Here is a 57,671-nt window from a genome sequence, read left to right on the forward strand (position 1 = left end):
ATTAATGCGAATGCTTAGAGCCAGTGTAGCCGCTGAGATTGCTTTTTGCATAATGCCGGCAGCATCTGTAGTATGCTGTTCTTTTTGTGTATGAAACCCTTCTTTTTGATATAAGGGTGGGGCTCCCCACTGGTCAAATAGTTTTTTCATTTCTTGATCAATGGATTTTGGATCTTCTAGATAGTGTTCATATAACTCATGTACGTAACCCAGGTTTGGGCCGTCGAAATCCTGCCACGGCGTATTGCTTCCTACTTGATTGCGAGCCACGTTGCGACACCTCCATCGTTTGTAAAGCTAAAAAGAAAACAATTCTATATGTTCTTTTTCCTCAAGTACCTTTCATAAAAACATGTTTTACATAATCAATACTTCCATCTTTCTTCAAAAAATATGTGTAGCTTATGAAAATGGGTTCTTTAGCTTAGTTTCTTACTATATGCGGCCTCTTATATAGCCGTTACGAATAGTTTTGTATATCCATATACTGAAAACAACTTAAAAAAGAAAGGACTGAACTGAATTGAGATGGTTAAAAAATCTATTACCAGGGAAAAGACAGAGCTCTCAAAGAGGAATAGCGACATGGACTGAGGGAGGGAAAGTGACAAAATGCGGCATCCCCTGGACGTATAATAACGGGATGACAGCAGCGGTTGGCGAGTCAAGTCCTTATAAATGCAATCAAGTATTAAAGGTTAAGAATATATCGATTCCTCAACCTAAAGAAGTCTTCGTTGTGGTAGTTGATGAAGTAAAAGGGTTCCCTCCTAATAAACTAAATCTGCACCGAGATGCTTTTGAGGCGTTGGGCTCGCCGGCAAGTGTAGGCATAATTGAAATTGAGATAACACCGGTGTCTTCTTAAAGCTGAAATGATTTTTACTCGCGCCTATCAATGTAAAGATTAGGGTAAACGAAAAAAGCAAAAGGACAGAAAAAAAGAGCCACAAAGGAAAAAAATAAATCCTTTGCAGCTCCTCTCCTACGCCTCTTCTGCCTCACGCTCCACCCGAACCGGGCTCTTTCCCGGCAGCGACACAACCAGCACAGCAAAAAGAATCAGTCCGCCCCCGGCAAAGAAAGATGCGCCCAAATGCTCACCGAGCAACAGCCAGCCAAGCAGAGCACCCACCACAGGCTGCAGGAAAAACAGCATCGACCCGACGCCCGCCTCAACAAGCTGCAGTCCTTTATTCCACAAATAAAAAGCGCCGGCCGTAGAAACAACGCCAATATAAAGCACCGCCAGCCACACAGATACCTTATCAAGCCCGGTCACCGGAAGAAAACACCACTCAATAACCATGGCTGGTGTCGTAAACACGCAGGCCCAGAATACCGCATACGTCGTAACGACGAGCGGGGAATACGATGCGGAAGCTTTCTTCGCCAGCACCGAGAGCAACGCCCACGTTATGGCAGCTCCAATTAAAACAAGATTGCCAATCAGCGTTTTACCGACCGTCAAATCCGTACTTTCCCAGCCGAGCACGACCACAACGCCGCACATTGCGAGAATGACAGACATCAGTTTACGCGCCGTAAGCGACTCACCAAGCATAAAGTAAGCAAAAATAACGATAAAAACCGGGCTTGCCGAAGTAAGGATGGCCCCCATATGGGCAGTGGAGAGCCAGGTGCCGATAAATTGAAGGCCGACAGATAGGAAGTAGCCGACAAAACCAATCGACATAAACAGTCGGCGATCCTGGGAAAAAGGCTGAAGAAGCCCTTGTTTTTTAACAAGGAACCAGAGGACGACAAACCCTATGATATATCGCATCCACAGCAGGGTAAAAGGCGGAAGGTAATCCAGTGCCGCCTTACTGACGACGTACATGCCTCCCCATATGCTTGCGGCCGCACCAAGCGCCAGAAATCCAGCCATTGTTTGTTTTTGTTTATCCATTCGTTATACCTCCGTTCGCATTTTGGTTCATGCTGTAACGGGGGTATTTGCTCTCCCCGTTACTTTTTAGAAGCGAACGGTGGGAACATCGCATTCCATACGCACTGGTTTCATATGTACCTCCGTGTTTGTTTTTGTTGAAATAGTAAGACTATTATAGTCGTTTTTCCAGTTTCCAACAAGAAGTCTATTTTTGTGCCGTCTTTCAACAGCAGGGCCCTATGAATTGTGAGAATTGTCGCACGATTTTTGATCCATTTTTTATTTTTCTGCTTTATACTAAAAATAATAAAACCGGACAGGGAGGAATCAAGATGAATACAATCGTTGAAAACCAGGTGTTTACGTATTATAAAGAGGGTGTGCTGGAGTATATTTACCTCGGTGGAAACAAAGAAATTAACAGCCAATTCCCACATGAGGCTGCTGAAAACAACTACAATGAATATCAACGCTATAGCACTTCAGGGACCGCTCAATGGACAGAAGAGAGCGGCTATATGAATAACGGTGCCGGGCAGATGGCTTATATGGCAGGAAGCGCATACGAAACAGTGGAGGCCTTCTATTGGGATACAGCGTAAAGCGAGGAGGCGTGCCGCAATTCCCTTGCCGTCCACTGCGCTTTGGCCAGCCCCGTTCTTCCCCATCTTCAGGCGACGCCTTCTTCCGTTCCTCAATCTCATAATTACATAGGTTTATTTTTTTTGCCGATAGAGAACTTCTATGGGTCTTTTTTCGTTTAAAAGAGTAGATTATAGAAATTTTGGATGATTTCCAATAAAATAGGAAGAGTTAAAATGGATTAGATTACATAACGTGGAACACGAAGGATTACATATGCAAAGAAAATGGCTGGCAGGCTGCCTTACTGCCGCACTGCTTTACGTTACTCCCGTCCAGGCGGATAACAGCGTCCCTTCTTTTACGGATATTGAACACTCATACGCCAAAGAGGCGATTCTGTCCCTTGCCGGGCAGGGAATTGTGAACGGCGTAGGCTCGGGAAAATTCGCCCCTGAAAAAAACATGGCCCGGAAACATTTCGCCGTCGTTATCGCAAAGTCACTCGGTGCGCAGCCCTTCTTTCCGGAAAAGCCTACATTTGTTGATATGAGCCCGCAGGATCCTGAGTACGGATATGTGGAAGCCCTTGTCAAAATTGGCGCCCTTCAGCTGGCGAAGGATGGGAATTTCCGGGGAAATGAACCCGTTCGGGAGCAGGACGCAGCAGCGGTCCTTTATCTTGCCACAGGGCTGGATACAATGAAACCTTCGACAAAGGCGATGACGAGAGCTCAGGTTGCGGTTCTGGCGAATACGCTTGTTCAATCAAGAACAAGGCAGGCGCTTATGGCGGTTCGCGATATTTCCCCTCAATCCATCGAGGTGAAAGCCGGAGAGAAAAGAAAAATCGACGTGCGCCCCCAGCAGGAAGCCTTTCCGTTTACACCTGTATTCGGCTTCAGCAACCCGGCTGTCGGATCCGTTTCGGCTGACGGCGTGTTTACGGCACAGGCGGCGGGAACAGGCATTGTCACCGTAAATGTCGGCTACAACAGCTACACTGTCGAGGTCCGGGTTATTGCGAAGTAAAGAAACAGAAGGGGAGCAGGAGAAAATGAAAATGAAGTACCGTAAAATGTTCATATTGTTTGTTTCAGCCCTGTTGCTGCTGACGGCGCAAGCGGGTCCTGCCCGGGCGGCGGAGCCGGCATGGCACGAACTGGCGGGGGCCGCCACCTATACAATAAAAGCAGACCGCCCGGATTCGGGTTTCAGCTGAAAGAATATAAAAACTACCCGGGCCCAATTGAAGGGCTCAGCTCCAAGGGAAAGGCGTGGACAGGCTTTTTCCGCCAGGAAGGGCGGGAGATCATTGTAGATTTAGGTGAAACGCGTCCCATTAAAGAAGTATCCCTCGTGTTTCAGCAGAATGCTAAAGCAGGCGTACAGATGCCGAAATATCTTTCTCTTTCGATTTCAAATGACCAGAAAAAGTGGAGCTACCTCGGCAAGGCGTTTCATGCAATCACACCGTCCGACGAAACAGTGCAGGAACAAAAGCTCGGCCTGACGTTCGCGCCCGTCGTGACAAGGTATGTCAAACTCAATTTCCCGGTGGCTGTCTGGGTGTTTGCGAAAAACCTGTCCATTATCGGTGGAAATCCGGGGGAATTCCCCGCGCAGCCGGCGACATTTGCCCACGGAAATGAAAACGGAAGTTCATCTTATGAGTATTTAAAGGTACCGGATATGAACGATGTTCTCCTCATCTATTCCGGTGGAAACGGGGAGCAAGGGACGTGGAAGAAGGAAGATTTTCTTCCGCTCATCTCCTATCAGGATGGACAGGGCCAGCTGAAGGGTAAGATGTTTGATACGATGCTTTTCCTTCCTTATGGAGAAGTAGGCAGCACAAAGCAGGGGTGGCAGAAATATCTTAATGACTTGTTCGCGCCCGGGAAGCAGCTTGCCGCTTTGAACGAAGCGGTGGCACAGAAGAATCAGAACCCTGCGCTTGTGGGCAAGGAAAAAGTCATTCTTACGCTCCCGTATCCTGATCCGGCACAGCGTGCATTTGGCACGACGACGGAGGACACGATTTCTTTCTCCGCCCTCGATGGGGGAAGGGAAGCCGCGTTCAACAACCGCCTGGCCGCCCTTACATCGTATTATGGGCAGCTCATGGACAAATGGAAAGGTGCACAGTTCAAGAATTTAGACCTGGCGGGTATTTACTGGTACAGGGAACTTGTGGAGGAAAAAGTGCCGGATGAGAAAAAACTCATCCAGCATGCGGCCGCCATGGTTCATAAAGACGGCGGAAAGTTTGTCTGGATTCCGTACTTTGGAACCGAAGGCTATAAAAACTGGCAGGAATACGGTTTTGATTATGTTTTTGTCCAGCCGAGCTACTATGCGAATGAAGAACAGCCTGTGGAGCGGATGGACAGCGTCGCACAGCTCGCCAGACAGCAGCGGGTCGGCGTCGAGCTTGAATTCGATGATAAAATGCTGTATAACCGCTACTACTATGACCTGTTTTACAAAGAGCTGAACAAAGCCCATGAGCTTGGCTTTGACGGGCCTGCAACAAACGCCTACTATATGGGCGGCAAGTCGCTTTTGAACGCATTCCGCAGCGACATCCCGCAGGCGCGGAAGATTTATGATGACATGTACCGCTGGATAAACGGCATGTATGAGCCGGACACGGGGAAATAGATAACACCGAGAAAAGCAGCCGGCTTTGCCTGGCTGCTTTTCGATTCTACCGAGGTGGCCGTATTTGTTATAATAGAGAAAAAACATTTGGAGCTGTCTATGAACCCAATTTTAGACGTACAGGATATGACCGGTGGATATCAGAAGAATAGGCCAATTATTCACGACATTACATTCAGTGTCCGCCCTCGCGAAATGGTTGGCCTCATCGGGCTGAACGGAGCAGGGAAAAGTACAACAATCAAGCATATTCTGGGACTGCTGCAGCCTGTCCGGGGTACGGTCTCTATCAACGGCAATACACTGGAGAAGGCGCCTGAAGCGTACCGTGCTTCGTATACGTATGTACCGGAAACCCCGCTTGCCTACGATGATTTAACGCTCTGGGAGCACCTGGAGATGACGGCGATGGCGTATGGGCTGGGCCGGGAGACGTTTGAGGAGCGGGTACATCCGCTGCTTGATGAATTTAACATGAAAGACAAAGTGAAAATGTTCCCGCACCACATGTCGAAAGGGATGCGGCAGAAAATGATGATCATGAACGCTTTCCTTGTGCGCCCGTCCCTTTATATGATTGATGAACCTTTTGTCGGGCTTGACCCGATTGGAATCCGCTCTCTCCTGGAACTGATGGTCAAGATGAAAGAGACAGGGGCCGGCATTCTAATGAGTTCCCATATTTTATCGACGGTCGAGCGGTATTGCGATCGGTTCGTTATCCTGCACAACGGCCGCATTCGCGCGGCGGGAACGCTCGATGAAATTCGCGCGCAGGCGGGCATGCCCGGCGTACCGCTTGATGATGTATTTTATGAACTAACAAGGGACGACAGCCGATGATGAACATCGAACAGCTTTGGAAGAAGAGGGCGGCCCATTTTTGGGTCGAATGCCTTCGTTACTCCCGCTATATAGGGAACAGTGGAACGGTTACCTTCCTTGTCTTTGCCTTCATTGTCGGGGCATATTACTACGGCCAGATGCTGCACAGGCTGCCCACAAGCTACCCTGTGGAATGGGGAATCGCTGTCCTTTTCTCGCTCCTTCTAACGGTGAGCCCTGTGCGCACGTTCCTCAGGGAAGCTGACCTTGTCTTTCTCCTGCCGGTGGAATGGAGAATGCACCGGTATTTCAGGTCTTCGATTGCTTACAGCTTTCTTTTGCAGGGGCTCTATATTTTCATTGTATTGCTTGCCGTGTGGCCCCTCTATATGCACCGGATGGGCGGCAAGGCGGAGGGTTTCCTTTATGTCCTTCTTTTTCTGCTGGTGGTGAAGCTGGCCAATGTCATCGGCAGCTGGCAGGAGCAGCGGCTGCGCGAACGTTCTGCCCGCTCTATCCATGCGTTCATTCGCTGGATCGCCAATCTCGCTGTTGCCCTTGTCTTCTTCTCGCAAGGCTTTCAGCCGTGGCTTCTCGCCGCTTTGCTTGCCTTTCTCGTCGCCGCGTTTTTCTACTACCGAATGCTGGCGCGAAATTATTTGAACTGGGAGCACCTTGTCCAGAAGGAAAAGGAGGCGCTCGCCCGCTTCTACTCTTTTGTGAACCAGTTTGTTGATGTGCCCCATATGCAGAACCGGGTCCGGCGCCGCGCGCTGTTTGCGAACCTGGTGAACCGGCTGGCGTTTACCAGGGAGAATGCATACCGGTATCTTTATGAGAAAACGTTCGTGCGCTCCGATTTGTTCGGGATGTTTCTGCGCTTGAGCGTGGTTGGCCTGCTTATCATCTGGTCCATTCCGGGCGATACAGGGAAAACGGTTGCTTATGCGATTATCCTTTACTTGACGGGCATTCAGCTTTCTGCGCTGAGACAGCACCACCGTTATATATTCTGGAATCATATTTACCCGGTCCCTGCCGGGTGGCGTGAGGATGCGATCGTCCGCCTTATTTTCCTGCTTATGCTTATCCAGGCTGTCATTCTCTATCTGGCTGTTCTGCTTTCGCTTTCACCGGGATGGGCAATGGCCGCCGTCCCTGTTCTCGGAGTCGCGATCGCTTACATATACAGCCACAAAGTGCTCAAGAGAAGGATGCTGCACACATCCAATACACATTAATATGGAAAAGTATGACTTTAAAGTTTTTGGGCCCCTCTTTTTTCAGGGGTCTTTTAGTTAATGCAAAAGCGGCCAGTGACAACTACGTTACTGGCCGCTTTTCTCGTTATTTTATTGTAACGCGGTATTCCCGCATCCAGCTGTCGATTTGAGCCAGGTAGGCAAAAAATTGCGGCACATTCATCAACTGGCCGAACCACGGCATATGGACGGCAGACAAATCGGAGGCGGCGAACTCCCGTATCGCCTTCACGTCAACAAAAGGAAGGAGCGGAGAATTCGAATCATCCAGAATGCTGAGAACCCGATTGCGAACCGCGTCTAAATAAGACGGGTTGTGGGTTTTTGGATATGGGCTTTTCCGCCTTGCCAGCACATCGTCGGGAAGCACGCCCTTAAGTGCCTGCCGGAGAATCCCTTTTTCCCGCTGGCCTGACGTTTTCATAGACCAGGGGACATTCCACATGTATTCTACAAGCCGATGGTCGCAAAACGGTACCCGGACTTCAAGGCCTACCGCCATGCTCATGCGATCCTTCCGATCAAGCAGTGTAGGCATCCAGCGGGTAAGGTTCAGGTAGAAGATTTCCCGGATTCTCGCATCTGCCGGCTCTTCACCGGGCAACCGGGGCACTTCATCGAGTGCCTGCTGGTATCGCTCTGTCACATAGCGCTCGGGCTCCACCTGTGCCAGCAGCTCGCCTGAGAAAAACTTCGTCTTTTCCTTCAGATTTCTGGCCCATGGGAACGTTGTTGCTGACAGAGCTTCTTGCCTGTGGAACCATGGGTATCCCCCAAATACCTCATCCGCACATTCGCCGGACAGAGCCACTGTCGCCTGTTTCTTTATCTCCCCGCAGAACAGAAAGAGCGAACCATCGATGTCCGTCATGCCCGGCAGATCGCGTGCGTGCAGCGCAGTTTGCAATGAATCGATAAGATGGGGGGTATCGAAGTAAATATCATGATGGGTCGTTCCGAGAAAAGAAGAGACCTGTTTTACCCACGGGGCATCTGCGTTCGGCTGAAATTCATTCACGCGGAAGTGCCGGTCGTTATCCACATAATCTACGGAAAATGTATGGAGCGGTTCGCCCCCTTTTTCCCGGTAAGCCTGCGCGGCAAACGCGGAAATCGCACTTGAATCAAGCCCGCCTGACAGCAGGGTGCAGACGGGGACATCGGCTACCAGCTGCCTGATTACACTGTCCTCGAATAAATCGCGGATGTTCGAAATGGTTGTTTCCAGATCATCCGCATGCGGTTTGCTTTCCAGTGTCCAATACTGTCTCGTTTGGAAACCGTGTCTGTTCAGCAACAGGTACGTACCGGGCAGCAGTTCATGGATGTTGTGAAAAACACCGACGCCCGGCGTCCGCGCCGGTCCCAGGGCGAAAATTTCCGCCAGCCCCTCTGTACGCAGTTCCGGTTTTACAAGAGGGTGAGCGAGCAGCGCCTTTATCTCGGATCCGAACAAAAAGCTGCTCCCCGAACGTGTATAAAACAGCGGTTTTACACCGAGTCGGTCTCTGGCAAGGAAAAATGTCTGTTTCTTTTCCGCCCAGATCGCGAAGGCATAAATCCCGTTTAATTTTTCAAGGCAGGCTTCCCCCCACTCAATATAAGAAGCAAGCAGTACTTCGGTATCCGATGTGCCTCTAAAGCTATGGCCCCGCCCCTGCAGTTCACGCCGCAATTCTTCCGTATTATACAATTCGCCGTTATACACCATGACATACGTATCCCCGGCGTGCTTGCGCAGCATCGGCTGGGTTCCGCATTCCGGGTCAACCACAATCAAGCGCCGGTGGGCAAATGCCGCATGGGGCGATGCCCAGATCCCTTCGCTGTCGGGTCCCCGGGAAATTAATGTATCAGCCATGCTTTTCACTATTGGGTGCTGCCCGGTTAAATCACCATGCAAATCGATCCACCCTGCAATTCCACACATTTCTTATCCCTCCACTCTGATCGTAACCATATATACAGTATGCAGGGAGGGAAGAGATGGGCACTTGACCAGCAAAGAATATTGCGGTGAGTAAGACGGCAGGCCTGAGTGAACAATAATGGATATCCTATTGCTATTTTTCACTGAGGAGTGATATGATGTCGAAAAAAAATGAGGAACATAGGGGCCAGGAGCTTAAAAAGGTAGCTCTCGATGAGACAATGCCCCATCAATACCGTTCCCCGGATATGAAAGAGTCGAAATCGGGTACGGAGGCGCCGTTCGTTAACGAATTTGGGGTCATTATTGGGGACAGTTTCTATGATTCGCCGCAATCCCCTCTAAACAACTGGAGCAAAGATGTCGATCCCGCCATTATGGCCGGGGATCAATGGGTTCACCCGACGAATGACATCGGCTGGAATACAGAAGAAAACCAGGATTTGATGGAAGGAAGAGTTCTACCCAAGGGCAGTCCCTTTATGCATCCGACAAAGGATGTCAGCTACCGCAGGGATTAGACTCTTCAAACGGAAGGCACGCTTTTGTGCCTTCTTTTTTCGTAATATGGTATGATATTGTTTGGATCAACGATAGGATTTTCCGGAAGTACCCAGGAAAGGAAACGTAGCATATGGCCAACGAATTTCGTGTTTGTGATGAGTGTAAAATGATCAATGTAAAAAGCCTTGTTCCGCGCCTGAAGGAAATTGACCCGCAGGCGGACATTGAGCTCGGCTGCCAGTCTTATTGCGGCATTGGGTTCAAGAAGCATTTTGCCGTAATAAACGGCCGGTATATTACGGCTCTTACAGAGGAACAGCTTATCGATAAAGCAAGGAAGTTTCTGAAGAAATAACAGGACCGTACAGGAAGCACTCCCGTACGGCCTTCTTTTTTCCTACTCAAATTCCCTTCTAAGGGAGCGAATGCTGCTGCGGGAACCCGTAACGATGAGCCGATCGCCAGTCTGCAGCTCCGTATCCCCATGCGGGATAATAATTCCCTCGTTCCGGTAAATTCGCAAAATCAGCACATTCCTCAGAAAGGGCAAATCGCGAAGCAGAAGCCCGTTATACCGGCGGTTGCCCATAACGAGGGAGTACAGGGCATGCTCTGCTGTTGAAATAAATTCAATGGTACCGGGAGATTCAATCAGGGTTTTCAGCAATGTACTGGCCGAAAATAAGGTAGAAAACGGAATGCAGCGGTTGTTTTTTATTTCCTGGTGCCTCTCCAGCTTCTCGGTTCGCACAATCGTTTTGCTGCCTGTACAATCGTGTGCGCGTTTCCCGTGCGCTATGTTCCAATCGTCATCTTCTGACGCAAAAACGAGAATATCATGCTCCAGTGCGCTTTCGTCTTCCACCTCTTTTTCTTCCGCATAAACAGTAACGGGGAACCCCGCCTTCTCCAGCTGCAGAGCGACCGGCATCGTAATCGGATTCGCCCCAAATATACCTACGGAGGTAACGGCTTCATCTTTCCTTACCGGTACGAGTTTGTTGAAGAAGACAGGGGAAATGAAGCAGGAAAGAATGGCCACCAGAATCAGCCCGTCATGCAGCGACTGGTCGATCATCTTCTTCTCCAGTGCCAGAGCAGCTGCCGCGATAACAAGGCTAAGCGTGGAGGTGAGCAGCATTCCCGACCCAATGGTTTCCCTCCAGCTGAACCACCTGCGCAGAATGAGCAAAGGGATCACTTTAGATACATATAGCGCCAGCAAAAGCAGCGGGATAAAGAAATAGATGTTCGGATTTTTCAGCAGCATCCATAGATCGAGCTTGACGCCCACCATCACGAAGAAGATCGGAATAAGAAAGCCGTACCCGAAGGCGTCCAGCTGGTGAACAAACGCTTTCCGAGGTGCCAGTATCGAGACGATGACACCGGCCAGAAAAGCGCCGATAATGTTTTCAGCCCCCATGTTTTCCGAGAGGGCGACGAAGAAAATAATTAACAGAAAAACGCCGCGGGTCCCGAGCTGCACCGTTCCGGCCGACAGTTGCTCCATGAAAGGAGCCCTGCGGAACGCTTTAATTACCCGGTATAAAGCAAACGTAACGGCAAAAAGAGAGAGCAAAAGCAGCGGTTTTGTGGAATCGTGGGACTGCAGGGACACAAACACGGCAAGCAAAATCATCGTCACGAAATCCGAAATAACCGCAATGAGCAGGATCGTTTGCCCGAGCGGGGTTTCTGTAATTCCGCGCTCTTTCAGTACCGGCACAACGACACCGAGGGATATGGTTGAAATAATAAGCGTCATGAAAAACGTCTGGGTAATGGCCCCGGTTGTTTTCAATCCGAGTGAAACAAAGAAAGAGGCAGCAAAAATAAGGATAAAAGCAAGAGACGCCACGACAAAGGGGTTGACCTTTGTCTTCTTTTTCAGACTGAAGGCGTCAAAGTCGATTTCAAGCCCGCTCAGAAACATGAGGAAAATGAGCCCAAAAAGGGAGAGGATAGAAAGCCAGCTATCTTCATGGACCATGTTGAAGCCGCTCTTTCCGATGATCATCCCGGCGATGATTTCCGCCACAACAAAGGGGACCATATTCCACCGCAATCGGTGAAGCAGGATTGGAACGAGAAAAGCGACAGAAATAACAATAAGCAACGAAATAGGGGAATGTGCAGCCTGATTCATCCGGTTGCTCCTTCCGGTATATGTATGTAACAAAGACCAACATGTTCTAAGGTCACATGTTGGTCTTCTCATCCTGTCATTGGATTGTATGTGGTCATCGTCACCTTCCTATATAAAAGAGACGTCTATTGCTCAAGGGCAATAGGTTCATTCGGCTCAATAATCGCCGCAACAAGCAGGTGCATCGCCTGATGAATACGTTCTTGTTCATCGCTCACCGTATTTAAATCTCCGATAATGCCGTCCAGGTTTTTGTTCATCGTTTTTTCCTCCTCTTCATTCTGTAGTTGCTGTTGGTTATGTATTTCCCCCGAACCAGGAGGGGCTAAACTTCCTTATTTTCCCACTTGGTTGCTATACAGGGGCGGGAGCGGGGGAAATGGAATAAAGGATTTGGCTGTTAGCTGCCGAATCTAACTACAAATTAATGAATCAAAATGAGTGTACGGCACGTATAGAGTATTGCGAACTTTTCAAAGGGAGGATGAAATACAATGTTGAACAAAATCCTTGCAAGTATCGGAATCGGGGCAGCTAAGGTTGATACGAGGCTGGCGGAGACGCATGTATATCCGGGAGAGCAGTTATCCGGTGAAGTACATATACAGGGAGGAAATGCAGAACAGGCGATTTCCCAAATCTACATGTACCTGTATACGGAGTATTATAAGGAGTCAAATGACACAAAGACAAAGCACAGGGAAGTGCTCGCTTCCTACCGGGTATCAGATGCCCTCTTTATCCAGGCAGGAGAGAAGAAGGTTATCCCCTTTGAAATGAAAGTTCCATACCATACGCCGATTTCTTTTGGGCGGCAAAAAGTATATTTAGGGACCGGCCTTGACATAGAAATGGCGGTAGATCCAAAAGATACGGATATCGTTACCGTACTTGCGGATCGCCTTGTCGATCAGCTGTTTTCTGAGATGGAGACAATGGGCTTCCGCCATTCGCACGACAGCGGCCTATGCGAATACAAGAAACATATCCACCGGATGGTTCCGTTTGTGCAGGAATTCGAATTTAAGCCGACAGGATTGTTTGGCCATGAGCTGGATGAGGTTGAGTTATTATTGGATATCCATCCTGAAGGTATGGACGTACTAATGCAGGTGGACAGAAAGGCGACCAGCCTGCGCGGAATTTTTGAAGAAATGATGGACCTGGATGAGCAGTACGTCCGTTTCACTATTGACCGGAGAACCGGGCTTGTTCCGGGTGAACTTGAGATGCGCATTCGCCAGGCGTTAACGCGAAGAAGATAAACGGAATAGTAGGTGAAGCAGTGGCAGCATGGAAACTATACGGCAAGTGGTTGGAATATGAAGTGGAAGAGGCGGCGGCCGGGCTCACGGTAGAGGAGCTTCTAAAACAGCGCCTCGCCATATCAGGGCGCATGCTCCAGCGCTTGACGAGAAAAAAGGGTATTTTTTTAAATAAGAAACAGCCGTTTCTTAAGAAAAAAGTAAAGGCTGGCGACAAAATAAAAGTAGCGGTTGGCGATGCACCGGAGCCAGCTCTCGCACCGACAGAAATGCCGTTATCCATACTATATGAAGATGAGGCAGTGCTCATTCTCAACAAACCTGCGGGACTGGCTGTCCATCCTGTGAGGGAGGGGCAAAGCGATACGCTCGCTAACGGCGTGAGCTACTACTGGCAGACGAAGGGAACGCCCCGGCCCGTTCGTCCGGTCCACCGGCTGGACAAAGATACAAGCGGGGCGATTCTGCTTGCCGGAAGCGGATTCATTCACCATCTGCTCGATCAGCAGCTTCGTGATCGTGCGATCCGAAGAACATACCTTGCGCTTGTATCAGGGCATCCGGGAAAAGAAGGGGAGAGGGGCACGTTCTCCGATCCGATTGCGCGCGATCCGGGTCACCCCGTCCGCAGGCGTGTGGATAGCAGGGGAGACGAAGCTGTCACCCATTACACGGTTCGCAAGCTGTTCCCGCCGATTCCCGGCACTGCAGAGGACGGGGCTGCGCTTGTGGAAGTGGAGCTTGAAACGGGGCGAACCCATCAGATCAGGGTACACTTCAGCCACCATGGCTTTTCCCTGCTCGGAGACCGGCTGTACGGAAAGCGGGAGGAATTCTCAGGGATTTCAAGGCAGGCACTCCACGCGGAAAGCCTCGCTTTTACCCATCCGATAACAGGCGACAAGAAACTATGCACAGCTCCGCTTCCTGAGGACATGGAGCGGCTGATAAGCCTGTTAAGCCACAAATAAAGGGAGTGGACGGTATGACGGAACAGTTGCAGGAAGAAAAGGTTTTTAAAGACCCGGTACACCGCTATGTTCATGTGCGGGAGAAGCTAATCTGGGATTTGATTAACGCGCGCGAATTCCAGCGCTTGCGCCGGATTCGCCAGCTCGGCACTTCTTATGTAACGTTCCATGGGGCTGAGCACAGCCGTTTTAACCACAGCCTCGGTGTATATGAAATTATGCGCCGCATTCTTGTTCAATTTTCCCGCCGCATCGACCTTCCGGAGGAGGATAAGCTCCTCTGCCTGAGCGCGGCCCTGCTCCATGATATCGGACACGGGCCGTTTTCCCATTCCTTTGAAAAAGTATTCTGCACCGACCATGAGCAGTGGACACAGCGAATTCTCGTAGGGGATACAGAAGTAAACCGCATTCTGCGCCAGGTGTCTGATGACTTTCCCGGCAAAGTGGCGGCAGTTATTGGAAAAACGTACGAGAACCGGCTAATTATTAGCCTGGTATCAAGCCAGATCGATGCCGATAGAATGGACTATTTGCTGCGCGACACCTATTATACAGGAACGAACTACGGTTCTTTTGACATCGAACGTATTCTTCGCGTATTGCGTCCCTACGATAATCGGGTTGTTGTGAAGCACAGCGGAATGCATGCGGTGGAAGACTATATTGTCGCACGCTATCAGATGTACTGGCAGGTGTACTTTCACCCGGTTACACGCAGTGCTGAAGTCATTCTCCGTAAAATATTTGAACGGGTGCGCTGGCTGTACGCTAAAGGATACCACTTTGCTAAACGGCCGGACCATTTTATCTCTTTGTTTGAAGGGGAAATCGGACTGGATGACTATCTCGCGCTGGATGAGTCTGTTGTATTGTTTTATATGGGCGAGTGGAGCAAAGAAACGGATGCGATTTTGTGTGATTTGTGCAGCCGTTTTATGGACCGCAAGCTCTTTAAATACGTGGAGCATGACGAGCGGGTAGCGAATGTGGAATGGAAGCAGGAAATCGATGAACTGTTTCGTTCGATCGGCATCGATCCCGCTTATTATCTCGGGGTCGACTCTCCTTCCGATCTGCCTTATGATATTTATCGTGCCGGGGAAGAAGACGAGCGGCTCCCCATTTATCTGCTCATGCCTGACGGAAGCCTGGAAGAGCTGTCACGGCGATCCGACATTGTCGAATCGATTTCCGGAAAACGGCGCTTCGATCATAAGCTGTATTTTCCACTTGATTTGTTAGAGGACGGAACGCGTAATCCGGCGGTTGTAAGGGAAATAAAGCAGCGCTTACGAATTGATGGTATAGTAAAATAAAGTGAGAAGTTCAATGCCGGGAAAAAAGGAGGCTCCTATGGATTTATTTAAAGGCAAACAGGGCGGTTTTAACATCGTCAGCAACAAAAACCAGGTGCACGGCGGATACGGTGCCGGCATTATTGATCTTGGCAATGTTTCCTCTATCATTCTTAGCGAGGACGAAGCGGTTGTTGACGTCGGTGCTCTCCACGCCAAGAGTGCGGTGGAGAAAGGAATTAAATTCTCAGCGAACAAAGAGGATGTGCCGAACGGAAAAAGGTACTGGCTCGTTTGGGTTGCAGTAGATATGGGCGAGAACGGGGCCTATTATGCCGGAGTGACCGCATGCGAAATGCTCGTCGACAGAGAGGCACGCCGCGGCTGGAAGATTCTTGCCGATCATGTAAACAAAATGGACTATGCAATGAAGCGCCGTTACGTCCTTGAAGGGCTGAGTGAGAAGGAAAAGCAGAATTTGCGTGAACTTCTGGAAAAGCATAATGAAACGATGTGGAAGAACGCGCCGGATGAACTAAAGGAAAAGCTGGCATAGCAGGCGCTGCACCGCCAAAAGTGAACGGAATGTGAAATTTCCGGGCAGCAATTGATGAGACATTTATACTGGGTTAAAATGAGTACGTGCGTGAAGCACATTTGCACAAGGACACGTAAAAGGGAAAGCCTCGGCTTTCCCTTTTACATTATCTCACTGCCAGAATTTTAGCCGATCCCAGAATGATTTCTCTTTCGGTTTTGCCGGATCCGTCGTTGCGGGTTCCGGTTTTTTAGCGTATTCAGTCGGTTCCGTTCCCGGAATAAAGTACATAAGCTCCTGGTTTGCGGAATTTCCGCCGGCCAGCTTGCCGCTTACCGGATCCACATAGACGGACGTAACCCCCGATGGGACCGGGAAAACAGCAGCCGGCTTTCCTGTGAGGGCATGCTCCATAAAGTCTGCCCAGATTGGGGCCGCCTGTCTGGCATCATCAAACGGATCGATTTTGCGATTGTTATCATATCCGACCCACACGCTGGCCGCGAGCTGCGGAGTAAATCCGTTTAACCAGGCATCATAGTCGGTCGTTCCCGTTTTCCCGGCCACCGGCCGGTGCAGCATGCTGCTTACCCGGTGGGCGGTTCCGCCGCTGGCAAACACCTTCTCCATCATGTGTGTCAGAAGAAAGGAAGTTTCCGGGCTTACGACCTGCTGGAGCTGCGGCTTCGTTTCAACAAGCACATTTCCTTCCCGATCGATGATTTTTTTAATGGACACCGGTTCGGCTTTCTTGCCCTGGCCTGCCAGTACGGAGAAAGCTTCCGCCATTTCAAGCGGCATTACCGGGCTGCTTCCGAGCGCAAGGGAAGGCAAGGGGCGCAGCGGAGAAGCAACCCCCATTTTTCTGGCCATTGCAACCATTTTGTCGGGGCCGATAGACAGGGCCGTTTGCACGGCGTAAATGTTATCAGAACGTGCAATGGCCTGCCCCATTGTAATATAATCATGCGCATACTGTTCACCGAAGTTTCTCGGAATGTATGGCTCTTTGTTCTGGCCGAAGGTAAAAACGGTCGGTTCGCTTTTGATTTTCGTCAAAGGGGTAAATCCGTTTTCAAGGGCAGCCAGGTAAAGGACCGGCTTCATGGAGGAACCGGGCTGCCTGCGTGCCAGAGCGCGGTTGAACTGGCTTTCCTTGTAATCACGGCCCCCCACCATCGCTTTAATGTACCCGGTTTGCGGCTCGATGGCCACTAGCGCTGCCTGAAGCGGGCGATCTTTTGGCACATATTTTTTGATGGTTTCTTCTGCAATGAGCTGCATTTTCGGATCAAGCGTTGTATAAATTTTTAGTCCCCCATGCGCTACGAGCTCCTCATCAATGCCATACTTCTCTTTGGCGAGCCTGGTGACATAATCACGAAAATACGGCGCTATTCCGTTTGCCTGGTTTTGCTCTGGAGAAGCGAAACGGAGAGGCTCTTTCCATGCTTCGGCAGCCTGTTCCTTCGTAATATAATTCTCGTTCACCATCGCATTGAGGACAATCCGCTGCCGTTCCTTCGCCGCTTTCTCATCCCGGAACGGAGAGAAAAATTTAGGCCCTTTTGGCAGTCCGGCCAGCAGGCTTGCTTCTGCAAGAGAGAGTTCGGAGGCATTCTTGCCGAAGTATGTTTTCGCGGCCGCCTGGACGCCATACGCCGAGTGCCCATAGTAAATTTGATTTAAGTACAGCTCAAGCAGCTCGGGTTTTGTATAGTTCAATTCCAACTGGATCGTAAGCATGGCTTCCTTTAGCTTACGCGTCCACGTCTTGTCGTGCGTTAAGTACAAATTGCGGGCGAGCTGCATCGTAATCGTACTCGCCCCCTCCGCCTTTGAGAATTGACGCAAATCAACGAGCGCAGCTCCTGCAATCCGTTTAATATCAAACCCGGTATGGGCGTAAAATTTCCGATCTTCAATCGCAATGGATGCCTTCTGTACAGCATCCGGAATTTGGGCGAGAGGAACAAACACCCGGTTTTCCCCTTTATAGAGCGTGGCGATCACCTGATCTCCCTCTCCGTATATCGTCGTTGTTTCATTTATTGTTGTGGCCGGCAGAGGCTGGGAGCGCAAATAAAGGATGAAAAACAATCCTAAAAGGGCGGCAACGGCTAACCCAATAAAAATGTAGCGCAGCACCCTGCCAAGTGAACGGAACCAGCGGGCCAGCTGGACTTCCTGTTTAACTTCCATCTGAAGACCTCCCTGTCGTCTTCTATGATTCTGCAGTATCAGTATGGGGAAATCTACTAAAATCTATACTTTGCTAGAAAGTTTACGGGTTCCAAAACGTCAGAAAAAAGGGAGGGCAGTCCACGCAGACCGGCCTTCCTGACCCAGCGGAACCTCCCGGAGAGCAGAACAAGTCCGCAATTGTCTCCATCCTCGAAATACCCAGATGTTTTGCGGGCTCTGCTCGGAGGGAGGTGGAGCGGACAGTCCCCTCTTCCTCGCGGAAGGGAAAGGCAAGTGGAATGAACTCCCTTTTTTCCTTTTTTAGTTACAAAGTCGGAGGTGGAATATACAGGGGAAGGGGAAATATATGAAAGAGTGCTTGATTTTTAGCTTAGGTCCTATATAATTTACTTTGTTTTGAATTGTTGTTTAGCCAGACAAAAGGGAACGGTTCTCTTAACGGAGAACAAGAAAGGAGACGGATAATAATGGGTGGTCTTTGGTTTACGGAAAAGCAGACGGAGAACTTCGGGATTACGATAAAAATTAACAAAACTTTACATACAGAGCAGACAGAATTTCAAAAGCTGGATATGGTGGAAACAGTCGAATTCGGCAACATGCTGCTGCTCGACGGCATGGTCATGACATCAAAGGTGGATGAGTTCGTTTACCATGAAATGGTAACGCACCCTGCCCTGAACACGCATCCGAATCCGGAAAACGTTCTCGTTGTTGGTGGCGGAGACGGCGGAGCCATCCGTGAAATCCTCAAGCATGAGAAGGTAAAGAAAGCGACGCTCGTGGAAATTGATGGGAAAGTTATCGAGTATTCTAAGAAATATTTACCCGAAATTGCCGGGGAACTCGACAATCCGCGCGTAGAAGTAAAAGTGGACGACGGATTTATGCACATCGTGAAAAGCAAAAACATATATGATGTTATCCTAGTTGATTCGACAGAACCGGTTGGGCCGGCAGCACCTTTGTTTGAGCGCGGTTTCTACCAGGGCATTTATGAAGCGCTGAAGGAAGACGGCATTTTCGTGGCACAAACGGACAATCCATGGTTTAAAGCGGATTTAATTCGCAAAGTAAACAAAGACATTAAAGAAATTTTCCCGATTACGAAAGCGTACATTGCGAACATCCCAACGTATCCGAGCGGCATGTGGATGTTCCAGATGGGATCGAAGAAGTACGATCCGGAAGCTGTAGATGTAAACAGCATTCCTGAGCTCCAAACAAAATACTACACACCGCGCCTGCACCATGCAGCATTTGTTCTTCCGAAGTTTGTGGAAGATTTAACGAAATGAGGGGGGAAACAGTGATGCATTTTTTCAACCCGTCCTATAGCGGGCACGCGTTTTTTGAGGCGCAGAGCACGTATGAAGACGCGCAAGCGGTCATTTACGGGATGCCGATGGATTGGACCACGAGCTTCCGCCCTGGATCTCGCTTCGGTCCAACTCGAATTCGTGAAGTGTCCATCAATTTAGAAGACTACAGCCCGTATGCGGACCGGGAACTCGGGGAAGTGGCTTACTTTGACGCCGGGGATATCCCCCTGCCGTTCGGCAACGCACGGCGGAGCTCGAAGAGATTGAAAACTATGTGCGTAAAGTTGTAGCAGACGGGAAATTCCCCATTGGCCTCGGCGGAGAGCACCTCGTAAGCCTGGCGCCGATTAAGGTAATGGCGGAGAAATATCCTGACCTTGTCATCGTTCATATTGACGCCCACACAGATCTGCGTGAAGAGATGGAAGGGGAGCAATTGTCTCATTCTGCGATTATCCGCCGTGCCCTTGACTATGTTAAGCCGGAGAATGTGTACCAATTCGGTATCCGTTCAGGCTTGAAGGAAGAGTTCCAGTTCGCCAGGGAAAATCTGCACCTTTACAAGTTCGGCGTTATCGAGCCGCTGGAAGCGTGCCTTGAAGAATTGAAAGGCCGCCCGGTGTACGTAACATACGACATTGATGCCATCGATCCGGCCTTCGCTCCCGGCACGGGTACGGCTGAGCCTGGCGGCATCACATCAGCGGAAGCACTCCAATCGATTTATATGCTTTCCCAGCTGAATGTCGTTGGTTTTGACCTTGTAGAAGTAGCTCCTGTGCTTGATCCTTCTGAAAGAACACAAATTCTTGCTTCAAAGATGATTCGTGAAGTTATTCTGACCATGGTCAAATAATGAAAGTGGAAAAAAGATGCAGGCGGCATAGTGCTCTGCATCTTTTTCTGCATTGTGATGAAACAATCGCCCGCATTGTGCGGGTTTTATTTGTTTTGTCGAGCCAAACATCGTAGAATATAAAAATAAGCGATGATGAGGACATAAGGTGATAACAGTGGGTATACCCCCAGCACAAAACGTTACAATTGAAATGACGAGCACGTTTGCCATCCAAATGGCCCCGCCCGATTCCCATAAAGCGGTGTACACAGGGCAGCTGCATTATATGAACGGCACATGGTATATAAAGTATGCCGAAGAGCAAGAAGAAGGAAAAACGAAGGCTACGCTGAAAATAAAAGATGGAGAAGTTTCGGTCATCCGAAACGGCGCGATTTCGATGCGGCATTCATACCGTCCCGGAGTGAAAACAAGCGGGTTTTACACGGGTCCGGCAGGAAGAATGCAGATGGACACAGAAACGTACAAGCTTGAACTCGGGCGTGATGAAGACGGATTTCTCTCATCCGCCGCCTGGGTGTACGACTTGTATTTAAATGAGCAAAAAATCGGCCGCTACACGATTGCGTGCAGCCTGCAGCGGCTCTAACGAGGCATACATATTTCGAGGAGGACTTCTCATGAGCATAGTGGAACAAACCAAAGGCAAAATCGTTGAACAAATTAAAGAGGCCGTACGGGCGGCGCAAATTGTAGAAGAAACACAAATCCCTGATTTCGTGCTGGAGATACCGAAGGATAAGACGCACGGCGATTACGCGACGAACATTGCGATGCAGCTTACCCGTATCGCAAGAAAGAATCCGCGCCAAATTGCCGAATTGATCGTAGATAACTTTAAGAAAGAGGCGGCAAACGTATCGAAAATCGAGATTGCCGGCCCTGGTTTCATTAACTTCTATATGGATAACAGCTATTTGACAGACGTCGTCGGCCAGGTGCTCGAAGCAGGGGAGAACTATGGACGTACAAATACTGGCAACGGCAAGAAGGTCCAGGTTGAGTTCGTCAGCGCGAATCCGACAGGAAGCCTGCACCTCGGACATGCCCGCGGTGCCGCCTTTGGTGATGCCCTCTGTAACGTGCTTGATTTAGCCGGGTATGACGTGTCCCGGGAATATTACATAAACGATGCCGGGAACCAGATCGTGAACCTCGCCCGTTCCATTGAAGCGCGGTATTTCCAGGCGCTCGGGCAGAACGTGGAGATGCCGGAGGACGGTTACTTCGGCCAGGATATTATCGAATTCGGAAAAGAGCTTGCAGAAAAAGACGGCGACAAGTATGCGAAGATGGACGAGAAAGAGCGCTTTATATTTTTCCGCAACTGGGGCCGCGATAAAGAGCTGGAGAAAATCAAAAGGGACCTCGCCGATTTCCGCGTCCATTTTGACGAGTGGTTCAGCGAGACGTCTCTGTACGAAACGGGCGCGGTAGAAAACATCGTCGGCCTGCTCCGTGAGAAGGGCTACGTATATGATGAGGACGGCGCGACCTGGCTCCGCTCTACAGAATTCGGCGATGACAAAAACCGTGTGTTAATTAAGCAGGACGGCTCCTATACGTATTTAACACCGGACATCGCCTACCATGAGAACAAGTTTGACCGGGGATTTGAGCAGCTTATTAACATCTGGGGCGCCGATCACCATGGGTACATTCCCCGTATGAAGGCGGCGATGCAGTGCCTTGGCCATGATCCGGAACAGCTTGTGGTGCTCATTAACCAGATGGTCAGCCTGTACCAGGGCGGGGAAAAGGTAAAAATGTCCAAACGTACCGGAAAAGCCGTTACGATGCGTGATTTGATGGAGGAAGTCGGCACCGATGCAACGCGCTATTTCTTTGCAATGCGCAGCCAGGATGCCCATCTTGATTTTGATATGGACCTCGCTGTATCGAAGTCAAACGAAAACCCCGTGTTTTATGTTCAATATGCCCATGCGCGTATTTGCAGTATTTTCCGCCAGGCAGACGAACAGGGCATTGTCTTTGATGAGGCGAAGGCGGACTACAGCCGCCTAACGAGTGAAAAAGAAATCGACCTGCTGAAGCACCTGGGTGCGTTCCCGGAAGAAGTCGCAGGTGCGGCAGAGGTGCTCGCCCCGCACCGGATTGTCCGCTATGTGCATGAGCTTGCCTCTATGCTGCACAGCTTTTACAATGCAGAGCGTGTCATCACAGAAGACGAGGGCCTCACACATGCACGCCTTGGACTTATGAAAGCCGTACGCTTCACGCTGGCGAATGCCCTTCGCTTAATCGGTGTTTCCGCACCGGAGCGGATGTAACTAAAAACCTGACTGAATCAGAATACAGCCTTCCCATCGGGGAAAGGCTGTATTTTTTATTTTCCCAGGCAGGAATTATTAGATGGGGCGAGAATAGTTACCGTATCATTATTTATTTTATTTTTCTGTAACATCTGACTGAATGGTCATTCACAATTTTGAAAAAGCGTGCTATGATAAGATTATACTTTTCATTATAGTCAGATTATTTTCGTGCTTATGCATAAAGGAGATGAGAGAATGGGCTTCTTGCCACTGATTAACCTGATCGCGTTTTTTGCGGTAGTGGGATATGCAATCTACTTGTTTGCTCACCTGGTGTACAGCCGCGTCACTTTCATTAAATTAGGCCGGGCGGCCAATTTAAGCGAAGACACGAGCCAGCGCGTGAACCAGTTTATGGTCAACGTGTTCGGCCAGAAAAAGCTATTGAAAGATTCGAAGAGCGGGGTCATGCACATTGTGCTGTTCTATGGGTTCCTGCTCGTGCAATTCGGAGCGCTTGATTTAATTTGGAAGGGCTTACGGCCGGGATCCCACCTGCCGTTCGGATCAGCTTATCCGTATTTCCTCTTATTCCAGGAAGTTGTCGTTGTGGCTATTTTGCTCGCCATCTTCTATGCCTGGTACCGCCGGAATGTAGAGAAATTAAAGCGCTTAAAACGGGGCTGGAAAGCGAACATCGTTGTATGGCTCATTACGATTCTTATGATCAGTACGCTTATTTCGGAAGCGATGGAAATTGTGTGGCTGCACAATGATGCGATTGGTTTCCGTTCGACCCAGCCGATTGCTTCCAGCCTGGCTCTCCTGTTTGGCAGCATCGGATCAGGTGCAGCGGCCGCTGTATTCTATGTGTTCTGGTGGGCTCATTTATCGGCTCTCCTGTTCTTCCTTGTTTATATTCCACAGGGAAAGCACGCGCACTTATTATTTGCACCATACAACTGGCTGATGAAGGATAAGAGCCGTCCGCCGGGAAAACTCAGCACGATTGATTTCGAGAAGCTTGAAGAAGAAGGCGCCGAGGAATTCGGAGTCGGCCGGATTGAGAATTTTACACAGAACCAGCTCATTGATTTGTACGCCTGTGTAGAATGTGGACGCTGTACGAATATGTGTCCCGCTTCCGGCACCGGAAAAACGCTTTCGCCGATGGACCTCATTGTAAAAATGCGGGATCACCTGACAGATAAAGGGGCAGCCATCACAGGACGTACACCATGGATGCCTGCAGCAGCCTTTAAGCAGAAGCAGGGGAACGTGCTTGCGATGCAGGCGGGAGCCAATGAAGTGGCGGCTACAACAGAAGGATCGTCCGCTCTTGCGTACGATGTAGAACTTATCGGCGATGTGATTACGGAAGAAGAATTGTGGGCTTGTACGACGTGCCGCAACTGTGAAGACCAGTGCCCGGTTGCGAATGAGCATGTGGGCCACATTATCGATATGCGCCGTTATCTCGTCATGACCCAGGGCCAGATGCCGTCTGATGCACAGCGTGCCCTAAGCAACATCGAGCGTCAGAGCAATCCGTGGGGAATTAACCGGAAAGACCGGATTAAATGGCGCGAAGGAATGGAAGACCTTGTTCCGACGGTCAAAGAAGCGGAAGAATTCGAATACCTGTTCTTCGTCGGATCTATGGGATCGTTTGACAACCGTACCATCAAGATTACCCAATCATTCGTTCGCGTGATGAATAAAGCGGGCATCAAGTTCGCTATTCTCGGCAACGAAGAGAAGAACTCCGGCGATACAGCCCGCCGTCTCGGCAACGAAATGCTGTTCCAGGAGCTTGCCATGGAGAACATCGGCAACTTCCAGAAATACGATGTGAAGAAAATTGTCACAATGGATCCGCACGCATACAATACATTTAAAAACGAATACCCTGAATTCGGGCTTGAAGATGTGGAAGTCTACCACCACACCGAGCTGCTTGTACGCTGGCTGCGGGAAGGCCGTATTAAGCCGGTGAACGAGGTGAAAGAGCGCGTTACGTATCATGACTCGTGCTACCTTGGCCGCTATAACGACATCTACGACGCGCCGCGTGAGATTTTATCCGCGATTCCTGGCATGAGCATTGTCGAAATGGAACGCAATGGCTGTGACAGCATGTGCTGCGGTGCCGGCGGCGGGATGATGTGGCAGGAAGAGCACCAGGGAACAAGGGTCAATATCGCCCGTACCGAGCAGGCTCTCGCGGTAGAGCCGACAACGATCGGAAGCGCGTGCCCGTACTGCTTAACGATGCTGTCAGACGGTACGAAAGCGAAAGAAGTGGAAGACAAAGTACAGACGCTCGACATGGTTGAAATTTTAGAAAAATCCTTATAAAAGCACCTTTTGTATTTACCTAAAGATTGGTAAAATGGAAAGAAGGAAACAAACCCGGCTAAAAAATGGAGCCGGGTCTGTTTCAGAATTGAAACTGACCGAGCAATCGCTCGGTTTGAGCATCCGCATAAACAGGGAGGCGCAGGATAATGAAAAAATCGGTAATCGTAAGTGCGGCAAGAACTCCATTCGGCAAATTTGGTGGAAGTCTCAAGTCACTGCAGGCAGTTGATTTAGGCGGTATCGTTATTAAAGAAGCAATAGAACGTGCTGGAATTGCACCAGAAATGGTAGAAGAAGTGATCATGGGCATGGTGCTTCAAGGAGGCGCACGTCAAATTCCTTCGCGCCAGGCAGCGAGAAAAGCGGGCTTGCCATGGGAAGTGCAGACGGAAACGATCAATAAAGTTTGCGCATCCGGATTGCGCAGCGTTACGCTTGCTGACCAGATTATCCGGCTGGAGATGCCGATATCATTGTCGCCGGCGGAATGGAGAGCATGAGCAATGCCCCGTATATTCTGCCGAACGCGCGCTGGGGCATGCGGATGGGCGACGGGAAAGCGGTCGACTTAATGCTCCATGACGGATTAACGGACGCATATGATGGACAGCACATGGCTGTGCATGGAAGCAATGTAGCTGCAGAATACGACATTTCCCGGGAAAAACAGGACGAATGGGCGCTGCGAAGCCAGCAAAGGGCCGCAGAAGCGATGAAATCCGGCAAATTTAGCGAAGAAATTGTACCTGTGGAAATTCCACAGAGAAAAGGCGACCCGATTGTTGTCGACAAAGATGAAGCCCCCCGTGAAACAAGCATCGAACAGCTTACGAAACTGCCTCCGGTCTTTACAAAAGACGGTTCGATTACAGCCGGCAACGCGCCGGGTGTGAATGATGGCGCAGGTGCCATGGTGGTCATGTCGGAGGAGAAGGCAAACGAGCTTGGCGTAAGTCCGCTGGCAACGATTCTTGGCCACGCGGCGGTTGGACAGGAAGCGCCTTACATCGCAACAACGCCGGGGCTCGCGATAAATAAACTATTAAAGAAAACTGACTATACATTAGACCAAATCGACTTGTTCGAAGTAAACGAAGCGTTTGCGGCCGTTACGCTCACAAGCGAGAAGATTGTCGGCTGGGATCCGGAGAAGGTGAATGTAAACGGCGGGGCCATCGCATTCGGCCACCCGATAGGTGCTAGCGGAGCCCGCATCCTTATGACGCTTATTTATGAATTGCGCCGCCGTGGCGGGGGATTGGGCATTGCAGCCATTTGCTCGGGTGCTGCCCAGGGCGACGCCGTCCTTGTGGAAGTTCCTCGTACGTAGGAGAAAAGAAAACGCTTTAAAAGAAAAGGGAGGATGGAGAAGGATGGACGTTACGAAGTTTATGGTAATTGGTGCCGGCCAAATGGGAGGCGGCATTGCACAGGTTGCGGCACAGGCCGGGCTCCAGGTCATTCTGCATGATATAAAAGATGAGTTCGTGAACCGCGGCCTTGGTGTCATTACGAAAAACCTTTCCCGCGATGTGGAGAAAGGGCGGAAAACGGAAGAAGAAAAACAGGCGATTCTGAGCCGAATCCAGCCTTCTACAGATCTTGCAAACGCGAAAGAAATTGATTTCGTCGTAGAAGCGATTGTTGAGAATATGGATGTGAAAACAGAGCTGTTTAAGCAGCTGGATGAAATTGCGCCGGCGCACGCCATTCTCGCAAGTAATACATCCTCCCTGCCGATTACGGAAATTGCCGCGGTAACAGGCCGTCCGGAAAAAGTGATCGGGATGCATTTTATGAATCCGGTTCCAGTAATGAAGCTTATTGAGGTCATTCGCGGCCTTGCTACATCGGATGAAACGTACAAAGTCGTAGCCGATTTATCGGAAAAAATGGGCAAAACAGCGGTGGAAGTAAATGATTTCCCGGGCTTTGTGTCCAACCGTATCCTGCTGCCGATGATTAACGAAGCGATTTACTGTGTGTATGAAGGGGTAGCCACTCCGGAGGCGATCGACGATGTGATGAAAATGGGGATGAACCATCCGATGGGGCCGCTTACGCTTGCCGACTTCATCGGCCTGGATACATGCCTGTACATTATGGAAGTTCTTCATGAAGGACTCGGGGATTCCAAATACCGCCCTTGCCCGCTTCTCCGTAAATATGTAAAAGCAGGCTGGCTGGGCCGTAAATCCGGGCGCGGATTTTACGTCTATGAATAGAATCCAAGGAGGATAAACGATGCAATTGTTCTTTACGGAAGAACAGGAAATGATGCGCCGGATGGTACGGGATTTTGCCCAGAATGAAATTGCCCCGCAGGTTGAGAAGATGGAGGAAACAGATGAGTTTCCACTCGAATTGATTCGCAAGATGGGCGAATACGGTTTGATGGGGATTCCGGTGCCGGAGCAATGGGGAGGAGCGGGCGCGGATTTTCTTTCCTACATTCTGGCGATAAATGAAATTTCCAAAGTAAGCGCAACGGTAGGGGTTATCCTATCGGTTCACACCTCTGTCGGAACAAACCCGATTCTCTACTTTGGGAGTGAAGAGCAGAAGAAGAAGTATGTGCCAAAGCTGGCGAGCGGACAATATATTGGCGCTTTTGCGCTAACAGAACCGGGTGCCGGCTCGGATGCGGCGGGCCTTCGCACGTCTGCTGTAAAAAAAGGCGATAAATATATTTTAAACGGCTCCAAGGTATTCATTACAAATGCGGGCGCGGCGGACGTTTATGTAACGTTCGCGGTCACTGATTCGTCAAAAGGCACGAAAGGAATTTCGGCGTTTATTGTCGAAAAGAATACACCAGGATTTACAATCGGCAAAAAAGAGAAGAAAATGGGCCTCCACGGTTCCAGCACGTGTGAGCTTATTTTCGACAATGCCCAGGTGCCTGTAGAGAACCTTCTTGGAGAGGAAGGACAGGGATTTACCATCGCCCTGGCTAATCTTGAGGTCGGCCGCATCGGTATCGCCGCCCAGGGGCTCGGCATCGCTGAAGGCGCACTTGGCCACGCGGTTGCCTATGCACAAGAGCGGCACCAATTCGGCAAACCGATTTCCGCCCAGCAGGCGATTGCTTTTAAGCTCGCCGATATGGCGACGCAGATTGAAGCGGCCCGCCTCCTCGTCTACCGGGCAGCCAGCCTGCGCAATGAAGGGCTCAAATGCGGAATGGAATCTTCGATGGCGAAACGGTTTGCGACCGACACGGCGATGAAAGTAACAACGGAAGCGATTCAGGTGTTCGGCGGGTACGGCTATACGCGTGACTACCCGGTAGAACGGCTCTTCCGGGATGCGAAAATTACACAGATTTATGAAGGCACGAACCAAATTCAGCGCATTGTTATTTCAAAACATCTATTAAACAAATAATAAGCACAGGAGTGGAGAGAGATGGATTTCCAATTATCTGAAGAGCACAAAATGCTGCGCCAAATGGTACGCGATTTTGCTGAGAATGAACTGGCGGCCAAGGCGGGAGAGCGCGATGAAGAGGAACGTTTCGATATGGAAGTTTTCCACAAGATGGCTGAGCTTGGTTTAACCGGGATTCCGTGGGGAGAAGAATACGGTGGCGCCGGCTTTGATTTCTTAAGCTACGTTATCGCTGTTGAAGAGCTATCCCGTGTGGATTCTTCCGTTGGGGTTACGCTATCCGCCCACACTTCGCTTGCCAGCTGGCCGATCTATAAGTTCGGCACAGAAGAGCAGAAACAGAAGTACCTTCGCCCGCTTGCGGAAGGGAAAAGCATGGGCGCGTATTGCCTGACCGAGCCAGGATCCGGTTCGGATGCGGCAGGGATGAAAACCGTCGCCAGAAAAGACGGCAATGAATACGTTCTGAACGGCAGTAAAATCTTTATTACAAACGGCGGACTCGCCGATATTTACATTGTTTTCGCGGCGACAACGCCTGAATTGAAGCACAAGGGACAGACGGCTTTCATTGTAACGAGCGATACGCCGGGATTCAAAGTAGGAAAGAAAGAAAAGAAATTAGGCATCCGCTCCTCAGCTACAACAGAAATCATCTTCGAGGACTGCCGTGTGCCGGCTGAGAATATCCTTGGCGAAGAGGGCCAGGGCTTTAAAATCGCGATGATGACGCTCGACGGCGGCCGTAACGGCATTGCCGCCCAGGCACTCGGCATCGCCGACGGTGCGCTCACCCACGCGACTGCTTATGCGAAAGAGCGCCACCAGTTCGGCAAACCAATCGCTGCCCAGCAGGCCATTGCCTTTAAACTTGCCGATATGGCGACCAAAGTAGAAGCAGCCCGTCTCCTGACATACCAGGCGGCTGTTCTGGAAGACAGCGGGCTTCCATACGGCAAGGCTTCCGCGATGGCGAAGTTATTTGCCGGCGATGCGGCTATGGAAGTGACAACGGAAGCCGTTCAAGTATTCGGCGGCTATGGCTATACGCGTGAATATCCGGTAGAACGCTTTATGCGTGACGCCAAAATTACGCAAATTTACGAAGGAACGAACGAAATTCAGCGCCTTGTCATTTCCGGGTACTTATTGAAAGACTAAGGGTGTGGACCGATTGCATACATTAGTAAAACGAATTCTCGCAGGAGATCGCCGGGCTGTTGCCCGGGCGATCTCGTATGTCGAGGATAATCATCCAGAGAAAACGCAGGTGCTCCAGGATCTTTTCCCCCATACAGGGAAAGCCTTTCTTGTCGGCATTACCGGGTCGCCTGGCGCAGGGAAAAGCTCGTTTGTGGACAAGCTGATTGGCTACCTGCGCAGAAAAAGTCTAACCGTTGGGATTGTTGCCGTTGATCCGACAAGTCCGTTTACCGGCGGCGCTATTCTGGGCGATCGCATCCGCATGCAGGATCACTTCCTCGACGAAGGGGTATTCATCCGCAGCATGGGGACCCGGGGAAGCCTGGGCGGTCTTGCCCGCGCTACGAAGGAAGCGGTCCGTGTGCTCGACGCGTACGGAAAAGATGTCATTATCATTGAAACGGTCGGTGTAGGCCAGTCTGAACTCGACATTATGAACATCGCCGACTCCACTGCAGTCGTCCTCAATCCGGGCAGCGGCGACACCGTGCAGGCGTTCAAGGCCGGAATTATGGAAATCGCGGATTTGTTTATTCTGAACAAAGCGGACCTTGCAGGAACGGAGAAGCTAATGCGGGAAGTCGAGCAAATGCTCGACCTAGTAAAGCACGATGCTCCATGGCGGCCTCCTATCGTTAAAACAATCAGCGTACAGAATAAAGGGATTGACGAAGTGTGGGACGCCTTTCTTACGCACAAATCATATCTTGCCGAAAGCGGGGAACGGGACAAGCGCCGTGCTTCCCACTTGAGGGAGGAAGTCGTTGAAATCGTGGAGTACGACGTGCACCGGGTCATTGTCAGCCAGCTGCGCGACGAGGCGTATGCGGGAGTAATGGAAAAGGTGTCGCGGCGTGAGGTAGACCCTTACGAAATCGCCGGACAGCTCTTGCAGCAGCTCTTGAAAGGAAAATAATTTTCTGAAAAATATTGCAGAGACCGCTCGTTTCTTTGTATAATAAAAAAAAGAGAGAGAAGGCAAATAATGCCTTTTCTTTTTCTCTATCCCCTGAGCAAACGCTCAGTCGACATAAGGAGAGGAGAAACAACAATGCAGCAAAAGAAGGCGATCCCCTCAATGGTAAAAGATCCGAAGCTCATTGAGAAGCGTCGTGAGCAAATCATTGAAGCGGCCGTTGAATTATTCGTATCCAAAGGATTTCATAAAACAACCACAAGGGAAATTTCCAGAGCTTCAGGGTTTAGTATTGGTACGCTTTACGAATATATTGAATCAAAGGAAGACGTTCTCTACCTTGTATGCGATGCCATTCACCAGGAGGTCGAGAAACGCCTGCAGCAGGTGCTTGTGGAAGGCGTAAGCGGTGCCGTTATGCTCCGCAGAGCCATCGAAGGTTTCTTGCGGGTAATGGACGAAATGCAGGACAGGGTTCTGCTTATTTACCAGGAGATTAAGTCGCTCCCGAAAGAGCCGATGCGCTACGTCTTGATGAAAGAGGAAGAAATCACCGACTTTTTTGAAGAAATCCTCCACCGTGGCAGAAAAGACGGTTCGCTCAATATCGACGAGCAGTCTGTGAAACTGATGGCCCATAACATTATGGTACTCGGCCAGATGTGGACGTTCCGCCGCTGGAGTTTGCGCAAGCATTACACGCTGGAGCAGTTTATGGAGATTCAGACCTCATTAATTTTGCGCGAGTTAACATCTCATTGATATAGAGAACTGACAAATAGTACAGGGATGAATAAGGAGGAACCAAAATGGAAACAACAGTTTACCGCCCGAAGCATAACGTTCGTTTTGTCACAGCTGCCAGCCTATTCGATGGGCATGATGCCTCGATTAACATCATGCGGCGAATTCTGCAGGCGTCCGGGGTAGAGGTCATTCACCTTGGGCATAACCGCTCGGTAGAAGAAGTTGTAAACGCCGCAATCCAGGAAGACGCGCAGGGAATTTCAATCAGCTCCTATCAGGGGGGCCACGTTGAATATTTTAAATACATTATCGACCTCTTAAAAGAAAAGAACGCCTCCCATATTAAAGTGTTCGGCGGCGGTGGCGGGGTTATTGTTCCTTCTGAAATCCGTGAACTGCACGAGTATGGGGTAGCGAAAATCTTCTCCCCGGATGACGGGCGGAAATTGGGCCTGCAGGGTATGATCAACTGGATGATTGAGCAGACGGATTATCCGACACCAAAGGAAGTAGAGAAAGAAATTAATGAGTTGAAAAACCGTAATTGGAATGCGGTTTCCCGCCTCATTACGCTGGCGGAAGAAAACGTAGAAAAACAAGACAAGGAAGCCGCAGCCACGCTTGAGAAAGTGCATTCCATGGTCAAAACTGTTCCTGTTCTCGGTATTACCGGTACAGGCGGTGCGGGGAAAAGCTCACTTACCGACGAGCTTGTACGCCGTTACCTTGAGCAGTTCCCCGATAAGACCATTGCGATCTTATCGGTTGACCCCTCGAAGCAGAAAACTGGCGGCGCGCTTCTCGGGGACAGAATCCGCATGAATTCCATTAACTCCCCCCGCGTATATATGCGCTCGCTGGCGACACGCAAATCCCATAGTGAGCTCAGCCAGGCGATTGGCGATGCGATTGGCATCGTAAAAGCGGCAGGCTACGATTTCATCATTGTTGAAACGTCCGGCATCGGCCAGGGCGATGCCAACATTACCGAAGTATGTAATGTGGCCATGTATGTTATGACCAGCGAGTTCGGGGCGCCTACCCAGCTTGAGAAAATCGACATGATTGACTACGCGGACATTATCGCGATTAACAAATTTGAACGGCGCGGGTCTGAAGATGCGCTTCGCGACGTGAAGAAGCAATGGAGACGCAGCCGCAATCTGTTTGAGATGAAAGACGAAGAGGTCCCTGTATACGGAACGATCGCCAGCCAGTTTAACGACCCGGGCACGAACGTTTTGTTTGTAAACCTCATGAGAGTGATCGGGGAGAAAACGGGGGCACAGTTCCCGACAACACTCGATATTTCCAAGGAAACGCAATCGAAGAAAAAATACATTATCCCGTCCGATCGCATTCACTACCTTGCGGAAATTGTAAACACGGTCCATGACTACAAGAAGTTCACCGAAAAGCAGGTGGCCATTGCACGCAAACTGTTCCAGCTCAAAGGAACAAAAGAAGAATTCGCAAAACAAACAGGGGAGCTGTCTGCTGAACTGCGACAGGAAATCGACAAGCTCATTACACACTATGAGGAGCAGTTGCACCCGGAAAGCAAGAAAATCCTTGCGAACTGGCAGGCGATCAAAGAAGCCTATACGAAAGATGAGTTCGTAACGAAGGTAAGGGACAAGGAAATTGTGACAGAACTGTACACGACATCACTGTCAGGAACGAGAATCCCGAAAGTTTCACTGCCTAAGTTTGAAGATTGGGGCGAAATTTTACGCTGGTCGATGAGCGAAAACCTGCCGGGCTATTTCCCTTATACAGCAGGTGTATTCCCGTTCAAGCGGGACGGAGAGGATCCAAAGCGCCAGTTTGCCGGGGAAGGAACGCCGGAACGGACGAACCGCCGCTTCCACTATTTATCGAAAGACGACAGCGCCAAGCGCCTGAGCACAGCGTTTGACAGTGTGACCCTGTACGGGGAGGACCCTGATCACCGTCCAGACATTTATGGAAAAATCGGAACGAGCGGGGTAAACGTATGTACGCTTGACGATATGAAGAAGCTGTATGCAGGCTTTGATCTCTGCCATCCGTCTACTTCAGTTTCGATGACGATTAACGGACCGGCACCGATTATTCTCGCCATGTACATGAATACAGCCATCCAGCAGCAGCTCGATAAATTTACAAGCGATAAAGGCCGCGAGCCCATCGAGCAGGAAGCGGGACAAATTAAAGAAGCTACACTGAAGAGCGTCCGCGGAACGGTGCAGGCTGACATTTTGAAGGAAGACCAGGGGCAGAATACCTGCATCTTCTCTACAGAGTTTGCGCTGAAGATGATGGGAGACATCCAGGAGTATTTCATTCACAACTATGTCCGGAACTATTATTCCGTCAGCATCTCCGGCTACCATATTGCAGAGGCGGGAGCGAACCCGATTTCCCAGCTTGCTTTCACGCTGGCAAACGGCTTTACGTATGTGGAATACTATTTAAGCCGCGGCATGAACATCGACGATTTTGCGCCGAACCTGTCGTTCTTCTTCAGCAACGGACTTGACCCTGAATATGCTGTACTTGGCCGTGTGGCCAGACGCATCTGGGCAGCGGCAATGAAAAATAAATACGGTGCGAATGAGCGCAGCCAGAAGCTGAAATACCATACCCAGACATCCGGACGCTCCTTGCATGCACAGGAAATGGATTTCAATGATATTCGTACGACCCTGCAGGCGTTGATGGCAATTTACGATAACTGTAATTCGCTCCATACGAACGCGTATGACGAAGCGATTACAACGCCGACAGAAAACTCCGTCCGCCGCGCCATGGCGATCCAGATGATTATTACAAAAGAGCTTGGACTGGCGAAAAACGAAAACTCTCTCCAGGGTTCTTTCATTATCGAAGAGCTGACGGACCTTGTAGAAGAGGCTGTGCTGGCGGAATTCCAGCGCATCAGCGACCGCGGGGGCGTGCTCGGTGCGATGGAAACGCAGTACCAGCGCAGCAAGATCCAGGAGGAGTCTCTCTATTATGAAACATTAAAGCACAACGGAGAGCTTCCGATTATCGGGGTAAATACGTTCATAAACCCGAATGCGGATGAAGCCGATTATGAAATCGAGCTTGCCCGTGCGACGGAAGAGGAAAAGCTGCAGCAAATCCATAATCTGCGCGCATTCCAGGAGCAGCACAAGGATGAGGCGCCTGCCGCGCTGAAGCGTTTGAAAGAAGTGGCGCGCACGAACGGAAACATCTTCGCTGAATTGATGGAGGCGGTTAAAGTGGCGAGCCTCGGCCAGATTACGGGTGCTCTTTATGAAGTGGGCGGACAGTACCGCCGTAATATGTAGCAGCATAAAGCAAGGGTGAGGAAATATCGCCCTTGCTTTATGTGTACTATTTTGTATAAAATAAGAAATACTGGCTACTAGAGATTTTTATCTGAGTATGAAAAAGAAAGCATGGCTTTCTTTTATGATGAATATTTGAGAAGGGAAGTGCCGAGGTTGAGCAATGTATTAAACCTGGAACAGGAAAAAATATCAGAAATGGCAATGGTTGATCTGGCTTACCATTTGCTGGCCCAATCGAAAAAACCTGTCCATTACCGTGATTTATTTAATGAAGTTGCCGAACTCAAGCATATTACAGAAGAGGGCGCAATGGATCTAATTGCCCAGGTGTACACAGAAATCAATCTGGATGGGCGATTCATCTGCCTCGGTGACAACCTCTGGGGCTTAAAGCGCTGGTACCTTGTCGAAACACAGGAAGAATCAGCGGAAGGAAGCCTGCGTGGCAAGTTTGTGCTCGACGACGATGATGACTTCGACGATGATGAAGACCTTGAAGAAGGATACGGCCTGGACGATGACGAGCCGGTTAATAATTTGGATGACGACGACGATAATGATGCAGACGATGATGATGAAGAACTCGATGGTTTTGACGATGAAGCGGAAGAGGAATTAGAAGATGAAGATTTGGATGACGAATCTGAATCGGAAAATGATGAAGATCTTGACAGGAAATAACCGTAACGATAAAATACTTTTTGGGCTTTAAAAGTTAACGAATTGTTTTAGTTATCGAAAACAAAAGTGCCCCTCCGAGAACTCGGTTGGGGAGTGCTTTTGTTTTTTTTATTTTCCGGGTCTTATAGATACGGTTATTTTGTGGAAAAGTATTGATGGGTAAAGAAAGAGGGGTTTATTGTATGGCAAAGTATATATTTGTTACAGGCGGCGTAGTATCCTCCCTTGGAAAAGGAATCACGGCCGCTTCACTTGGTCGCTTACTGAAAAACCGCGGAATGAACGTTACGATCCAGAAGTTTGATCCTTATATTAATGTCGACCCGGGTACGATGAGTCCCTATCAGCACGGCGAAGTTTTCGTAACGGAAGACGGTGCGGAAACGGATCTTGATCTCGGGCATTACGAACGATTTATTGACATTAACCTGAACTCCAACAGCAACGTAACAACCGGGAAAATTTATTCTTCCGTTATTACGAAGGAACGCCGCGGCGATTACCTTGGCGGAACCGTACAGGTTATTCCCCATATCACAAATGAAATTAAGGAACGCGTATTCCGTGCAGGCCGCGAAGCGAATGTAGATGTGGTCATTACAGAAATCGGCGGAACCGTAGGCGATATCGAAAGCCTTCCTTTCCTCGAAGCCATCCGCCAGATTAAGAGCGATGTCGGCCGGGAAAATGTCATGTACATTCACTGTACACTTGTGCCTTATCTCAGCGCTGCCGGTGAAGTGAAAACAAAGCCAACCCAGCACAGCGTAAAAGAACTGCGCAGCCTTGGCATTCAGCCGAACGTTATCGTCTGCCGTACCGAAAAGCCGATATCTCAAGACATGAAGGATAAAATTGCCCTGTTCTGCGATATCGATCCGAAAGCCGTCATTGAATGTGCTGATGCGGACACTCTGTACGAAGTGCCATTGATGCTGAAGGATCAGGGGCTTGATGACTATGTATGCAACCACTTGAACCTGACTTGCCCGGAAGCGGACATGGCGGAATGGAAAGAGCTTCTCCACAAGGTGAAAAACCTTTCCGGAATGACGACCATCGCCATCGTCGGTAAGTACGTTGCGCTGCATGACGCTTACATAAGCGTCGCGGAAGCATTGTACCATGCCGGATATGAGAACGATTCCGATGTAACGATTAAATGGGTAGATGCGGAAGAAGTGGATGCGGGCAACGTCGAAGCGTTACTCGGAGACGTGGACGGCATTCTTGTACCTGGCGGCTTCGGTGACCGCGGTGTGGAAGGAAAGATTGTTGCAACAAAATATGCGCGTGAGAATAAAGTTCCTTTCCTGGGCATCTGTCTCGGCATGCAGGTTGCCGTTATTGAATTTGCCCGCCATGTAGTCGGATTGAAAGACGCGAACAGCTCGGAGATTAATCCCGCGACTTCCTACCCGGTTATTGATCTTTTGCCTGACCAGAAGGACATTGAAAACCTTGGCGGCACAATGCGCCTGGGCCTTTACCCGTGTAAGCTGGAAAAGGGAAGCGATGCGTACAGCTCTTACAGCCAGGAACTCGTATATGAGCGCCACCGCCACCGCTATGAATTCAACAACGAATATAGAGAAGCGCTGAAAAACGCAGGCCTGTCATTCAGCGGAACCTCGCCGGATGGACGCCTTGTGGAAATTATTGAAATAACAGACCACCCATGGTTTGTGGCGAGCCAGTTCCACCCGGAATTCGCATCACGCCCTAATCGTCCACAGCCGCTGTTCCGTGACTTTGTAGGGGCTTCTCTCCGCTTAAAAGGATAATATAAAGCAAAAGTGCAGGGTAGAAACAAACCGCCCCTGCACTTTTTTCTTGCTTGTATAAAAATCTCCCTTTCTTCGCAGAATATTCTAGCAGGAATTCCCCGCTCTTCATCGAACTTTACCTTATATTACGATTGATAAAAAATGGAACCACATAACTGCGTTGCGTTCGGACAAAAAGGGTAAAGGGGATACAAGTATGGAGAATAAAAAGGTTTTGATTGTGGATGATCAGTATGGGATTCGTGTTCTGTTATTCGAAGTATTTGGTAAGGAGGGGTACCAGACATTTCAGGCGGCTAATGGAAAGCAGGCGCTGGAGATTGTCGTGAACGAATCACCGGACCTTGTTATTCTGGATATGAAGATTCCAGGGATGGATGGCCTTGAAATTCTCAAAGAAATTAAGAAGATAGACGCAAGCATGAAGGTCATTATGATGACGGCTTACGGAGAGCTGGATATGATTAAGGAAGCAACCGAATTGGGAGCGCTTACCCATTTCACAAAGCCGTTTGATATTGATGAACTTCGAATGGCGGTCAACAAGCAACTCGCAAGCTAATCTCACATTGTGGTATAATGGATAATGTTTGAGATTACGGACGAGCACAAGGAGGATCCTACATATGCCATTAGTTTCGATGACAGAGATGTTAAATAAGGCGGTAGAGGGCAAATACGCTGTCGGCCAGTTCAACCTGAACAACCTGGAGTTTACCCAGGCCATTCTTCAGGCAGCGGAAGAGGAGAAATCTCCTGTTATCTTAGGAGTAAGTGAAGGCGCTGCTCGTTACATGGGCGGGTTTAAATTAGTTGTAGCCATGGTGAAAGCACTCATGGAAGAGTATAAAGTTACCGTGCCTGTTGCCATCCACCTTGATCACGGTTCATCTTTTGAGAAGTGTGTGGAAGCCATTCAGGCCGGCTTTACTTCCGTTATGATTGACGGATCCCACTACCCGCTGGAACAGAACATCGCGCTCACCAAGAAGGTTGTTGAGGTGGCTCATGCGCTTGGTATATCTGTAGAAGCGGAATTGGGCCGTATCGGCGGACAGGAAGACGATCTTGTGGTTGCCGATGCGGACGCAATGTATGCCATTCCGGCGGAGTGCGATCAGCTTGTGCGTGAGACAGGGGTAGACTGCTTCGCTCCGGCGCTCGGATCGGTTCACGGTCCATACAAGGGAGAGCCGAACCTTGGCTTTGACCGCATGGAAGAAGTAATGAAACTGACAGGTGTGCCGCTTGTGCTCCACGGCGGAACCGGCATTCCAACACACGACATTAAGCGGGCGATTTCACTGGGAACAGCTAAGATTAATGTGAACACGGAAAGCCAAATTACTTCTGCCGCAACCGTTCGCAGGGTACTGGAAGAGAAGCCGAATGAATACGATCCTCGAAAATACCTCGGCCCGGCCCGTGATACCATTAAGGAAACCGTAAAAGGCAAAATCCGTGAGTTCGGAAGCAACAATCGGGCATAATAGTAATAATCACGCAATAGAAGGAGTGGACTATGAAATTCTTTATTGATACAGCGAATGTAGAGGAAATCCGCGCGGTTAACGAGTGGGGCGTACTTGCTGGTGTAACAACCAACCCTTCTCTTGTCGCAAAGGAAGGCCGCGACTTCGTAGAAACCTTAAAAGAGATTATCGATATTGTTGACGGTCCCATCAGTGCAGAGGTCATCAGTCTGGAAGCGGAAGGCATGATTGAAGAAGGGGAAAGGCTGGCTTCTCTCTCTAAAAACATTGTCATTAAACTTCCGATGACGGTTGAAGGTTTAAAAGCCGTAAAATACTTTGCAAAAAAGAAAATCAAGACGAATGTAACGCTCGTATTCTCCGCTACACAGGCATTGCTTGCCGCTCGTGCTGGAGCTACGTACGTATCCCCTTTCCTTGGCCGTCTTGATGATATTGCACAAAACGGACTGGACCTTATCTCGGACATCGTAGAAATTTTCAATATGCATAACATCGACACGGAAATCATTTGTGCAAGTGTACGCCATCCGCTGCATGTAGTGGATTGCGCAAGAATGGGCGCAGACATCGCAACCATTCCGCATAAGATTTTCGAACAGATGGTGAAGCATCCGCTAACGGACAGCGGGATTGAACGTTTCCTCGCGGATTGGGAGAAAGCACAACAAAAATAATAGGTTGAAGAAGCACCTTTTCATTTTTTCGTAGATAAGAAAGTATAACTTTCTTATCTACATAAGGGCAACTAAGGCAATCGTCGGCGCCTATGGCTTGGCGCTAGCCAAGTTTTCTTTATGTTGAAAGGGTGCTTTTTCCCATTGAGTAAGGAGCACCGATCTGTGGAAAAGCTTTTTATAAAAGGTGGACAGAAGCTGCAGGGCAGAATTCAGATTAACGGGGCCAAAAACAGTGCGGTAGCCCTGATTCCCGCTGCAATTCTGGCCGCGTCTGAAGTCATTCTGGACAACTTGCCTGACATCAGTGACGTTCGTGTCTATGGGGAAATTTTGGAGGAGCTTGGCGCAAAGGTCGCGCTTGACGGCGAGACGATGCGTATTGATTCGACAGAGATGCGCCTGAGACCGATGCCGAACGGAAAAGTGAAACAGCTTCGAGCTTCTTATTATTTAATGGGGGCGATGCTCGGGCGGTTCGGCAAAGCGATTATTGGCATGCCCGGAGGCTGTAACTTAGGACCGCGTCCCATTGATCAGCATATCAAAGGATTTGAAGCGCTCGGGGCTGTGCTCACACACGAACAGGGCGCCCTTCATATTCAGGCGGACAAACTGGTCGGAACGAAAATTTATCTCGATGTCGTAAGTGTAGGAGCTACGATTAACATTATGCTTGCGGCCTGCCGTGCCCAGGGGACGACCGTCATTGAGAATGCAGCAAAAGAACCTGAGATCATTGATGTGGCTACGCTTTTAAATGCGATGGGTGCCAGCATTAAAGGAGCGGGAACAGATGTTATTCGCATCAAGGGTGTGGACAGCTTTCACAGCTGCCGCCATTCCATTATTCCCGATCGCATCGAAGCGGGTACATACATGATTGCTGCGGCGGCAACCGGCGGCGATGTTACGATTGATAATATTATTCCCCGGCACCTCGAATCTCTTACAGCAAAATTGCGCGAAATGAATGTGGAGATAGAAGAAGAGGATGATGCCCTCCGGGTAAAGGGGCAGAACGGGTACCGGGCGATTGATATTAAAACGTTGCCATATCCCGGATTCCCTACGGATTTACAACAGCCGATGACAGCACTGTTAACGGCCGCCGAAGGGACAAGCATCGTTACCGACAACATTTACCATGCCAGATTCAAGCACGTTGACCATCTCATCAACATGGGAGCGAAAGTCAAGGTGGAAGGAAGATCCGCTGTGATTGAAGGAAGAACCCCGCTTTATGGTGTGCGCGTAACGGCGACGGATTTGCGTGCCGGAGCGGCGCTTGTTATTGCAGGATTAATGGGGGATGGCGTAACCGAAATCTCAGGGGTTTCTCACATTGACCGCGGCTACTCCAGGCTGGAGGAGAAGCTGATAAGCCTGGGGGCACAGATGTGGAGAGAACGCAAGATAGAAAGTGCATAGAAAGAACGGGGGAAACAGACAATGGAGCGCAGTTTAACAATGGAATTAGTACGGGTTACAGAAGCAGCGGCACTCGCTTCCGCACGCTGGATGGGCCGCGGCAAGAAGGAAGAGGCGGACGATGCGGCCACGACAGCGATGAGAGCCGTTTTTGATACCGTGCCGATGGAAGGCATTGTCGTTATCGGAGAAGGAGAGATGGATGAAGCGCCGATGCTTTATATCGGGGAAAAGCTTGGCCAGGGAAACGGGCCGCAGGTCGATGTGGCGGTGGACCCGCTTGAAGGCACAAACATCGTGGCCAAGGGAACATGGAATGCGCTGACCGTGCTTGCTGTAGCCGACCGGGGCAACCTGCTTCACGCGCCGGATATGTACATGGATAAACTGGCAGTCGGGCCGAAAGCGGCCGGAAAGGTTGACATCAACGCGCCGGTCATTGATAATCTAAAAGCAGTCGCCCAGGCGAACGGCAAAGACATCAGCGACCTCGTTGCCTGTGTCATGGACCGGGAACGCCATGAGAAGCTTATCCATGAAATCCGCGAAGCCGGAGCCCGCATTAAGCTCATTTCAGACGGAGATGTAGCAGGCGCAATCAACACGGCGTTTGAGCATACAGGGGTCGACATCCTATTCGGCATTGGAGGCGCGCCGGAAGGGGTCATCGCTGCGGTTGCTTTGAAGTGTCTTGGAGGGGATTTCCAGGGACGGCTTGTTCCACAAACACAGGAAGAGCTGGACAGATGCAAACAGATGGGGATTATTGACCCTAGCCAGGTACTCCGCATGAATGACCTGGTAAAAGGGGATGATTGTATTTTCGCTGCCACAGGGGTTACAGACGGAGAGCTTCTCCAGGGAGTTCGATTCACCGGTACGAGAGCCACGACGCAATCGCTTGTTATGCGCGCGAAATCAGGAACCGTTCGTTTTATCGAAGGGCAGCACCGTCTTGAGAGAAAACCGGAGTTTGTCGTAAAAGACTAGGCTAATAGATTTGCAAGCTGGATATAATGGGATTAACAATAGATTATTAAGAAAAGTGTGGTGTTTTTTCACTATATGGAAATGAATTTAGCTCAACTTGAGGACAAAAAGTTGACGGAGTTATACAAACTTGCCAAAGAGTTTCAGATTCCTTACTACGGTACATTTAAGAAAAGAGAACTGATTTTTGCGATTCTGCAGGCACAGGCGGAAAAGCAGGGGAACATGTTTATGGAAGGCGTTCTGGAAACCCATTCGGACGGATTCGGTTTCCTCCGCCCTATCAATTATCTGCCGAGCGCGGAAGACATTTATATTTCCGCTTCACAAATTCGCAGATTCGATTTGAGAACAGGGGACAAAGTTTCCGGAAAGGTACGGCCGCCGAAAGAAAACGAGCGATATTTTGGCTTGCTCCACGTGGACGCCGTGAACGGCGAACCGCCTGAAACCTCTTCGGAACGGCTGCACTTCCCGGCGCTTACACCTCTTTACCCTCAGGAAAAAATCGTGCTTGAAACCTCACCTACCAGGATTCCTTCCCGCATTATTGATTTGATATCACCTGTCGGACTTGGCCAGCGCGGTTTGATTGTAGCCCCTCCTAAAGCAGGTAAAACGATGCTGCTCAAGGAAATTGCCAATAGCATTGCTACCAATCATCCTCAAATTGAACTCATTGTTCTTTTAATTGATGAGCGTCCGGAAGAAGTAACGGACATGCAGCGATCTGTCAAAGGGGAAGTGGTGAGTTCAACATTCGATGAACTGCCTGAAAACCATATTAAAGTAGCAGAGCTCGTGCTGGAGCGGGCCATGCGCCTTGTTGAGCACAAAAAAGACGTTGTCATTTTGCTGGATAGTATCACAAGATTGGCCCGTGCCTATAACGTTACGGTACCGGCGAGTGGCCGCACTCTCTCAGGCGGTATCGATCCTGCGGCTTTCCACCGGCCGAAGCGGTTCTTTGGAGCCGCGCGAAATGTGGAAGAAGGCGGCAGCTTAACAATTCTGGCCACGGCTCTTATCGAAACCGGATCGCGTATGGATGACGTCATTTATGAAGAATTCAAAGGAACGGGAAATATGGAGCTTCACCTTGACCGCAAGCTGGCGGAACGCCGCGTCTACCCGGCCATTGATATTCGCCGCTCCGGAACACGCCGGGAAGAACTCCTCTTCGGAAAAGAAGAACTGGATAAAATTTGGGCGCTCCGCAAGTCCATCCATGACAACAATGAATTTACGGAAGCATTCATCAAACGCCTCGCCGATACGAAGACAAATCAGGATTTCCTTGATGCTATTGTGATTGATAATGTGAAAAAAGGTGCCGTAAAAGTAAGATAATTCTACTAAACAAGCCCTCCCGGACATATAGATGATAGAGGAATTAAAGGGGGGGCAACAATGAATGAATGGCAGGCATTGATTCTTGGAATGATTCAAGGGTTAACGGAATTTCTGCCGGTTAGCAGCACCGGGCATCTTTTTCTAGGCCGGCATTTATTCGGGCTGGACGAAGCTGGCCTGTTTCTTGATACGATGCTTCATATCGGTACACTGTTTGCCGTCCTGGCTGTTTATAAGGATGACGTTCTGTACATGCTGAGGAGGCCGCTGAGCCGGCTGACGGGGCTCGTTGTTGTCGGTACGATACCCGCTGTTGTAATTGGACTTATGTTTGAGGACTTTTTTGATGCTATTTCAAAAACCGGCTCCACGATAGGATATGAGTTTCTTGTCACAGGCTGTGTTCTCTGGATGGCGGAGCGCTGGAAGAACGGATACAAAGAGATGGAAGATATCTCGTACGGCGATGCGCTCTTTATCGGGACGTTCCAGGCGGCAGCCATTATGCCGGCGCTCTCCCGCTCCGGGCTTACGATTGCGGCTTCTCTTTTCCGCCGGATTGATAAGGCGGCGGCCGCACAGTTTTCTTTTCTTTTATCCATTCCGGCCATTGCCGGAGGGATCGTGCTTCAGGGTGCGAAGCTTGTCACCGGTGAGAGCGGAGAAGCGATCGGGCTGATGCCCCTTCTGATAGGAACCCTTTCCTCCGCCTTCTTCGGCTATATTGCCGTCCGCTGGATGATTGGCGTTCTTAAGCGCGGCTCTCTTAAAGGCTTCGCCATCTATGTCTGGATCCTTGGCTTTTTTATCATCGCAGCGCAGGTAACGAGAAGCTTTTAATTAGTAACTGTGTTAAAAAAAGAGCATTGCCCGGTTATAAAGGGTAATGCTCTCTTTTTGTTACGGCAGTGGAAAATGTATGTCACTTTAAAGTGGTAAAGGATGATTCATCCTATAGTGATCTTACCTTCAGAGTAGCGGAAATGCTCCTTCTTTCTATCGATACTGAGCGCAAAAGCAACGGTGAGTGGGCCGACCCTTCCTGCGAACATAACGAAGGAAACAAGGATTTTCCCAAACATCGTGAGATGAGGAGTAAGCCCCATGGATAAGCCTACCGTGCCGAATGCGGACGTTGTTTCGAATAAAACTGTAAGGAAATCGGCTTTCTCCGTAATACAGAGGATCATCGTTGCTCCAAGGACGAGAAAGACAGCGGCAAAGGTAATTGTCAGTGCCTTGTGCACTTTGCTTTCGTCCACACGCTGTTTGAAGAATACAACATCGCGGCGGCCGCGAATCATCGCCCAAACAGCCCCGAGAAGCGTGACGAAGGTCGTTGTCTTAATCCCGCCTCCTGTAGAGCCCGGCGAAGCCCAATAAACATCAGGATGACCATCAAAAACAGAGTGGCCTGGTGCATATCACCAATCGGAGGGTATTCGCCCCGTCTGTCCGGGTACAGACAGATTGGAAAAATGAACCGAGTATCTTTCCGGCCCAGTCGAGAGAAGCAAGTGTTTTCGGGTTCGTGTACTCCATAGCAAAAATAAGAAGCGCTCCGAAGAAAACGAGGAAGGCGGTTGACGTGAGCACGACTTTCGTATGCATCGACAGCTTGTGCCGGTTGTGAAAATCGGTCAGCTCTGCAATAACGATGAAGCCGATCCCGCCGGCAATAATCAGGATCATAATGACGATGTTGACAATCGGGTCGCTTACATACGGCGTCAGACTTCTAAATCCTCCAACTAAGTCAAAGCCTGCATTATTAAAGTTGGAAACAGAGTGGAAAATACCGAAATATATCCCCCTTGATACTCCCATATCCGGAATCCAGCGGAGCGCCAAAATGAGCGCCCCAACTCCCTCGAAGATGATAGTGAAAAGAAGGACCCGTTGAACAAGTTTTACGATTCCCTCGAGCGTCAACTGGTTTAATGACTCTTGAATGAGCAGGCGCTGCCGCAGCGAGATTTTTCTTCCAATAACGAGGGCGAACAGGGTTGCCATCGTCATAAATCCAAGTCCGCCAACCTGGATTAAGGTCAAAATCGTAAGCTGGCCGAACATCGTGAATGCCGTTCCGGTATCGGCAACAACGAGCCCTGTTACACATGTAGCGGACGTAGCGGTAAACAGAGCGTTAACAAAAGAAAGCCCTCTTCCATCCGGTGTGGCGATAGGGAGCATCAGAAGGAAGGCCCCGACAAGGATAATCGCCGCGAAGCCGATAACGAGCATCTGCGCGGGATTTATGGATGTCAGGGAAAAACAGGCTGCTTTCTCTTATACGGTAGGTTTGACATTAGTTACACCTCAATGGAATAGAAAGTAAGTTCTTAATATATATGACGATAGTATCCGACAAATAGGTACAGCGCAATCTTTGACTTTTTTACCACCGTTCGCTTATAATAATTCGGATGTACCTGTAATCATATAAACGAATCAATAGTGAGGAGTTTTGATATATATGTATCTTGTTTATGCTGATGGAAAGGACCAGGTGTACGAGCACGCCGAGCTGTTTGGTCTCGGGCGCAGCGGAGATACGTTGATGGAAATTCTTGAAGAAGAACTCATTCCGCTGCCAGAGGGTGCTACACTCGTAAGCCTTCCATCCTGTAACCCGGTCGGCCTGAATCCGGAAACAGGCGAAATGATTCGCCTCGATGAATTTCAGGCTGTAGGAGCACTCCTTCCTCAGGGATTCACACGTCTTATGTTTCCCGGATATGTGAAGGAAAGTAAGGAAGAAAAACTTCCGCTTTTTGGATATACAGCGGTTGTTTGGCATAATGACGGATTTTATGTAGCTGCAGAGCCGACAGATGAACCATATAAATGGAACCCGGTAAACTTTCCTATGACTGATTTGGAAGGAAAGGTAAAGGAAGTACTTGCACAGTACCCGGAAAATCGGGTATTTAATCACCTGAGCAACTGCACGCTTGGATATGAGTGCTTGACCGCATCCAATACATTCCTGAACCGCTGGGAAGCCGGCCTGCCCGTTTCGTTCTCCTGCAATGCGGGCTGCTATGGCTGTATTTCAGAGCAGCCGGATGACAGCGGATTTCCGGCTCCGCAGACTCGAATGAACTTTAAGCCGACGGTTGACGAGCTTGTAGAGGTGATGCTCCACCACCTGCAAACACCGGAATCGATTATTAGCTTTGGCCAGGGGTGTGAAGGTGAACCATCCACCCAGGCGGCGATTATTACGCAGGCAATGCGGCGCATACGTGAGCAGACACAGACCGGGTTCATCAATATTAATACGAATGCAGGCCTAACAGACCACATTAAGGCCATTGTAGATGCGGGCCTTGATTTAATGCGCGTGAGCACAATCAGTGCGATCGATGAGCATTATAACGCCTACTACCGCCCGCGCGGCTACACGCTCCAGAATGTGGAGAAGTCGGCGGCCTATGCGAGCAGCAAAGGCGTATACACTTCCATTAATTATCTCGTATTCCCGGGGGTGTTTGACCGGGAAGAAGAAATGGAAGCCATGATTGAATTTATCAGGCGCTCGGGAATCCGTCTCATTCAAATGCGCAATCTTAACATCGACCCGGACAGCTATCTGTCCATGATCCCGCCGGCGAAAGGCGAGATTTTCGGAATGAAGCAGGCGATGGAAATTTACCGCCAGGAACTGCCCGATGTTATCCTTGGCTCATATACGCACGTTCCGCCTGTACAGTTTCAGGAACTGCGCAAAGCATCTTTAAATAAATAATAAATGTTTGCAATATGTAAAACGACGTGCTATAATTCATTTATGTGCTTTATTGTAACTCTGTTTCGTAAAGATTCAGGGCAGAAAGAGGTGAAAGTAATGAAACCGGAAATCCATCCAGATTATAAGTTAACAAAAGTTACTTGTGCTTGTGGTAACGAGTTCGAAACCGGCTCAGTAAAAGAAAACTTGCGCGTGGAGGTTTGCTCCGAATGCCATCCTTTCTATACTGGTAAACAAAAGTTCCTCGATGCTGGCGGACGTGTAGATCGTTTCAAGAAGAAATACAATATGAAATAATAAAAATGATAGACGGACAGGCTTATGCTTGTCCGTTTTTATTTATTATTAAGGTTTTTGATACATATTTACTTATATATAATTAGATACTATAATATAATTAGTTTAAAAGGAAATAAGATGAATGGAGGTTTTTAGATGAAAAGGAGAAGCATTAGCCGCGTATGGACAGTCCGTCATGAACAACAAAGCCCGATCCATAAAGTCGGCCAGGTTCTTTCGCCAGGAGATTGGAAAGAGCTTGACCCTTTTCTATTCCTTGCCGAAGATTGGTTTCAGCATGGCGTCTTTGATTTTCACCCGCACCGTGGCATCGAGACAGTAACGTATGTCATTGAGGGCACGCTGGAGCATTATGACAATCATGGCGGCCAAGACAAACTGGGGCCTGGAGACGCACAGTGGATGACAGCAGGAAGCGGAATCATTCACAAAGAAACGGCGGCTCCAGGGGACACTGTCCACAGCCTGCAACTGTGGGTGAATCTCCCGCGCTCCAACAAGCTGGCGCAGCCTCGCTACCAGAATCTCCACGCTAAAGATATGCCGGTGCGCCGTGAAGAGGGGGCACTCGTCCGCATTTTTTCCGGGTCATCTGCAGGCGTTACGGCCGGCACGCTAAATTACACGCCAATCACGATGGTAGAGATACAGCTGGAGCCGGGTGCGACGGTAGTGCAGGACCTCCCCGGAAGCTACAACGGTTTTATGTATATACTTGAAGGCAGTGGGTATTTTGGTGCGAACGAAACAAGAGGAACGAAAAACCAGGGGTTATGGCTCGGTTCTGCTGATGGTTCGGAGGAGAGCGAGATATCGATCCGCGCGGAAGAAAAGCTTCGCGTCCTGCTTTATGCAGGCGAGCCGATTAAAGAACCTGTCGTCGCCTACGGTCCGTTCGTAATGAATACAGAAGAAGAAATCAGGCAAGCATTCGTTGACTACCGCGAGGGAAAATTTGATTAAGTTTAACATAGAAGTTTAAAGATTTTATTAGCACTCCTGCAAATTTATTTGTGGGAGTGCTTTTTTATCGCATAAACCAGATGTTACTTTAAAGTAATAGGGAAAAAGACCGCAAGGTTAAAAATGTTAGAAAAAAGGGAGAGCAGTCCACGCAGACCGGCCTTCCTGACCCAGCGGAAGCTCCCGGAGAGCAGAACAAGCCCGCAATTGTCTCCATCCTCGAACTACCCAGATGTTTTGCGGGCTCTGCTCGCAGGGAGGTGGAGCGGACAGTTCTTCCTTCCTCGCGGAAGGGAAAGGCAAGTAGACTGAACTCCCTTTTTTCGCTTTTTTGCACATTTTCATGTTTACCCCCCCAAAATTCGGGGTAGAGTTTCGTATTAATATATTAAATAATATAATTATTCTGAAAAGGAGGGATGAAAGGCTTCTTTATTACCCAAAGAGTACGCGTACGTATTCGTATCGAAAGGGGCGAAAGGAAAAGGTGCTTGAAGCAAAGCAGTATGTACATAAACTCGACCTAAAAGCAGATAACCCCGAAGATCGCCTGCTAGCAGCGGCCATTCACGTATTTTCCGAGAAGGGATACTACGAATCAAGTGTCGACGATATCGTTTCTGAGGCAAAGGCTTCCAAAACGACATTCTATAAGTATTTTCAGAACAAAGAAGACATGTTGATTCAAGTTTTTCAGCGGTTGGCGTCTTTGATGGGGGAACGTGTGGAAAAAGCGCTCCTCCATACACCGAAGAACGCTGCACGAACATTTGCGGGAATACGTGCCTACCTGGAGACTTGCTTCGAATACAGGGAACTCGCGCGCCTGCTGCTTATTGATACGGTAGGAGTCAGCAGGCGGCTTGAACAGGTTAGAAGAGAAGCACACACTTATTTTGCCTCTATCTTTTTTGAAGAATTGCAGAAAGGGTTAAAGGGCGGTTTTGTCACATCAGAGGAAGCCAGAATTGTCTCGCGTGCAATGGTTGGAGCAGTAAATGAAGTGGTGCTTACGGTAATAGACAAACAGCAGGAACCGAACATCCATAATTTAACCGAAGTCCTTTCATCCATGCTTACTCGATATTTGAAAAACATTCCACATAACGAAATAGGGGGATCATTATGAAAAAACTCGGTGTAGCTACAACGGCGGTCTTTTTATCCTTATCTCTTACAGCAGGACCTGCAGCCGCCGCAGGGCTAACAGACGGACTGCTGAATAATCTTCCCATTGCGGGTAGTGTGCTGAATGCGGGAGCTCAGGCAGCGGGCGCGGCACAGAATAGCAGTGCTCCGGATACAAGCAGCCTTTCAGGATTAGGCGATGCACTAAATGGTGGCAGTCTCCTGGATGCAAGCAGCCTTACCGGCGGAAATAACGTACCGGGTCTGAGCGATTTGCTAAACAACCTGAGTCCGAATCCTGTTATCCAGGGGAAAAACGGGCTGAGTATGACAACAGATCGTGCGATTATTTTTGCGGGTGTTCCGAACTTCAACACGTTGAAAATCACAGTAAACTATTCCGCCGTTGAGGCCGGAACGTTATCCGTAAAAATCCCTGCAGGCGCTAAAGTATCCAGCAATGGCGGGGGCAAAGAGAGCAATGGTACATTAACATGGAGCGTTGATCCGAAAACGAAAAGTACGGGCGCATTTTCGTATGCGCTTACATTTGACGGAACCGGTACAACTGGATCTTCCATTATGAATAATATGACCCATACCGCTTCCTTAATTTCTAATGGAAACAAGCAACTGGCAACCGCGACAGCACAAACCCAGGTGATTAATCCAGGTTCCGGCGTTGAAGAACGTCCCCGCTATGTATATGGGTACACGGATAAAACCTTCCGTCCCGACTCCAAATTGACCCGTGCGGAAGGTGTAGCGGTGGCTGTTCGTATTATTTTCCCGGGATTCGACAGGAAGCTGCCGCAGAAGCAGTTGTTTAAAGACGTAAAACCGAATTACTGGGCTGCCCAGGATATAACAAAAGCTGTGGCGGAAGGATTAATCTCCGGCAATGCGGATGGAACGTTCCAGCCGGATAAGCCAATGACTCGTGGAGAATATATGACCCTTCTTGCCCACGCATTGATGAAAACCCCAACGAGCAGTGCAAGCATTCCATACCCGGATGTGAAGGGTGAGGAGTTGAAAAATGCAGTTGGCTTACTTCAAGAGCTAAACATGCTGAGCGGGTTGCCGAACGGTACACTGGGAGTTGATTTGACGCTTACCCGCAAGGAAATGGTCGTTATGACGAACAAAGTTGTTCTTCGTTTGCCTCTCGACAACAGCGGCAAAGCAACCTACAAAGACGTTGCTCCTTCTGCCTGGTATTACGGAGATGTAGAAGCCGCTTCCGCAGCGAAGAAGTATGCCCGCAACCCGCTGCCCGGCAGCTTGCTTGGAGGGGTTGGAACGCCGCTCGGCCAGTAAAGTAACGGATCGTTTATAAGGAAAGCAGGCGGTAAGCTGGCTCCACCGCCTGCTGATTCTATAAGGTAAGGGAGGGAAGGCAGGCGTGGTGAAGAGACGTGTACGAAAAGTTGCGATTAACAGTCTTATTGTTATCGGCCTTATGTATGGGACAGCGCTCGGCGTTTCGAAAGCGGCGGAAACGAAGCCGGATCTTAAGAAATTCGATATTATTGGGAGACTTAAAGCCATTAATGGCAATAACGAATCTCTCAGTAAAACGAACATGGAAATTGTACGGAATATGAAAGCTGTCGATGAACAGGTGGGAAAAACAGGGCAGGTTGCCGCCCGGCTCAAAGATGTGAATGGCGGATTGGGAAAACAGGAAAACACGCTGAATGCGCTTATCCCCGTAACGGCGGACCAGGTAACGTTGAGCACTAATTTAAAAGGGCTAAGCGTAACGATTAACGGAAATATGAAAACGATTTCAAACGTATCGATGAAACAAGATCAGGAATTAAAACGAATGAATCGTGTAGTGCAAGATGCACGCAGCAAGCTGGAAAGCGTAATGAAGGGCAATGAAGCGATTAATCAGAAGCTTGGTACTGCGGCGGACAAAACCCGCCAAATTGAACAGTCTATTCCTTAAAAGGGGCGGGAGGTCGCGAGATGATTAAAAAACTGGCAGGAATACTAGGCGTCCTCGTTTTAAGCGGACTACTCATTAATTCAATGTTAATGACATTTTATTTAAAGAAAATTGATAGCGGACTTAACGAAAATCTGCATTCAGTAAGAGCCCTTGGCCAGCTGCAGAAATCGATTATTGATAAAAACGGGGAACTTACTGGCATGATTGGTACAATCGGTCAAATAGACGGCGGGCTTGATGCAGCCATCGATCGTACGTCAAGGCTGCTCGTTCTTCTTACACAGGTTGTTAATTTGAATGCGGATACACTTCAGATTAACAATGCCATGGAACAATCCTCCCTTCAGTCGGGTGCAACCATTACGAGCGTAAATCAATCATTGAAAACGGTCGGGCCATATACGGCCCAAATGAAGGGATATCTGGAAAGCCTGAAGAAAACCGCTGCATCCGATGCACAGAAGATGAATGATATCCGTCAAAGTGCCGAACGCATGAATCAAAAACTTCCGGGAGGTCCATAGGATGGAGCACGCAAAAGTATTGGAAGAAAAAGTTGTACCGATTCGGGAGGATAAGGAAGCCGGTGAAGCACCAAAGAAGCAGGCGTCTTTCCCGATTCTCGGCATTCTCATTATGCTTATTCTACTTGCTCTTGCGGGAAATACCCTGTTTCAGCTGCAGCTCGGCAAGGCGATTCACAGTAAAGCCCAGCAGCTTGATCAAGGCCTGGTAGAATCAGCCGCACTTTCGGAAAAAATGAATGGTCAACTCGCACTTATTTCTCAATTGAACGAAGCAACGACCAGGCTGAATACGAAACTGGGCAGAGTCAAAGGCAATACACAGGGAATGCATGGAGAAATTGCACGCCTTGACAAAGTCGTGGCGGGGATCGGTACGGTCGTAGCAAAAATCAATGGCAACACGAAGGCGACAAAAGAACAGCTTGTGGAAATTAACCGTACTTTAAATGAAAGCGCAGCGATGCTGGACCAAATGGTACAGGTTAATAATGATGTAGCTGGATCACTAAAACAGATTCAGTCAGTACAGCGGCAAATTAATGCTAGCTTAAGCCGAATGAATGATAAAACGAAAATTCTGGAACAAACTGCCGTTCTGGAAAAGTTAAAAATTTTGAAATAGGAGGTGCTCCATGAAAGTATTGCCGGTAAAGAAAAGTGTGGTGACGGTTGTCCTGGCAATCGCGATTATGATGCTTGGATCTGTCGCTTTGGCTGCCAGCATAAATGAGAAGAAAATGATGAGTGCCATGCATGAATTGGACATTATCGGCCTTACCGATGAACTTGTCGGGCTTACGGGAAACATGCTGGATGACACAAACAATCTTTCCGGTAAAATCGGCGAGGTCGGACATAGTCTATCAATGCTCGACGTTCAAAAAGATGAATTGTCAAAACAGGTGCAGACAAACGGTGAGATTATCGGACAGCTCGATAAGCAGCTTGAATTGAATAAGGAAGCACGCGGATTGATGCAGCAAATCCTCTCCATTCAGGGGGAGACACAACAGTTAACAACCAACGTAGCAGGGCAAGCGTCCACTGCAACAGGGCAGGTTGTCAAGACAGCTGATCAATTGGCCGGTGTAGGGACCACGACGGGACAGATGAACGCATCAACCGTAAAACTCTCAAACCAGCTCGATCAGCTCAACCATGAACTCGGACTTGCGGCTGACAGCTTCCGCCTTGTCGGCAAGTTAACGGCACTGCTTAATGCGCTTCCAATTCCGGTTGGGGATACGGTACGCAGCGTCGCAAACACAGCCCAAAAAACAGTTCAAAACGCTGGAAAAACAGTGAACGATCTGGTGAAAAACCCAACGGATGTGAACAAAACGGCAGGAAATGTAGGAAAAACAGTGAATGACACTGTCAGCGGGGTAACCGATACGGTTGGAAAGGTATTGCCAGGAGTTATTGGAGGGAACAAACAGAAGGAACCAGGCCAGGGTACGGAAAATAAGCAGGAAGAGAGCAAGGGACTGCTCCCTGGACTGAAACTCCCGCTGCTGGGCGGCTCCGGCGAATGAGGAAGACAGAAGGAGGGAGGTAAGTTTATGATGGCCATGTTGAAAATCGGCGTGTTCCTTGTGAGCGTTTTATCGCTGGCTGTCTTTGGCTGGGGGACGTACAACCAGATTAAAGGGCAGGCGGAAACGAATAAAGAAATGAAAAAAGTAGCGCAAAATATTAAAAAGGCGGACGCCTTAACGAGTATTACAGTTCAAAGCCTCCAACCGCTCGAGGAGACGGCAAAAACGATTCAAACGATGAATGGCGGCTTGACGACTACAGCCAGGCTGCTTACGGAGATGAACATAGGCCTTGGCAGTGTAACAAAGGGGGAGCAGGTTATTATACAGAACCTCACAGCCCTTAATGGAACAACAAACGGTGTTCTTTCGCAGTTACAGGCGGTCTCAACAGGAAGCGGAAAGCTGGTGGGAAGTACCGGAAAAATGCAGGGGCAAGTCCAAAGTGAATCTGCTTCCATGCAAGGCTTGAACGGCCTTACCGATGAATCAATTGCGGAGATGCGCAAGCTGAACAAGAAATTCTCCCTGCTGAGGTCGCTGCCATGATCGGAACCGGATTTTTCATAACATGTGTGCTCATCATTCTGTTCTCTGTTATTCGTTTCGGTGTCGCTTATTTTCGCGGCGAACCCGGCCATTTGAAGTGGCTCGTCCCTATCCCCGTAACCGGCGTGGTCTATATTGCCTTCCTGTTTCTTGCATTTTTGATAGGTTGGTAGCATACAATTGGTCCTTTCGAAACTTCTTCTTTCGGTTTAATATGAATAAGTCGGGAGGAGAATGAAGAAATGGCACAGCTATATTTTAGATACGGTACAATGAACAGCGGAAAATCGGTTGAGATTTTGAAGGTTGCCCACAATTATGAAGAGCAGGGAAAAAAGGTGATGATTTTCACCTCCATTATCGACAATCGCTATGGCAGAGGATATGTCGCTTCGCGTATTGGAATTAAACGGGAAGCAACGATCATTGATGATAATACGGACATAAAAAAGCAGGTTACGATGCGTATCGGGGGCCGGCCCGACTGCGTGCTTGTCGATGAAGGCCAGTTTCTCAAAAAACACCACGTCATTCAACTGACGGAAATCGTCGATGAGCTTGGCATCCCCGTCATCGTATACGGATTGAAAAACGACTTTTCCAACCAGTTATTCGAGGGCAGTGAGGCGCTTCTGCTGTATGCCGATAAGCTTGAGGAAATTAAAACGATTTGCTGGTTCTGCAACAAAAAAGGAACGATGGTGCTGCGTGTAAAGGATGGAATTCCCGTCTATGAAGGAGAGCAAATTCAAGTAGGCGGAAACGACAGCTATATCCCCGTGTGCCGGAAGTGCTATAAACATCCGGCAGGCATGCAGCTGGACATTGCACTGCCATAGATATTTTTAATGAGTAGAGGGAAGGCACATTTCTGGTGCTTTCCCCTTCCTTATATTTTTTATCTCTTCCTTTGGGATTTGACTCACAAGCAGATCTTGACTATAATTATAATGTTAAGCATTTTTGAAATTGAGGTGAAGAAACCGTGCTACAGCGATTAGAATCAGTTGTTGAGCGGTACGACCGACTTACGCATCTTTTATGTGATCCGCAGATTATGAACGATCCGGCGAAACTGCGTGAGTATTCGAAAGAACAATCCGACATAGAAGAAACGGTACAGGCGTACCGCGAATATAAAGAAACAGTACAGCAGCTCCAGGATGCTAAAGACATGCTGGAAGAAAAGCTGGATGATGAAATGCGGGAAATGGTCAAGATGGAAGTGAGTGAACTCGAGGAAAAGCGTGATGAACTCGAAGAACGTATCCGTGTTTTACTTCTCCCGAAAGACCCGAACGATGACAAAAACGTTATTGTTGAAATCCGAGGCGCGGCAGGCGGCGACGAAGCGGCCCTGTTTGCGGCTGATTTGTACGAAATGTACACCCGCTATGCGGCGAAACACCGCTTTAAAGTGGAAATTCTTGAAGCGAACTATACCGACATTGGCGGTTACAAAGAGGTTATTTTCTCTGTTAACGGAAAAGGCGCCTACAGTCGCTTGAAGTTTGAGAGTGGTGCACACCGCGTACAGCGTATTCCTTCCACTGAATCTGGCGGTCGTATTCATACGTCAACGGCTACAGTTGCCGTTCTTCCTGAAGCGGAAGAAGTCGAAGTGGAAGTGAACGACAATGACATTCGCGTTGACTTGTTCTGCTCCAGCGGCGCCGGCGGACAGAGCGTTAACACAACGAAATCAGCCGTGCGTTTAACACACGTACCGACCGGAATCGTTGTTACGTGCCAGGATGAGAAATCACAGCACAAAAATAAAGACAGAGCGATGCGCGTGCTTCGCGCGCGCCTTTTTGATAAATTCCAGCAGGAAGCCCAGGCGGAATATGCGGATTTGCGTAAATCAACCGTAGGTACGGGTGACCGGAGTGAACGTATTCGTACGTATAACTTCCCACAAAGCCGTATAACGGATCACCGCATTGGCCTGACACTGCATAAGCTCGATCAAGTGCTGAATGGAGAAATGGACGAAATTATCGATGCTCTCATTCTCCATGATCAGACTGAACTTATGCGGAATGCGGAAGGCGCGTAATAAAATGAGCACAATGAAGATACGGGAAGCCTTGCAGAAGGCTTCTCGTTTTTTACAGGAAAAACAAATAGAGGATGCCCTTTTTCTCGCCGAGTATGCCATTCGCTACGTACTGGGCTGGGACCGTACCCGCCTTTTTTCCAACATGTCACAGGAGCTGGGTGATGCGGAATGGGAAAAGGTACGCGAAGTTATCGAGCGGAGAGCTGCCGGTGAGCCGATGCAATACATTACAGGGGAGCAGGAATTTTATGGGCTCGATTTTATCGTGAATCCTTCTGTGCTCATCCCGCGTCCGGAGACGGAGCTTCTAGTAGAAGAAATTTTAAATCAGGCAAAGGAATTGTGGCCGGCATCAGCCCCTCTTTTGGTTGCCGATATTGGGACAGGAAGCGGAGCTATTGCGGTTACCCTGGCTGTTCACGGCAATAATAATTGGACCTATAGAGCCGTCGATATTGCACAGGAATCGCTTAATACGGCAAAGCGCAATGCGGAGCGCCACGGTGTAGCGGAGAAAATCGCCTTTCTACAGGGAGATTTGCTCGCTCCTCTGCTTGATGGACAGCGAAAAGTGGACATTCTTGTATCAAACCCGCCGTATATTCCTTCACATGATGTAACGGAATTGGATACCCAGGTAAAGGACCATGAGCCGCTCCGGGCGCTTGACGGTGGGGAGGATGGTTTTGATTTCTACCGACGGTTAGTGGCCGGCCTTCCTGCTGTATTGAAGGAAAAAGCGCTTGTCGGCTGGGAAGTCGGGATTCATCAGGCGGATACGGTTTGCCGGTGGCTGGAAGATACGGGGCTTTTCGAGAGGGTCAATATTGTGAAGGATTTAGCCGGCATCCCTCGGCATGTACTTGCTGTGCGAAAATAAAGTTGTAATAAATTGTAAAAATATCCCAAATCCATCTTGTATTCTGTTATAATAATTAAAAGATAATGGACGAGGAGCTGGTAGGGAAATGAGTGAACAACTCCTGCAGCAAATTCTTGAAAAGTTAAATGATTTAGGCACCGGACAACAGGAACTGGGAAAAGAAATGAATCGTCGGTTCGAAGAAGTGAACGAAAGATTCGAGCTGGTTGACCGCCGATTTGAAGAAGTAAACGAGAGATTTGAACAGGTTGACCGTCGATTTGAAGAGGTAAACGAGAAGTTCGAACAGGTCGACCGAAGGTTTGAAGAGGTAAACCAGAGGTTTGAGCGGGTCGACCGCCGATTTGAAGAAGTAAACGAGAAGTTCGAGCAGGTCGACCGAAGGTTTGAAGAGGTAAACCAGAGGTTTGAGCGGGTCGACCGCCGATTGGAGACAGTCGATCACCAGTTTGGACAAGTCCATATACGGCTGGATAAAATCAATCAGCATATTACCGAAATGACAGACGAAATTAGGGTAGTCCGTGAACAGACAGCACAGGCAAGCGAACTGCAGGCCCCAATAAACGACATTCAAAAACAGGTCGACGGACTGGAAGTTGACGTCAAAATTCTCAAAAAGATAGTAATCAACCAGTAAAGAAAACTGTAAAACTATCAAATCATGCGTTTACCTTTCCCCCTTCCTGCCCATACTGGTGAACAGGGAGAGGAAAGGGTGAGAAAATAATGAAGAAATTTTATCTGCTATTTTTTAGTTTATTTATTTTACTAATGAATTGGGAAAGCCAGAAGGAAGTGCTCGCTATTTTTACGCAAAGCGCTGTACCTTCTCAATCGATACGCCTGCGGATTCTTGCGAACAGCGATTCTCCGGAAGACCAGCAGTTGAAGCGCCAGGTTCGCGACAAGGTTATTGCCTCCGTTGGGAAATGGGCGGACACATCGGATACGCTCGCTAACGCGCGGATTATCATAGGCAATCACCTGCCTGAACTGCAAAATCTAGTAAATGAAACAATAAAGGAAAAGGGATTTCAGTACCCGGCCCGCGTCGAATTGACCATGGCGGATTTTCCTACTAAAATGTACGGTACGCAGGTTTTCCCTGCAG

Annotated in this window: 55 protein-coding genes and 3 pseudogenes (2 of these 58 cut by a window edge); 50 read left to right on the plus strand and 8 right to left on the minus strand. The window is 49.2% G+C overall.

Going from position 1 to position 57,671, the window contains the following annotated elements:
* Positions 1–270, minus strand: partial view of a 2-oxoglutarate dehydrogenase E1 component gene (locus MBEAL2_RS02280; protein ID WP_047150725.1) — the beginning only. The gene continues 2,592 nt to the left of window position 1, outside the view; the window shows 270 of its 2,862 coding nt (coding positions 1–270); it begins with the start codon at positions 268–270; the stop codon falls past the left edge of the window.
* Positions 271–604: 334 nt separating this feature from the next.
* Here MBEAL2_RS02280 and MBEAL2_RS02285 point away from each other — a divergent pair, with 334 nt between their 5' ends.
* Positions 605–868: a hypothetical protein gene (locus MBEAL2_RS02285; RefSeq protein WP_052947378.1), complete on the plus strand. Its 264-nt coding sequence runs from the start codon at positions 605–607 to the stop codon at positions 866–868.
* A gap of 117 nt (positions 869–985) precedes the next feature.
* On the opposite strand, the gene MBEAL2_RS02290 is transcribed toward MBEAL2_RS02285, so the two are convergent.
* Complete coding sequence (locus MBEAL2_RS02290) at positions 986–1,912, minus strand: DMT family transporter (protein ID WP_047150726.1); 927 nt, start codon at positions 1,910–1,912, stop codon at positions 986–988.
* 314 nt (positions 1,913–2,226) lie between these two features.
* Between MBEAL2_RS02290 and MBEAL2_RS02295 the strand changes: the two genes are divergently transcribed.
* From MBEAL2_RS02295 to MBEAL2_RS02315, 6 genes are all read left to right on the plus strand, one after another.
* Entirely contained in the window at positions 2,227–2,496 is a 270-nt protein-coding gene (locus tag MBEAL2_RS02295) for a hypothetical protein (RefSeq protein WP_152667672.1), read from the plus strand.
* A gap of 256 nt (positions 2,497–2,752) precedes the next feature.
* On the plus strand, positions 2,753–3,508 hold the full coding sequence (locus MBEAL2_RS02300) for an S-layer homology domain-containing protein (protein WP_047150728.1): 756 nt from the start codon (positions 2,753–2,755) through the stop codon (positions 3,506–3,508).
* Positions 3,498–3,698 carry a hypothetical protein gene (locus MBEAL2_RS30935; protein ID WP_152667673.1) on the plus strand — a complete coding sequence of 67 codons (201 nt, stop codon included), beginning with the start codon at positions 3,498–3,500 and terminating at the stop codon, positions 3,696–3,698. Before MBEAL2_RS02300 ends, MBEAL2_RS30935 begins: the two co-directional genes overlap by 11 nt.
* Positions 3,629–5,140: a DUF4855 domain-containing protein gene (locus MBEAL2_RS02305; RefSeq protein WP_052947379.1), complete on the plus strand. Its 1,512-nt coding sequence runs from the start codon at positions 3,629–3,631 to the stop codon at positions 5,138–5,140. The genes MBEAL2_RS30935 and MBEAL2_RS02305 overlap by 70 nt, the downstream gene beginning before the upstream one ends.
* 99 nt (positions 5,141–5,239) lie before the next feature.
* The gene (locus MBEAL2_RS02310; RefSeq protein WP_047150729.1) at positions 5,240–5,983 is read left to right on the plus strand and encodes an ABC transporter ATP-binding protein; all 744 of its coding nucleotides are present in this window, start codon (positions 5,240–5,242) and stop codon (positions 5,981–5,983) included.
* Positions 5,980–7,206 (plus strand): ABC transporter permease, encoded by a 1,227-nt coding sequence (locus MBEAL2_RS02315; RefSeq protein WP_047150730.1) that lies wholly within the window; start codon positions 5,980–5,982, stop codon positions 7,204–7,206. The genes MBEAL2_RS02310 and MBEAL2_RS02315 overlap by 4 nt, the downstream gene beginning before the upstream one ends.
* Before the next feature lie 106 nt (positions 7,207–7,312).
* On the opposite strand, the gene asnB is transcribed toward MBEAL2_RS02315, so the two are convergent.
* A complete protein-coding gene (gene asnB, locus MBEAL2_RS02320; protein ID WP_047150731.1) occupies positions 7,313–9,157 on the minus strand; it encodes an asparagine synthase (glutamine-hydrolyzing) in 1,845 nt (614 codons plus the stop codon).
* 155 nt (positions 9,158–9,312) lie between these two features.
* Here asnB and MBEAL2_RS02325 point away from each other — a divergent pair, with 155 nt between their 5' ends.
* Positions 9,313–9,678: a DUF3905 domain-containing protein gene (locus MBEAL2_RS02325; protein WP_082129709.1), complete on the plus strand. Its 366-nt coding sequence runs from the start codon at positions 9,313–9,315 to the stop codon at positions 9,676–9,678.
* A 113-nt stretch (positions 9,679–9,791) separates the two neighbouring features.
* Complete coding sequence (locus MBEAL2_RS02330) at positions 9,792–10,016, plus strand: YuzB family protein (protein WP_047150733.1); 225 nt, start codon at positions 9,792–9,794, stop codon at positions 10,014–10,016.
* A 42-nt stretch (positions 10,017–10,058) separates the two neighbouring features.
* Here MBEAL2_RS02330 and MBEAL2_RS02335 read toward each other — a convergent pair whose 3' ends face one another.
* Positions 10,059–11,810 carry a cation:proton antiporter domain-containing protein gene (locus tag MBEAL2_RS02335; RefSeq protein ID WP_047150734.1) on the minus strand — a complete coding sequence of 584 codons (1,752 nt, stop codon included), beginning with the start codon at positions 11,808–11,810 and terminating at the stop codon, positions 10,059–10,061.
* A gap of 125 nt (positions 11,811–11,935) precedes the next feature.
* Entirely contained in the window at positions 11,936–12,070 is a 135-nt protein-coding gene (locus MBEAL2_RS33460; RefSeq protein ID WP_269082434.1) for a hypothetical protein, read from the minus strand.
* A gap of 234 nt (positions 12,071–12,304) precedes the next feature.
* On the opposite strand from MBEAL2_RS33460, the gene MBEAL2_RS02340 reads away from it, so the two are divergent.
* Genes MBEAL2_RS02340 through MBEAL2_RS02355 form a run of 4 tightly spaced genes read left to right on the plus strand, consistent with a single transcriptional unit; the run spans position 12,305 to position 15,900 of the window.
* Positions 12,305–13,075, plus strand: coding sequence for a sporulation protein (locus tag MBEAL2_RS02340; protein ID WP_047150735.1), 771 nt, complete (start codon positions 12,305–12,307; stop codon positions 13,073–13,075).
* A gap of 20 nt (positions 13,076–13,095) precedes the next feature.
* Positions 13,096–14,046 (plus strand): RluA family pseudouridine synthase, encoded by a 951-nt coding sequence (locus MBEAL2_RS02345; RefSeq protein ID WP_047150736.1) that lies wholly within the window; start codon positions 13,096–13,098, stop codon positions 14,044–14,046.
* A 14-nt stretch (positions 14,047–14,060) separates the two neighbouring features.
* Positions 14,061–15,365 carry an HD domain-containing protein gene (locus tag MBEAL2_RS02350; protein WP_047150737.1) on the plus strand — a complete coding sequence of 435 codons (1,305 nt, stop codon included), beginning with the start codon at positions 14,061–14,063 and terminating at the stop codon, positions 15,363–15,365.
* A gap of 37 nt (positions 15,366–15,402) precedes the next feature.
* Positions 15,403–15,900, plus strand: coding sequence for a YwhD family protein (locus tag MBEAL2_RS02355; RefSeq protein WP_047150738.1), 498 nt, complete (start codon positions 15,403–15,405; stop codon positions 15,898–15,900).
* A gap of 153 nt (positions 15,901–16,053) precedes the next feature.
* Here MBEAL2_RS02355 and MBEAL2_RS02360 read toward each other — a convergent pair whose 3' ends face one another.
* On the minus strand, positions 16,054–18,084 hold the full coding sequence (locus MBEAL2_RS02360) for a transglycosylase domain-containing protein (protein WP_047150739.1): 2,031 nt from the start codon (positions 18,082–18,084) through the stop codon (positions 16,054–16,056).
* A gap of 470 nt (positions 18,085–18,554) precedes the next feature.
* Here MBEAL2_RS02360 and speE point away from each other — a divergent pair, with 470 nt between their 5' ends.
* From speE to MBEAL2_RS02465, 21 genes and pseudogenes are all read left to right on the plus strand, one after another.
* The gene (gene speE, locus MBEAL2_RS02365) at positions 18,555–19,385 is read left to right on the plus strand and encodes a polyamine aminopropyltransferase (RefSeq protein WP_047150740.1); all 831 of its coding nucleotides are present in this window, start codon (positions 18,555–18,557) and stop codon (positions 19,383–19,385) included.
* A 14-nt stretch (positions 19,386–19,399) separates the two neighbouring features.
* Positions 19,400–20,265 (plus strand): annotated as a pseudogene (speB, locus tag MBEAL2_RS02370) (agmatinase).
* Positions 20,266–20,422: 157 nt separating this feature from the next.
* Positions 20,423–20,857, plus strand: a complete 435-nt coding sequence (locus tag MBEAL2_RS02375) for a YwiB family protein (protein ID WP_052947380.1) — start codon at positions 20,423–20,425, stop codon at positions 20,855–20,857.
* 31 nt (positions 20,858–20,888) lie between these two features.
* Positions 20,889–22,559, plus strand: a complete 1,671-nt coding sequence (argS, locus tag MBEAL2_RS02380; RefSeq protein ID WP_047150741.1) for an arginine--tRNA ligase — start codon at positions 20,889–20,891, stop codon at positions 22,557–22,559.
* Between the two features lie 240 nt (positions 22,560–22,799).
* Positions 22,800–24,902, plus strand: a complete 2,103-nt coding sequence (locus tag MBEAL2_RS02385) for a (Fe-S)-binding protein (RefSeq protein WP_047150742.1) — start codon at positions 22,800–22,802, stop codon at positions 24,900–24,902.
* Between the two features lie 149 nt (positions 24,903–25,051).
* Positions 25,052–26,235: pseudogene (locus tag MBEAL2_RS02390) on the plus strand (acetyl-CoA C-acetyltransferase).
* Positions 26,236–26,278: 43 nt separating this feature from the next.
* On the plus strand, positions 26,279–27,130 hold the full coding sequence (locus MBEAL2_RS02395; RefSeq protein WP_047150743.1) for a 3-hydroxybutyryl-CoA dehydrogenase: 852 nt from the start codon (positions 26,279–26,281) through the stop codon (positions 27,128–27,130).
* A 19-nt stretch (positions 27,131–27,149) separates the two neighbouring features.
* A complete protein-coding gene (locus tag MBEAL2_RS02400; RefSeq protein ID WP_047150744.1) occupies positions 27,150–28,292 on the plus strand; it encodes an acyl-CoA dehydrogenase in 1,143 nt (380 codons plus the stop codon).
* A 21-nt stretch (positions 28,293–28,313) separates the two neighbouring features.
* Positions 28,314–29,456, plus strand: coding sequence for an acyl-CoA dehydrogenase (locus tag MBEAL2_RS02405; RefSeq protein WP_047150745.1), 1,143 nt, complete (start codon positions 28,314–28,316; stop codon positions 29,454–29,456).
* 13 nt (positions 29,457–29,469) lie between these two features.
* Positions 29,470–30,414, plus strand: coding sequence for a methylmalonyl Co-A mutase-associated GTPase MeaB (gene meaB, locus MBEAL2_RS02410; protein WP_047150746.1), 945 nt, complete (start codon positions 29,470–29,472; stop codon positions 30,412–30,414).
* 135 nt (positions 30,415–30,549) lie between these two features.
* A complete protein-coding gene (locus MBEAL2_RS02415; protein WP_047150747.1) occupies positions 30,550–31,176 on the plus strand; it encodes a TetR/AcrR family transcriptional regulator in 627 nt (208 codons plus the stop codon).
* A 47-nt stretch (positions 31,177–31,223) separates the two neighbouring features.
* Positions 31,224–34,478, plus strand: coding sequence for a fused isobutyryl-CoA mutase/GTPase IcmF (gene icmF / locus MBEAL2_RS02420; protein WP_047150748.1), 3,255 nt, complete (start codon positions 31,224–31,226; stop codon positions 34,476–34,478).
* A 156-nt stretch (positions 34,479–34,634) separates the two neighbouring features.
* Positions 34,635–35,162: a DNA-directed RNA polymerase subunit delta gene (rpoE, locus tag MBEAL2_RS02425; RefSeq protein WP_047150749.1), complete on the plus strand. Its 528-nt coding sequence runs from the start codon at positions 34,635–34,637 to the stop codon at positions 35,160–35,162.
* Positions 35,163–35,344: 182 nt separating this feature from the next.
* Positions 35,345–36,946: a CTP synthase gene (pyrG, locus tag MBEAL2_RS02430; protein ID WP_047150750.1), complete on the plus strand. Its 1,602-nt coding sequence runs from the start codon at positions 35,345–35,347 to the stop codon at positions 36,944–36,946.
* 199 nt (positions 36,947–37,145) lie between these two features.
* Positions 37,146–37,511, plus strand: coding sequence for a response regulator (locus MBEAL2_RS02435; RefSeq protein ID WP_047150751.1), 366 nt, complete (start codon positions 37,146–37,148; stop codon positions 37,509–37,511).
* Positions 37,512–37,575: 64 nt separating this feature from the next.
* Positions 37,576–38,439, plus strand: a complete 864-nt coding sequence (gene fba, locus MBEAL2_RS02440; RefSeq protein ID WP_047150752.1) for a class II fructose-1,6-bisphosphate aldolase — start codon at positions 37,576–37,578, stop codon at positions 38,437–38,439.
* A gap of 32 nt (positions 38,440–38,471) precedes the next feature.
* Entirely contained in the window at positions 38,472–39,119 is a 648-nt protein-coding gene (fsa, locus tag MBEAL2_RS02445; protein WP_047150753.1) for a fructose-6-phosphate aldolase, read from the plus strand.
* A 165-nt stretch (positions 39,120–39,284) separates the two neighbouring features.
* A complete protein-coding gene (murA, locus tag MBEAL2_RS02450; RefSeq protein ID WP_047150754.1) occupies positions 39,285–40,550 on the plus strand; it encodes a UDP-N-acetylglucosamine 1-carboxyvinyltransferase in 1,266 nt (421 codons plus the stop codon).
* A 21-nt stretch (positions 40,551–40,571) separates the two neighbouring features.
* The gene (gene glpX / locus MBEAL2_RS02455; protein ID WP_047150755.1) at positions 40,572–41,540 is read left to right on the plus strand and encodes a class II fructose-bisphosphatase; all 969 of its coding nucleotides are present in this window, start codon (positions 40,572–40,574) and stop codon (positions 41,538–41,540) included.
* A gap of 81 nt (positions 41,541–41,621) precedes the next feature.
* Positions 41,622–42,890, plus strand: coding sequence for a transcription termination factor Rho (gene rho / locus MBEAL2_RS02460; protein ID WP_173427691.1), 1,269 nt, complete (start codon positions 41,622–41,624; stop codon positions 42,888–42,890).
* 60 nt (positions 42,891–42,950) lie between these two features.
* Positions 42,951–43,733: an undecaprenyl-diphosphate phosphatase gene (locus MBEAL2_RS02465; RefSeq protein ID WP_047150757.1), complete on the plus strand. Its 783-nt coding sequence runs from the start codon at positions 42,951–42,953 to the stop codon at positions 43,731–43,733.
* A gap of 107 nt (positions 43,734–43,840) precedes the next feature.
* On the opposite strand, the pseudogene MBEAL2_RS02470 reads toward MBEAL2_RS02465, so the two are convergent.
* Positions 43,841–45,137 (minus strand): annotated as a pseudogene (locus MBEAL2_RS02470) (TrkH family potassium uptake protein).
* 232 nt (positions 45,138–45,369) lie between these two features.
* Here MBEAL2_RS02470 and MBEAL2_RS02475 point away from each other — a divergent pair.
* The 3 genes from MBEAL2_RS02475 to MBEAL2_RS02485 all read left to right on the plus strand — a co-directional run bounded on the left by MBEAL2_RS02475 (position 45,370) and on the right by MBEAL2_RS02485 (position 47,910).
* Positions 45,370–46,644, plus strand: coding sequence for a radical SAM family protein (locus tag MBEAL2_RS02475; protein ID WP_047150758.1), 1,275 nt, complete (start codon positions 45,370–45,372; stop codon positions 46,642–46,644).
* Positions 46,645–46,743: 99 nt separating this feature from the next.
* On the plus strand, positions 46,744–46,944 hold the full coding sequence (gene rpmE / locus MBEAL2_RS02480; protein WP_047150759.1) for a 50S ribosomal protein L31: 201 nt from the start codon (positions 46,744–46,746) through the stop codon (positions 46,942–46,944).
* Positions 46,945–47,082: 138 nt separating this feature from the next.
* Positions 47,083–47,910 carry a pirin family protein gene (locus tag MBEAL2_RS02485; protein ID WP_047150760.1) on the plus strand — a complete coding sequence of 276 codons (828 nt, stop codon included), beginning with the start codon at positions 47,083–47,085 and terminating at the stop codon, positions 47,908–47,910.
* Positions 47,911–48,036: 126 nt separating this feature from the next.
* On the opposite strand, the gene MBEAL2_RS30940 is transcribed toward MBEAL2_RS02485, so the two are convergent.
* Positions 48,037–48,255: a hypothetical protein gene (locus MBEAL2_RS30940; protein ID WP_047150761.1), complete on the minus strand. Its 219-nt coding sequence runs from the start codon at positions 48,253–48,255 to the stop codon at positions 48,037–48,039.
* 142 nt (positions 48,256–48,397) lie between these two features.
* Between MBEAL2_RS30940 and MBEAL2_RS02495 the strand changes: the two genes are divergently transcribed.
* The 13 genes from MBEAL2_RS02495 to spoIIR all read left to right on the plus strand — a co-directional run.
* Positions 48,398–49,039 carry a TetR/AcrR family transcriptional regulator gene (locus MBEAL2_RS02495; RefSeq protein ID WP_047150762.1) on the plus strand — a complete coding sequence of 214 codons (642 nt, stop codon included), beginning with the start codon at positions 48,398–48,400 and terminating at the stop codon, positions 49,037–49,039.
* Positions 49,036–50,358 (plus strand): S-layer homology domain-containing protein, encoded by a 1,323-nt coding sequence (locus tag MBEAL2_RS02500; RefSeq protein ID WP_047150763.1) that lies wholly within the window; start codon positions 49,036–49,038, stop codon positions 50,356–50,358. Before MBEAL2_RS02495 ends, MBEAL2_RS02500 begins: the two co-directional genes overlap by 4 nt.
* A gap of 85 nt (positions 50,359–50,443) precedes the next feature.
* The gene (locus MBEAL2_RS02505) at positions 50,444–50,995 is read left to right on the plus strand and encodes a hypothetical protein (RefSeq protein WP_047150764.1); all 552 of its coding nucleotides are present in this window, start codon (positions 50,444–50,446) and stop codon (positions 50,993–50,995) included.
* Positions 50,996–51,015: 20 nt separating this feature from the next.
* Complete coding sequence (locus tag MBEAL2_RS02510) at positions 51,016–51,522, plus strand: hypothetical protein (RefSeq protein ID WP_047150765.1); 507 nt, start codon at positions 51,016–51,018, stop codon at positions 51,520–51,522.
* 1 nt (position 51,523) lies between these two features.
* On the plus strand, positions 51,524–52,147 hold the full coding sequence (locus tag MBEAL2_RS02515) for a hypothetical protein (protein WP_047150766.1): 624 nt from the start codon (positions 51,524–51,526) through the stop codon (positions 52,145–52,147).
* A 10-nt stretch (positions 52,148–52,157) separates the two neighbouring features.
* Complete coding sequence (locus MBEAL2_RS02520; protein WP_047150767.1) at positions 52,158–53,060, plus strand: hypothetical protein; 903 nt, start codon at positions 52,158–52,160, stop codon at positions 53,058–53,060.
* 27 nt (positions 53,061–53,087) lie between these two features.
* A complete protein-coding gene (locus MBEAL2_RS02525; RefSeq protein ID WP_047150768.1) occupies positions 53,088–53,612 on the plus strand; it encodes a hypothetical protein in 525 nt (174 codons plus the stop codon).
* Positions 53,609–53,785 (plus strand): hypothetical protein, encoded by a 177-nt coding sequence (locus tag MBEAL2_RS31535; RefSeq protein WP_161798151.1) that lies wholly within the window; start codon positions 53,609–53,611, stop codon positions 53,783–53,785. The genes MBEAL2_RS02525 and MBEAL2_RS31535 overlap by 4 nt, the downstream gene beginning before the upstream one ends.
* 69 nt (positions 53,786–53,854) lie before the next feature.
* Positions 53,855–54,451 carry a thymidine kinase gene (locus MBEAL2_RS02530; protein ID WP_047150769.1) on the plus strand — a complete coding sequence of 199 codons (597 nt, stop codon included), beginning with the start codon at positions 53,855–53,857 and terminating at the stop codon, positions 54,449–54,451.
* Positions 54,452–54,597: 146 nt separating this feature from the next.
* On the plus strand, positions 54,598–55,671 hold the full coding sequence (gene prfA / locus MBEAL2_RS02535; RefSeq protein WP_047150770.1) for a peptide chain release factor 1: 1,074 nt from the start codon (positions 54,598–54,600) through the stop codon (positions 55,669–55,671).
* Between the two features lie 4 nt (positions 55,672–55,675).
* Positions 55,676–56,554, plus strand: coding sequence for a peptide chain release factor N(5)-glutamine methyltransferase (gene prmC / locus MBEAL2_RS02540; RefSeq protein ID WP_236692666.1), 879 nt, complete (start codon positions 55,676–55,678; stop codon positions 56,552–56,554).
* Between the two features lie 88 nt (positions 56,555–56,642).
* Positions 56,643–57,197 carry a hypothetical protein gene (locus MBEAL2_RS02545; RefSeq protein ID WP_052947382.1) on the plus strand — a complete coding sequence of 185 codons (555 nt, stop codon included), beginning with the start codon at positions 56,643–56,645 and terminating at the stop codon, positions 57,195–57,197.
* An 89-nt stretch (positions 57,198–57,286) separates the two neighbouring features.
* A protein-coding gene (gene spoIIR / locus MBEAL2_RS02550; RefSeq protein WP_047150771.1) for a stage II sporulation protein R crosses the window boundary here: on the plus strand, positions 57,287–57,671 show its 5' portion. 230 nt of this gene lie beyond the right edge of the window; 385 of the gene's 615 nt are visible here — the first part of the coding sequence; it begins with the start codon at positions 57,287–57,289; its stop codon lies beyond the right edge, outside the window.

It is taken from the genome of Aneurinibacillus tyrosinisolvens (assembly GCF_001015055.1).
Classification (GTDB): Bacteria; Bacillota; Bacilli; order Aneurinibacillales; family Aneurinibacillaceae; genus Aneurinibacillus_A; species Aneurinibacillus_A tyrosinisolvens.

What these genes read in the sequence shown, in the direction of transcription:
- MBEAL2_RS02355 (WP_047150738.1), top strand. Translation starts at nt 15,403, where the DNA reads ATGGATTTATTTAAAGGCAAACAGGGCGGTTTTAACATCGTCAGCAAC.
- MBEAL2_RS02310 (WP_047150729.1), top strand. Translation starts at nt 5,240, where the DNA reads ATGAACCCAATTTTAGACGTACAGGATATGACCGGTGGATATCAGAAG.
- MBEAL2_RS02405 (WP_047150745.1), top strand. Translation starts at nt 28,314, where the DNA reads ATGGATTTCCAATTATCTGAAGAGCACAAAATGCTGCGCCAAATGGTA.
- MBEAL2_RS31535 (WP_161798151.1), top strand. Translation starts at nt 53,609, where the DNA reads ATGATCGGAACCGGATTTTTCATAACATGTGTGCTCATCATTCTGTTC.
- MBEAL2_RS30940 (WP_047150761.1), bottom strand. Translation starts at nt 48,255, where the DNA reads ATGAAAATGTGCAAAAAAGCGAAAAAAGGGAGTTCAGTCTACTTGCCT.
- MBEAL2_RS02300 (WP_047150728.1), top strand. Translation starts at nt 2,753, where the DNA reads ATGCAAAGAAAATGGCTGGCAGGCTGCCTTACTGCCGCACTGCTTTAC.
- MBEAL2_RS02305 (WP_052947379.1), top strand. Translation starts at nt 3,629, where the DNA reads ATGGCACGAACTGGCGGGGGCCGCCACCTATACAATAAAAGCAGACCG.
- MBEAL2_RS02500 (WP_047150763.1), top strand. Translation starts at nt 49,036, where the DNA reads ATGAAAAAACTCGGTGTAGCTACAACGGCGGTCTTTTTATCCTTATCT.
- MBEAL2_RS02335 (WP_047150734.1), bottom strand. Translation starts at nt 11,810, where the DNA reads ATGAATCAGGCTGCACATTCCCCTATTTCGTTGCTTATTGTTATTTCT.
- MBEAL2_RS02315 (WP_047150730.1), top strand. Translation starts at nt 5,980, where the DNA reads ATGATGAACATCGAACAGCTTTGGAAGAAGAGGGCGGCCCATTTTTGG.
- MBEAL2_RS02350 (WP_047150737.1), top strand. Translation starts at nt 14,061, where the DNA reads ATGACGGAACAGTTGCAGGAAGAAAAGGTTTTTAAAGACCCGGTACAC.
- glpX (WP_047150755.1), top strand. Translation starts at nt 40,572, where the DNA reads ATGGAGCGCAGTTTAACAATGGAATTAGTACGGGTTACAGAAGCAGCG.
- MBEAL2_RS02385 (WP_047150742.1), top strand. Translation starts at nt 22,800, where the DNA reads ATGGGCTTCTTGCCACTGATTAACCTGATCGCGTTTTTTGCGGTAGTG.
- prmC (WP_236692666.1), top strand. Translation starts at nt 55,676, where the DNA reads ATGAGCACAATGAAGATACGGGAAGCCTTGCAGAAGGCTTCTCGTTTT.
- rpmE (WP_047150759.1), top strand. Translation starts at nt 46,744, where the DNA reads ATGAAACCGGAAATCCATCCAGATTATAAGTTAACAAAAGTTACTTGT.
- MBEAL2_RS02330 (WP_047150733.1), top strand. Translation starts at nt 9,792, where the DNA reads ATGGCCAACGAATTTCGTGTTTGTGATGAGTGTAAAATGATCAATGTA.
- MBEAL2_RS02485 (WP_047150760.1), top strand. Translation starts at nt 47,083, where the DNA reads ATGAAAAGGAGAAGCATTAGCCGCGTATGGACAGTCCGTCATGAACAA.
- MBEAL2_RS02545 (WP_052947382.1), top strand. Translation starts at nt 56,643, where the DNA reads ATGAGTGAACAACTCCTGCAGCAAATTCTTGAAAAGTTAAATGATTTA.
- MBEAL2_RS02290 (WP_047150726.1), bottom strand. Translation starts at nt 1,912, where the DNA reads ATGGATAAACAAAAACAAACAATGGCTGGATTTCTGGCGCTTGGTGCG.
- asnB (WP_047150731.1), bottom strand. Translation starts at nt 9,157, where the DNA reads ATGTGTGGAATTGCAGGGTGGATCGATTTGCATGGTGATTTAACCGGG.
- icmF (WP_047150748.1), top strand. Translation starts at nt 31,224, where the DNA reads ATGGAAACAACAGTTTACCGCCCGAAGCATAACGTTCGTTTTGTCACA.
- MBEAL2_RS02295 (WP_152667672.1), top strand. Translation starts at nt 2,227, where the DNA reads ATGAATACAATCGTTGAAAACCAGGTGTTTACGTATTATAAAGAGGGT.
- MBEAL2_RS02340 (WP_047150735.1), top strand. Translation starts at nt 12,305, where the DNA reads ATGTTGAACAAAATCCTTGCAAGTATCGGAATCGGGGCAGCTAAGGTT.
- pyrG (WP_047150750.1), top strand. Translation starts at nt 35,345, where the DNA reads ATGGCAAAGTATATATTTGTTACAGGCGGCGTAGTATCCTCCCTTGGA.
- argS (WP_047150741.1), top strand. Translation starts at nt 20,889, where the DNA reads ATGAGCATAGTGGAACAAACCAAAGGCAAAATCGTTGAACAAATTAAA.
- MBEAL2_RS02395 (WP_047150743.1), top strand. Translation starts at nt 26,279, where the DNA reads ATGGACGTTACGAAGTTTATGGTAATTGGTGCCGGCCAAATGGGAGGC.
- MBEAL2_RS02525 (WP_047150768.1), top strand. Translation starts at nt 53,088, where the DNA reads ATGATGGCCATGTTGAAAATCGGCGTGTTCCTTGTGAGCGTTTTATCG.
- speE (WP_047150740.1), top strand. Translation starts at nt 18,555, where the DNA reads ATGGGTGGTCTTTGGTTTACGGAAAAGCAGACGGAGAACTTCGGGATT.
- rho (WP_173427691.1), top strand. Translation starts at nt 41,622, where the DNA reads ATGAATTTAGCTCAACTTGAGGACAAAAAGTTGACGGAGTTATACAAA.
- MBEAL2_RS02325 (WP_082129709.1), top strand. Translation starts at nt 9,313, where the DNA reads ATGATGTCGAAAAAAAATGAGGAACATAGGGGCCAGGAGCTTAAAAAG.
- fba (WP_047150752.1), top strand. Translation starts at nt 37,576, where the DNA reads ATGCCATTAGTTTCGATGACAGAGATGTTAAATAAGGCGGTAGAGGGC.
- MBEAL2_RS02530 (WP_047150769.1), top strand. Translation starts at nt 53,855, where the DNA reads ATGGCACAGCTATATTTTAGATACGGTACAATGAACAGCGGAAAATCG.
- MBEAL2_RS02515 (WP_047150766.1), top strand. Translation starts at nt 51,524, where the DNA reads ATGGAGCACGCAAAAGTATTGGAAGAAAAAGTTGTACCGATTCGGGAG.
- MBEAL2_RS02360 (WP_047150739.1), bottom strand. Translation starts at nt 18,084, where the DNA reads ATGGAAGTTAAACAGGAAGTCCAGCTGGCCCGCTGGTTCCGTTCACTT.
- MBEAL2_RS02465 (WP_047150757.1), top strand. Translation starts at nt 42,951, where the DNA reads ATGAATGAATGGCAGGCATTGATTCTTGGAATGATTCAAGGGTTAACG.
- MBEAL2_RS02415 (WP_047150747.1), top strand. Translation starts at nt 30,550, where the DNA reads ATGCAGCAAAAGAAGGCGATCCCCTCAATGGTAAAAGATCCGAAGCTC.
- MBEAL2_RS02475 (WP_047150758.1), top strand. Translation starts at nt 45,370, where the DNA reads ATGTATCTTGTTTATGCTGATGGAAAGGACCAGGTGTACGAGCACGCC.
- MBEAL2_RS02435 (WP_047150751.1), top strand. Translation starts at nt 37,146, where the DNA reads ATGGAGAATAAAAAGGTTTTGATTGTGGATGATCAGTATGGGATTCGT.
- fsa (WP_047150753.1), top strand. Translation starts at nt 38,472, where the DNA reads ATGAAATTCTTTATTGATACAGCGAATGTAGAGGAAATCCGCGCGGTT.
- MBEAL2_RS33460 (WP_269082434.1), bottom strand. Translation starts at nt 12,070, where the DNA reads ATGAACAAAAACCTGGACGGCATTATCGGAGATTTAAATACGGTGAGC.
- MBEAL2_RS02520 (WP_047150767.1), top strand. Translation starts at nt 52,158, where the DNA reads ATGAAAGTATTGCCGGTAAAGAAAAGTGTGGTGACGGTTGTCCTGGCA.
- MBEAL2_RS02400 (WP_047150744.1), top strand. Translation starts at nt 27,150, where the DNA reads ATGCAATTGTTCTTTACGGAAGAACAGGAAATGATGCGCCGGATGGTA.
- MBEAL2_RS02510 (WP_047150765.1), top strand. Translation starts at nt 51,016, where the DNA reads ATGATTAAAAAACTGGCAGGAATACTAGGCGTCCTCGTTTTAAGCGGA.